The sequence below is a fragment of the Streptomyces sp. NPDC001568 genome (assembly GCF_042893755.1).
Lineage (GTDB): Bacteria > Actinomycetota > Actinomycetes > Streptomycetales > Streptomycetaceae > Streptomyces.
This window is the reverse complement of record NZ_JBIAVF010000002.1, coordinates 180,898-235,793: the sequence shown is the minus strand read 5'-3', so window position 1 is coordinate 235,793 and position 54,896 is coordinate 180,898. Positions and strand designations below refer to the sequence as shown.

The 54,896-nt window shown below is 73.1% G+C and carries 56 protein-coding genes and 1 pseudogene (2 of these 57 only partly in view); 30 read left to right on the top strand and 27 right to left on the bottom strand.

Annotated elements, in window-relative coordinates:
• The 3 genes from ACFY0I_RS04215 to ACFY0I_RS04205 all read left to right on the top strand — a co-directional run.
• A protein-coding gene (locus ACFY0I_RS04215) for a hypothetical protein (protein WP_388889886.1) crosses the window boundary here: on the top strand, positions 1–685 show its 3' portion. It extends 113 nt beyond the left edge of the window; 685 of the gene's 798 nt are visible here — the last part of the coding sequence; its start codon lies off the left edge, out of view; the stop codon is at positions 683–685.
• 146 nt (positions 686–831) lie between these two features.
• A complete protein-coding gene (locus ACFY0I_RS04210; RefSeq protein WP_388889884.1) occupies positions 832–1,962 on the top strand; it encodes a cation diffusion facilitator family transporter in 1,131 nt (376 codons plus the stop codon).
• Between the two features lie 173 nt (positions 1,963–2,135).
• The gene (locus ACFY0I_RS04205) at positions 2,136–2,513 is read left to right on the top strand and encodes a hypothetical protein (protein WP_388889881.1); all 378 of its coding nucleotides are present in this window, start codon (positions 2,136–2,138) and stop codon (positions 2,511–2,513) included.
• Positions 2,514–2,579: 66 nt separating this feature from the next.
• Here the strand turns inward: ACFY0I_RS04205 and ACFY0I_RS04200 are convergent, their stop codons facing one another.
• Positions 2,580–3,089 carry a hypothetical protein gene (locus ACFY0I_RS04200; protein ID WP_388889878.1) on the bottom strand — a complete coding sequence of 170 codons (510 nt, stop codon included), beginning with the start codon at positions 3,087–3,089 and terminating at the stop codon, positions 2,580–2,582.
• Between the two features lie 162 nt (positions 3,090–3,251).
• Between ACFY0I_RS04200 and ACFY0I_RS04195 the strand changes: the two genes are divergently transcribed.
• Both ACFY0I_RS04195 and ACFY0I_RS04190 read left to right on the top strand, forming a co-directional pair.
• The gene (locus ACFY0I_RS04195; protein ID WP_388889875.1) at positions 3,252–4,004 is read left to right on the top strand and encodes a ribonuclease H; all 753 of its coding nucleotides are present in this window, start codon (positions 3,252–3,254) and stop codon (positions 4,002–4,004) included.
• Positions 4,005–4,133: 129 nt separating this feature from the next.
• Positions 4,134–6,032, top strand: coding sequence for a potassium channel family protein (locus tag ACFY0I_RS04190; protein WP_388890656.1), 1,899 nt, complete (start codon positions 4,134–4,136; stop codon positions 6,030–6,032).
• Positions 6,033–6,083: 51 nt separating this feature from the next.
• Here ACFY0I_RS04190 and ACFY0I_RS04185 read toward each other — a convergent pair whose 3' ends face one another.
• Both ACFY0I_RS04185 and ACFY0I_RS04180 read right to left on the bottom strand, forming a co-directional pair.
• Positions 6,084–7,379: a serine hydrolase domain-containing protein gene (locus ACFY0I_RS04185; protein ID WP_388889872.1), complete on the bottom strand. Its 1,296-nt coding sequence runs from the start codon at positions 7,377–7,379 to the stop codon at positions 6,084–6,086.
• Between the two features lie 179 nt (positions 7,380–7,558).
• The gene (locus ACFY0I_RS04180) at positions 7,559–7,840 is read right to left on the bottom strand and encodes a hypothetical protein (RefSeq protein ID WP_388889869.1); all 282 of its coding nucleotides are present in this window, start codon (positions 7,838–7,840) and stop codon (positions 7,559–7,561) included.
• A 189-nt stretch (positions 7,841–8,029) separates the two neighbouring features.
• Here ACFY0I_RS04180 and ACFY0I_RS04175 point away from each other — a divergent pair, with 189 nt between their 5' ends.
• The 3 genes and pseudogenes from ACFY0I_RS04175 to ACFY0I_RS04165 all read left to right on the top strand — a co-directional run.
• Positions 8,030–8,824 (top strand): hypothetical protein, encoded by a 795-nt coding sequence (locus ACFY0I_RS04175; RefSeq protein ID WP_388889867.1) that lies wholly within the window; start codon positions 8,030–8,032, stop codon positions 8,822–8,824.
• Between the two features lie 49 nt (positions 8,825–8,873).
• Positions 8,874–9,317, top strand: a complete 444-nt coding sequence (locus tag ACFY0I_RS04170; protein ID WP_388889865.1) for a hypothetical protein — start codon at positions 8,874–8,876, stop codon at positions 9,315–9,317.
• A 23-nt stretch (positions 9,318–9,340) separates the two neighbouring features.
• Positions 9,341–9,694: pseudogene (locus ACFY0I_RS04165) on the top strand (YbaK/EbsC family protein); the annotation flags it as partial.
• 51 nt (positions 9,695–9,745) lie between these two features.
• Here the strand turns inward: ACFY0I_RS04165 and ACFY0I_RS04160 are convergent.
• Both ACFY0I_RS04160 and ACFY0I_RS04155 read right to left on the bottom strand, forming a co-directional pair.
• Positions 9,746–9,910: a hypothetical protein gene (locus ACFY0I_RS04160; RefSeq protein ID WP_362884498.1), complete on the bottom strand. Its 165-nt coding sequence runs from the start codon at positions 9,908–9,910 to the stop codon at positions 9,746–9,748.
• A 353-nt stretch (positions 9,911–10,263) separates the two neighbouring features.
• Entirely contained in the window at positions 10,264–10,992 is a 729-nt protein-coding gene (locus tag ACFY0I_RS04155; RefSeq protein ID WP_388890653.1) for a hypothetical protein, read from the bottom strand.
• Positions 10,993–11,339: 347 nt separating this feature from the next.
• Between ACFY0I_RS04155 and ACFY0I_RS04150 the strand changes: the two genes are divergently transcribed.
• Positions 11,340–11,600, top strand: coding sequence for a hypothetical protein (locus ACFY0I_RS04150; protein ID WP_388889862.1), 261 nt, complete (start codon positions 11,340–11,342; stop codon positions 11,598–11,600).
• Between the two features lie 65 nt (positions 11,601–11,665).
• Here the strand turns inward: ACFY0I_RS04150 and ACFY0I_RS04145 are convergent, their stop codons facing one another.
• From ACFY0I_RS04145 to ACFY0I_RS04135, 3 genes are all read right to left on the bottom strand, one after another.
• Complete coding sequence (locus ACFY0I_RS04145) at positions 11,666–11,848, bottom strand: hypothetical protein (RefSeq protein ID WP_388889860.1); 183 nt, start codon at positions 11,846–11,848, stop codon at positions 11,666–11,668.
• 59 nt (positions 11,849–11,907) lie between these two features.
• The gene (locus ACFY0I_RS04140; RefSeq protein WP_388889857.1) at positions 11,908–12,777 is read right to left on the bottom strand and encodes a D-hexose-6-phosphate mutarotase; all 870 of its coding nucleotides are present in this window, start codon (positions 12,775–12,777) and stop codon (positions 11,908–11,910) included.
• A gap of 322 nt (positions 12,778–13,099) precedes the next feature.
• The gene (locus tag ACFY0I_RS04135; protein ID WP_388889854.1) at positions 13,100–13,525 is read right to left on the bottom strand and encodes a hypothetical protein; all 426 of its coding nucleotides are present in this window, start codon (positions 13,523–13,525) and stop codon (positions 13,100–13,102) included.
• A 266-nt stretch (positions 13,526–13,791) separates the two neighbouring features.
• Here ACFY0I_RS04135 and ACFY0I_RS04130 point away from each other — a divergent pair, with 266 nt between their 5' ends.
• A complete protein-coding gene (locus tag ACFY0I_RS04130; RefSeq protein ID WP_388889851.1) occupies positions 13,792–13,959 on the top strand; it encodes a hypothetical protein in 168 nt (55 codons plus the stop codon).
• Positions 13,960–14,113: 154 nt separating this feature from the next.
• Here the strand turns inward: ACFY0I_RS04130 and ACFY0I_RS04125 are convergent, their stop codons facing one another.
• Entirely contained in the window at positions 14,114–15,064 is a 951-nt protein-coding gene (locus tag ACFY0I_RS04125; protein WP_388889848.1) for a hypothetical protein, read from the bottom strand.
• A 399-nt stretch (positions 15,065–15,463) separates the two neighbouring features.
• On the opposite strand from ACFY0I_RS04125, the gene ACFY0I_RS04120 reads away from it, so the two are divergent.
• Both ACFY0I_RS04120 and ACFY0I_RS04115 read left to right on the top strand, forming a co-directional pair.
• Positions 15,464–15,757: a DUF6225 family protein gene (locus ACFY0I_RS04120; RefSeq protein ID WP_388889845.1), complete on the top strand. Its 294-nt coding sequence runs from the start codon at positions 15,464–15,466 to the stop codon at positions 15,755–15,757.
• A gap of 79 nt (positions 15,758–15,836) precedes the next feature.
• Positions 15,837–16,499: a nucleoside/nucleotide kinase family protein gene (locus tag ACFY0I_RS04115; RefSeq protein ID WP_388889842.1), complete on the top strand. Its 663-nt coding sequence runs from the start codon at positions 15,837–15,839 to the stop codon at positions 16,497–16,499.
• A gap of 296 nt (positions 16,500–16,795) precedes the next feature.
• On the opposite strand, the gene ACFY0I_RS04110 is transcribed toward ACFY0I_RS04115, so the two are convergent.
• Complete coding sequence (locus tag ACFY0I_RS04110; protein ID WP_388889839.1) at positions 16,796–17,539, bottom strand: beta-glucanase; 744 nt, start codon at positions 17,537–17,539, stop codon at positions 16,796–16,798.
• A gap of 130 nt (positions 17,540–17,669) precedes the next feature.
• On the opposite strand from ACFY0I_RS04110, the gene ACFY0I_RS04105 reads away from it, so the two are divergent.
• The 5 genes from ACFY0I_RS04105 to ACFY0I_RS04085 all read left to right on the top strand — a co-directional run bounded on the left by ACFY0I_RS04105 (position 17,670) and on the right by ACFY0I_RS04085 (position 22,806).
• Positions 17,670–18,089, top strand: coding sequence for a DUF4440 domain-containing protein (locus ACFY0I_RS04105; protein WP_388889837.1), 420 nt, complete (start codon positions 17,670–17,672; stop codon positions 18,087–18,089).
• Between the two features lie 321 nt (positions 18,090–18,410).
• Entirely contained in the window at positions 18,411–19,997 is a 1,587-nt protein-coding gene (locus ACFY0I_RS04100) for an MFS transporter (protein ID WP_388889834.1), read from the top strand.
• Positions 19,998–20,051: 54 nt separating this feature from the next.
• The gene (locus ACFY0I_RS04095) at positions 20,052–20,495 is read left to right on the top strand and encodes an SRPBCC family protein (protein ID WP_388889831.1); all 444 of its coding nucleotides are present in this window, start codon (positions 20,052–20,054) and stop codon (positions 20,493–20,495) included.
• Positions 20,496–20,584: 89 nt separating this feature from the next.
• Positions 20,585–21,946 (top strand): carotenoid oxygenase family protein, encoded by a 1,362-nt coding sequence (locus ACFY0I_RS04090; protein WP_388889829.1) that lies wholly within the window; start codon positions 20,585–20,587, stop codon positions 21,944–21,946.
• A 221-nt stretch (positions 21,947–22,167) separates the two neighbouring features.
• Complete coding sequence (locus tag ACFY0I_RS04085) at positions 22,168–22,806, top strand: ABC transporter permease (protein WP_388889827.1); 639 nt, start codon at positions 22,168–22,170, stop codon at positions 22,804–22,806.
• Positions 22,807–22,822: 16 nt separating this feature from the next.
• Here ACFY0I_RS04085 and ACFY0I_RS04080 read toward each other — a convergent pair whose 3' ends face one another.
• Positions 22,823–23,428, bottom strand: coding sequence for a hypothetical protein (locus ACFY0I_RS04080; protein WP_388889824.1), 606 nt, complete (start codon positions 23,426–23,428; stop codon positions 22,823–22,825).
• A gap of 213 nt (positions 23,429–23,641) precedes the next feature.
• Entirely contained in the window at positions 23,642–23,797 is a 156-nt protein-coding gene (locus ACFY0I_RS04075; protein ID WP_388889821.1) for a hypothetical protein, read from the bottom strand.
• Between the two features lie 203 nt (positions 23,798–24,000).
• Here ACFY0I_RS04075 and ACFY0I_RS04070 point away from each other — a divergent pair, with 203 nt between their 5' ends.
• Both ACFY0I_RS04070 and ACFY0I_RS04065 read left to right on the top strand, forming a co-directional pair.
• On the top strand, positions 24,001–25,248 hold the full coding sequence (locus ACFY0I_RS04070; RefSeq protein ID WP_388889817.1) for a sensor histidine kinase: 1,248 nt from the start codon (positions 24,001–24,003) through the stop codon (positions 25,246–25,248).
• Positions 25,245–25,910: a response regulator gene (locus ACFY0I_RS04065; protein WP_388889814.1), complete on the top strand. Its 666-nt coding sequence runs from the start codon at positions 25,245–25,247 to the stop codon at positions 25,908–25,910. Before ACFY0I_RS04070 ends, ACFY0I_RS04065 begins: the two co-directional genes overlap by 4 nt.
• Before the next feature lie 14 nt (positions 25,911–25,924).
• On the opposite strand, the gene ACFY0I_RS04060 is transcribed toward ACFY0I_RS04065, so the two are convergent.
• On the bottom strand, positions 25,925–26,380 hold the full coding sequence (locus ACFY0I_RS04060) for a hypothetical protein (RefSeq protein WP_388889811.1): 456 nt from the start codon (positions 26,378–26,380) through the stop codon (positions 25,925–25,927).
• Between the two features lie 213 nt (positions 26,381–26,593).
• On the opposite strand from ACFY0I_RS04060, the gene ACFY0I_RS04055 reads away from it, so the two are divergent.
• The 3 genes from ACFY0I_RS04055 (at position 26,594) to ACFY0I_RS04045 (ending at position 29,685) form a co-directional block, all read left to right on the top strand.
• Positions 26,594–27,196, top strand: coding sequence for a hypothetical protein (locus tag ACFY0I_RS04055; RefSeq protein ID WP_388889809.1), 603 nt, complete (start codon positions 26,594–26,596; stop codon positions 27,194–27,196).
• Between the two features lie 126 nt (positions 27,197–27,322).
• A complete protein-coding gene (locus ACFY0I_RS04050) occupies positions 27,323–27,880 on the top strand; it encodes a PadR family transcriptional regulator (RefSeq protein WP_388889806.1) in 558 nt (185 codons plus the stop codon).
• Positions 27,881–27,960: 80 nt separating this feature from the next.
• Positions 27,961–29,685, top strand: a complete 1,725-nt coding sequence (locus ACFY0I_RS04045) for an acyl-CoA dehydrogenase family protein (protein ID WP_388889803.1) — start codon at positions 27,961–27,963, stop codon at positions 29,683–29,685.
• 69 nt (positions 29,686–29,754) lie between these two features.
• Here ACFY0I_RS04045 and ACFY0I_RS04040 read toward each other — a convergent pair whose 3' ends face one another.
• From ACFY0I_RS04040 to ACFY0I_RS04030, 3 genes are all read right to left on the bottom strand, one after another.
• Entirely contained in the window at positions 29,755–31,110 is a 1,356-nt protein-coding gene (locus ACFY0I_RS04040) for a radical SAM protein (RefSeq protein WP_388889801.1), read from the bottom strand.
• Between the two features lie 71 nt (positions 31,111–31,181).
• The gene (locus ACFY0I_RS04035) at positions 31,182–31,775 is read right to left on the bottom strand and encodes a TetR family transcriptional regulator (protein ID WP_388890650.1); all 594 of its coding nucleotides are present in this window, start codon (positions 31,773–31,775) and stop codon (positions 31,182–31,184) included.
• A gap of 208 nt (positions 31,776–31,983) precedes the next feature.
• Positions 31,984–32,724, bottom strand: a complete 741-nt coding sequence (locus tag ACFY0I_RS04030) for a VanZ family protein (RefSeq protein WP_388889798.1) — start codon at positions 32,722–32,724, stop codon at positions 31,984–31,986.
• A 112-nt stretch (positions 32,725–32,836) separates the two neighbouring features.
• Between ACFY0I_RS04030 and ACFY0I_RS04025 the strand changes: the two genes are divergently transcribed.
• Positions 32,837–33,541: a DUF4230 domain-containing protein gene (locus ACFY0I_RS04025; protein ID WP_388889796.1), complete on the top strand. Its 705-nt coding sequence runs from the start codon at positions 32,837–32,839 to the stop codon at positions 33,539–33,541.
• An 18-nt stretch (positions 33,542–33,559) separates the two neighbouring features.
• On the opposite strand, the gene ACFY0I_RS04020 is transcribed toward ACFY0I_RS04025, so the two are convergent.
• Positions 33,560–35,002, bottom strand: a complete 1,443-nt coding sequence (locus tag ACFY0I_RS04020; RefSeq protein ID WP_388889794.1) for an amidase — start codon at positions 35,000–35,002, stop codon at positions 33,560–33,562.
• A gap of 248 nt (positions 35,003–35,250) precedes the next feature.
• On the opposite strand from ACFY0I_RS04020, the gene ACFY0I_RS04015 reads away from it, so the two are divergent.
• Together ACFY0I_RS04015 and ACFY0I_RS04010 are read left to right on the top strand one after the other, a co-directional pair.
• The gene (locus ACFY0I_RS04015) at positions 35,251–37,083 is read left to right on the top strand and encodes a glycoside hydrolase family 15 protein (RefSeq protein WP_388889792.1); all 1,833 of its coding nucleotides are present in this window, start codon (positions 35,251–35,253) and stop codon (positions 37,081–37,083) included.
• A gap of 318 nt (positions 37,084–37,401) precedes the next feature.
• Positions 37,402–37,995 (top strand): toxin-antitoxin system, toxin component, encoded by a 594-nt coding sequence (locus tag ACFY0I_RS04010; protein WP_388889790.1) that lies wholly within the window; start codon positions 37,402–37,404, stop codon positions 37,993–37,995.
• A gap of 302 nt (positions 37,996–38,297) precedes the next feature.
• Here ACFY0I_RS04010 and ACFY0I_RS04005 read toward each other — a convergent pair whose 3' ends face one another.
• A complete protein-coding gene (locus tag ACFY0I_RS04005; RefSeq protein WP_388889788.1) occupies positions 38,298–39,890 on the bottom strand; it encodes a D-alanyl-D-alanine carboxypeptidase/D-alanyl-D-alanine-endopeptidase in 1,593 nt (530 codons plus the stop codon).
• A gap of 288 nt (positions 39,891–40,178) precedes the next feature.
• The gene (locus tag ACFY0I_RS04000) at positions 40,179–41,291 is read right to left on the bottom strand and encodes an ArsR family transcriptional regulator (RefSeq protein ID WP_388889786.1); all 1,113 of its coding nucleotides are present in this window, start codon (positions 41,289–41,291) and stop codon (positions 40,179–40,181) included.
• Between the two features lie 135 nt (positions 41,292–41,426).
• On the opposite strand from ACFY0I_RS04000, the gene ACFY0I_RS03995 reads away from it, so the two are divergent.
• Both ACFY0I_RS03995 and ACFY0I_RS03990 read left to right on the top strand, forming a co-directional pair.
• The gene (locus tag ACFY0I_RS03995; RefSeq protein ID WP_388889784.1) at positions 41,427–42,968 is read left to right on the top strand and encodes an MFS transporter; all 1,542 of its coding nucleotides are present in this window, start codon (positions 41,427–41,429) and stop codon (positions 42,966–42,968) included.
• A 140-nt stretch (positions 42,969–43,108) separates the two neighbouring features.
• On the top strand, positions 43,109–43,768 hold the full coding sequence (locus ACFY0I_RS03990; protein ID WP_388889781.1) for a lysophospholipid acyltransferase family protein: 660 nt from the start codon (positions 43,109–43,111) through the stop codon (positions 43,766–43,768).
• Between the two features lie 113 nt (positions 43,769–43,881).
• Here the strand turns inward: ACFY0I_RS03990 and ACFY0I_RS03985 are convergent, their stop codons facing one another.
• The gene (locus tag ACFY0I_RS03985) at positions 43,882–44,115 is read right to left on the bottom strand and encodes a hypothetical protein (RefSeq protein WP_388889779.1); all 234 of its coding nucleotides are present in this window, start codon (positions 44,113–44,115) and stop codon (positions 43,882–43,884) included.
• Positions 44,116–44,551: 436 nt separating this feature from the next.
• Here ACFY0I_RS03985 and ACFY0I_RS03980 point away from each other — a divergent pair, with 436 nt between their 5' ends.
• Entirely contained in the window at positions 44,552–45,523 is a 972-nt protein-coding gene (locus ACFY0I_RS03980; protein ID WP_388889776.1) for a zinc-binding dehydrogenase, read from the top strand.
• 100 nt (positions 45,524–45,623) lie between these two features.
• On the opposite strand, the gene ACFY0I_RS03975 is transcribed toward ACFY0I_RS03980, so the two are convergent.
• The gene (locus ACFY0I_RS03975) at positions 45,624–47,798 is read right to left on the bottom strand and encodes an FUSC family protein (RefSeq protein ID WP_388889774.1); all 2,175 of its coding nucleotides are present in this window, start codon (positions 47,796–47,798) and stop codon (positions 45,624–45,626) included.
• Between the two features lie 246 nt (positions 47,799–48,044).
• Complete coding sequence (locus ACFY0I_RS03970; protein WP_388889772.1) at positions 48,045–48,881, bottom strand: class I SAM-dependent methyltransferase; 837 nt, start codon at positions 48,879–48,881, stop codon at positions 48,045–48,047.
• 292 nt (positions 48,882–49,173) lie between these two features.
• On the opposite strand from ACFY0I_RS03970, the gene ACFY0I_RS03965 reads away from it, so the two are divergent.
• On the top strand, positions 49,174–50,121 hold the full coding sequence (locus ACFY0I_RS03965; RefSeq protein WP_388889769.1) for a DMT family transporter: 948 nt from the start codon (positions 49,174–49,176) through the stop codon (positions 50,119–50,121).
• On the opposite strand, the gene ACFY0I_RS03960 is transcribed toward ACFY0I_RS03965, so the two are convergent.
• Entirely contained in the window at positions 50,118–51,515 is a 1,398-nt protein-coding gene (locus ACFY0I_RS03960; protein WP_388889767.1) for an STM4012 family radical SAM protein, read from the bottom strand. The two genes, ACFY0I_RS03965 and ACFY0I_RS03960, sit on opposite strands and share 4 nt — an antisense overlap.
• Before the next feature lie 231 nt (positions 51,516–51,746).
• On the opposite strand from ACFY0I_RS03960, the gene ACFY0I_RS03955 reads away from it, so the two are divergent.
• Complete coding sequence (locus tag ACFY0I_RS03955; RefSeq protein ID WP_388889766.1) at positions 51,747–52,889, top strand: DUF1152 domain-containing protein; 1,143 nt, start codon at positions 51,747–51,749, stop codon at positions 52,887–52,889.
• Positions 52,890–53,091: 202 nt separating this feature from the next.
• Here ACFY0I_RS03955 and ACFY0I_RS03950 read toward each other — a convergent pair whose 3' ends face one another.
• The 4 genes from ACFY0I_RS03950 to ACFY0I_RS03935 all read right to left on the bottom strand — a co-directional run.
• Positions 53,092–53,655, bottom strand: coding sequence for a toxin (locus ACFY0I_RS03950; protein ID WP_388889764.1), 564 nt, complete (start codon positions 53,653–53,655; stop codon positions 53,092–53,094).
• Positions 53,652–54,101 (bottom strand): helix-turn-helix domain-containing protein, encoded by a 450-nt coding sequence (locus ACFY0I_RS03945; protein WP_388889761.1) that lies wholly within the window; start codon positions 54,099–54,101, stop codon positions 53,652–53,654. The genes ACFY0I_RS03950 and ACFY0I_RS03945 overlap by 4 nt, the downstream gene beginning before the upstream one ends.
• Before the next feature lie 231 nt (positions 54,102–54,332).
• Positions 54,333–54,656 carry a plasmid stabilization protein gene (locus ACFY0I_RS03940; protein ID WP_388889758.1) on the bottom strand — a complete coding sequence of 108 codons (324 nt, stop codon included), beginning with the start codon at positions 54,654–54,656 and terminating at the stop codon, positions 54,333–54,335.
• A gap of 103 nt (positions 54,657–54,759) precedes the next feature.
• Positions 54,760–54,896 carry the 3' end of a hypothetical protein gene (locus ACFY0I_RS03935; protein WP_388889756.1) on the bottom strand. The gene runs 229 nt beyond the window's last position, so only the last 137 of its 366 coding nucleotides appear in the window; its start codon lies beyond the right edge, outside the window; its stop codon occupies positions 54,760–54,762.

Genomic DNA, 54,896 nt, shown 5'->3' with positions numbered 1-54,896 from the left:
CGCACCCCGACGGGCGTGGGTGCGCAACGCCGCGATGGCCCTGTCGGCGGCGGCGGTCGCCTTCGCCGTCCTGAAGTTCACGGGGTACGCGTCCGAGGAGGACGCCGGGAAGCCGTCCGCCGCACCGGCCGCGTCCGCCGCACCGTCGGCGTCGCGCACGCCCACCGACGCGGCGGACCGGGCCCCGATCCCGTTGGCCGACGCCTTCCCGGCGTCCGTGCCGGACGGAGCCGGCGGCACCTACACCAAGGTCGGCGCCGCCTCGCCGAGCCCGTGCGCCGAGCCCGGTACGGTCGGGCCGCGCCTGGCCGACCTGATCGCCGGGAGCGAGGGCTGCGTCGGCCGGCACGTCGCGCTGTACAAGGACGCCCGGAACAACCAGTTCAACCTGGCCCTGTTCACCATGAAGGACCCCCGGGACACCCTGATGCTGGTGAACGAACTGGCCATGGCCTTCGACGACTACCAGGTCGCGGCGCAGGCCCCGCCGCCCGCCTCGGGTCTGCCGACCCTCCCGCCGGACAGCGGGATGGTGCAGTCCTTCACGGGGCACGGCCGGGTCATGGTCGTGGGACTCGGCCAGTGGTCCGACGGCCGCACGGCGGACTTCCAGAAACTGGTCGACCGGCTCCAGCCGTTGCAGCAAGCCGTCGCGACGAACGTCGGCCGCTACGAGACGCAGTAGACCCGCACGCCCGCCCGCCCCCGGGGGTGGGCGGGCGCGACCGTCGCGCTACCGGCCACCGCGTGCAGTTGCATGCGAATCGCAGCTGGTGGGAGCTGGTATGACGGCTGTAGCCGCAATGGGTTCCGTATGCCACGGTGAGCTTCATGGAGGCGAATCAGCGCACGCGAAAGGCCACCCACCCCCAACCGCACGCTCACCCCCACCCCCACCCCCACCCGCATCACGCTCACACCGACTCGCACGATCCGGACGTGGGCCACCGTCCCGGCGGATCGCTCCGGGCCCGGTGGGGGCACCGGCTCGGTCATCTGCTGAGGCCGCACCGCCACGAGGCCGCCGACAAGGTCGACGCGGCGATGACGGCATCCCGCGAGGGCATGCGCACGCTCTGGATCTCGCTCGCCATCCTGGGGGCGACGACCCTGGTCCAGGCCCTCGTGGTCGCCCTGTCGGGTTCGGTGGCCCTGCTCGGCGACACCGTGCACAACGCCGCCGACGCACTGACCTCCGTACCCCTGGCCATCGCCTTCGTCCTCGGCAGGCGGGCCGCCAACCGCCGCTACACGTACGGCTACGGCCGGGCGGAGGACCTCGCGGGGGTCGTCATCGTGGCCACCATCGCCGCCTCCGCGGCGCTCGCCGCCTACGTGGCCGTCGACCGGCTGGTCAACCCGCGCGGCATCACCCACCTGTGGGCGGTTTCCGCAGCGGCCCTGGTCGGCTTCGTGGGCAACGAGTGGGTCGCCCGCTACCGCATCCGGACCGGTCGGCGCATCGGCTCGGCCGCACTGGTGGCCGACGGACTGCACGCCCGCACCGACGGGTTCGGCTCCCTGGCCGTGCTCCTCGGCGCCGCCGGCGCGGCCCTCGGAGTGCCCGCGGCCGACCCGGTCGTCGGCCTCCTGATCACCCTCGCCATCCTGTTCGTCCTGGCCACGGCCGCCCGCGAGGTCTACCGGCGGCTGATGGACGCGGTGGACCCTGCCCTCGTGGACGCCGCCGAGCACGCGCTGGGGCAGGTGGACGGAGTCCTCGGCACCGGCCGGATCCGGCTGCGCTGGATCGGTCACACCCTGCGCGCCGAGGCCGACATCGTCGTGGATCCGCACCTCACCGTCGTCCGCGCCCACGCGCTCGCGCTGGCGGCGGAGCACGCGTTGATCCACGCCGTCCCCCGCCTGACGGCCGCCACCGTCCACACCGACCACACCCGCCCCGACCCCCAATCCCCCGACCCGCACGCGCCCCTGACCCACCACGCCCGACCCCACTGACCCGCATACGCGGCCCGCACCCGTACGGCCGGAATTCGAATAAATGATCACATATCGGGCAGGAGTTCTACTTTGGCTCCATTCCATCGAAATTCAGACAATCCTGTGATCCGTGTGGGAATCTGCTGCGCACGGCCGGACGCGCACGCGGGCGGCCGCACAGGGGAGGTTTCATGCGTGGATCGCTGCTCCGGAAGAGCCGCTCGGTCCTGGTCGGTTCGCTGATGGCGATGGGGGTCGTCGGGCTCACCGCCGCTCCGGCCAGTGCGTGGACAGGGGGGAACGTCTGGGTCAACTTCGGCAGCTGGAACTGCCCCGGCGGCGGGTCCGTCGTCGGCGTGTACTGGGGGGTGGACGCCTATTCGAGCGGCCCGGCCGGGGGTGACTGGGGCGACAACGTCATCTACCCGCGCGTACGCGTGGGGTCCGGTGCCCACAACACCCTGAGCTACCAGGTGATGTGCAAGAAGTGGGGTTGGTACACCTACCGCGGCGTCGTCGGTCAGCGCACCCTGACGCCGTACAAGTCGGGCGTGAGCTACACCTACTGACCGGCCGGCGGCCGACGGCTCCTCCCCCAGGGGTGTCGTCGGCCGCCGGGGCCGTCACCGGCCCGATCACAGTGGCGTCTTCGACCCCACGCCACCGGGTTTCGCCGGGATCCAGGGCAGCGGCGTCGCCGCGGCTTCGCCCGGGTCGGGCTCGTCCATGATCACGCACCAGCCGCCCTTCCTGGCGTTCCCCCAGATTCCGACCATGACCGCCTTGACCTGCTGGGTCTTGTGGAAGTACAGCACGACCAACTGCCGCTTGGAGCCCTCGTCGTAGAAGTCCGCCGTGACCTGTCCGCGAGCCCCGTCGCCGAACGCCTCGACCCAGTTCTCGGCCGTCGCCTTCGCCGCCGGGGTGTCCGCCTTGTCCCCGGCCAGCGACGCCGCCCCGTCGGGATCCCCCTCGGCGAGCCCCCAGACCAGTTCCTGGGTGACGCCCAGCGTTCCCGTGCTGGGGTAGCCGACCACGGCCAGCGGCGGGTGGTACCCGTACGCACTCGCGTAGCGGACGTCGGCCTCGTCCGTCGACGAGCAGCCGGTGAGCAGGAGCAGACCGACCCCCACGGCGATGCCCACGTGTGACGGAGCGCCCCTCCTGCCGACTCTCATCGGGCCCCCTCCGTTCGCCGGCATCCACCGGAACGCATTCTCATGGCCGTGACCGTAGCCCCGCCGTCCGACGGACCCCGCGGCGGGGTCCGGGCCCCGCCGGGTGTGGCGGTGAGGCATGATCGGGGAATGTCTGAACGCATCATTGCCGCCTGCGACGGGGCGTCCAAGGGAAACCCCGGACCTGCCGGATGGGCCTGGGTCATCGCGGACGCCGAGGGGCGCCCCGAGCGCTGGGAATCCGGCGCGCTGGGGCGCGCCACCAACAACGTCGGTGAACTGACCGCGCTCCAAAAGCTGTTGGAGGCGCTCGTGCCGGGAACGCCGGTGCAGATCCGCATGGACTCCCAATACGCCATGAAGGCCGTCACCCAGTGGCTGCCCGGATGGAAGCGCAACGGGTGGAAGACCTCCGCGGGCAAGGCCGTCGCCAACCGCGAACTGGTCGAGGAGATCGACCGGCTGCTGACGGAACGCGACGTGACCTTCCTGTACGTCCCCGCCCACCGGGAGGACGGCGATCACCTGAACGCGATCGCCGACCAGGCCGCCAGCGATGCGGCGGTCAGCCAGCAGGCCGCCGGCACCGCCCTGGGAACGGCGGAGTTCCCCGTCCCGGCTCCGGTGACCGGCGCCCCGGCCCGCGGCAACCGGACCGCCAAGGCGTTCGGATCCGGCTCCGCATCAGGCGCGGCATCCGGCTCCGGCTCCGGCTCCGCCAACAAGGCGAAGAACGGAACGTCCCGGCCCATCAAGGCCAAGTTCCCGGGAACCTGCCCGTGCGGACAGCCCTACGCGGCGGGGGAGATGATCGCCAAGCACGGCAAGCGCTGGGGCCACGAGGCGTGCGCCGCCTCCGCGCAGGACGGCAACTCGGCCTGACCATCAGGCCCTTCGGCGACCGGTCCCGCGCGGACCGGCCGCCCGGGCACAGGGCATCCTGTGCTGATGCAGACTCCGCCGCAGCCGATTCCGCCGCAGCAGGTTCACGTTCCGCACACCACGGGCCGGATGGTGGTGTGCGGTGACGACGGCCTGGCCCGCAGGCTCGCCGCCGAACTCGGCGAGGTGTACGGGGAGCAGGTGACGCTCGTGGTCCCGCCCGCCGCCGAACGCCCCCTCGCGGTGGGGCGGCCGGCGTGGTGGGGGCTCTTCGGACGCGTCCAGCCCGCCCGGACCTTCCGGGCGCCGACGGGGGAGCGGAGCCCCGACGGACCGCGGATCGTGGAGGCGGCCGAACCGGACGAGGAGGTCCTGGCCGCGGTGGGTACCGCCGGGGCGGCCGCCCTGGCGCTCGTCTACGAGGACGACGACCGCAACATCCGAGCGGCTCTCGTGGCCCGGCGCCTCAACCCCGGGCTGCGCCTGGTGATCCGGCTGTACAACCGCAAGCTCGGCCAGCACCTGGAGGAACTCCTGGACCAGGCGGCCATCGTCGCCGGCCCGGGCGCCGAGACCCGCGATCCGGACTCCGCGACGACCGTGCTGTCCGACGCGGACACCGCCGCTCCCGCGCTGGCGGCCAGCGCCGTCGCGGGCACCAGCAAGGTCATCCAGGCGGACGGCCTGCTGCTGCGCGCGGTGGAGCGTACGCCCCCGGGACGGGGCGAGGTGGCCGACCCGGGGCTGTGCACCCTGGCCCTGCTGTCCGCGACCACCACCGACCCGGCCGGCAGCGAAAGCTCCGTCCTCGGAGGCGAACGCGGACTCCAACTGCTCCCCGACGACCGCGCCGTGGCCGCCGCCACCGGACGCGCCACCGTCGCCCTCGAAGCCGTCTCCCACACCCGGCCCGGCCGTCCCGCGGCCCGGCTCAGCGCCGCCACGCTCCCGGTCGCGTCCCTGTTCTCCCGCCGGCTGCGCTGGTCCCTGGCCGGCATCACGGCGGCCGTCGCGGCCCTCGCCGTCGGTTCCTGGATCGCCACCGGCGACCACCCGCTGCACGCCGCGTACATCACCCTGCTCGACATCTTCGCGATCAACGACCCGGCGGTGGGTGATTCGACCGTCCGTCAGGTCCTGCAGATCCTCGCCGGGTTCGTCGGCCTGCTGCTGCTCCCGGTCCTGGTCGCCGCCGCCATGGAAGCCCTGGGCGCGTTCCGTACCGCCACCGCGCTACGGCGACCCCCGCGCGGCCTCTCCGGGCACGTGGTGCTCCTCGGACTGGGCAAGATCGGCACCCGGGTGCTCGCCCGGCTGCGGGAACTGGGCATCCCCGTCGTGTGCGTCGAGTCCGACCCGCAGGCGCGGGGCCTGGCCCTGGCCCGCCGGCTGCGCGTCCCGGTCGTCCTCGGTGACGTCACCGACGAGGGGGTCCTGGAAGCAGCCCGCATCCACCGGGCACACGCCCTGCTGGCCCTCACCAGCTCCGACACCACCAACCTGGAGGCCGCCCTCTACGCCCGCGGCGTCAAACCCGACCTGCGGGCCGTGCTGCGCCTGTACGAGGACGACTTCGCGACCGCCGTCTACCGCACCCTGCGCACCGCCCACCCGGCCGCCCTGACCCGCAGCCGCAGCGTCACCCACCTCGCCGCTCCCGCCTTCGCCGGAGCGATGATGGGCCGGCAGATCCTCGGCGCCATACCGGTCGAGCGCAGGGTCCTGCTCTTCGCCGCCGTCGACGTGGCCGGCAGCCCGCAACTCGAAGGCCGGACGGTCGCCGAGTCCTTCCGCCCCGGGGCCTGGCGGGTGATCGCCCTCGACACCGCCTCCCCGCACGAGCGCCGACCCGACCTCGGCTCCATCCCGCGCGAGGGCTCCGTCGCGGGTCCGGGACTGGTGTGGGACCTGCACCCCGGCTACGTCCTGCGACCCGAGGACCGCGTGGTCCTGGCCGCCACCCGACGCGGGCTGGCCGAACTCCTCGGCCGCACGAACGCTCCCGTCCCACCGATGGGGCCGCCGTGACCGTGACCGGCACGGTCACGGTCACGGCGGCCCGGGATCAGGGGCCCGGGATCAGCGGGCGTTGCGCTCCGGCAGGTCCACCTCGGCCGGCGCGACCGTCACGGCCGAGCGGCCCGGCGCGGACGCGTCGTTCGTGGCGGAGGAGAAGCCGCGCGCGGTGGCCTCGACCGGCTTCTTGCCGCAGAACGCCGCTTCGAGCGTTCCGCCGAGCGCGGTGTTCGCCACCCCGCGGTTCGAGGTGTTGGCCATCGCGGTGAGGCTGCGCTTGCCGTCACGGGTGGCGAAGGCGTAGGTGTAGAAGCCCTGCACGGTGCCGGTGTGCCCGTACACCGAGGTGCCGCAGGAGAGGTCGTAGCGGCGCAGACCGAGCCCGTAGAAGCGGGTGTTGGTCGCGTCGGTGGGCGTCACGGTGAGCATCGCGTCCAACGACCGGGACGACAGCAGCCTGCCGGTCATCAGCGCGGACATGAACGTGCTGAGGTCGGCGGGGTTCGAGATCATCGCGCCGGCCGACTGCGCCCAGGACACGGTCTGTTCCGTCGAATCCACCAGCGGCGCGCCCTCCGCGTCCGGGGTGAGGTAGCCGCGGGTGTGCAGCCCCTTGATCTCCGTGCCCGGGTGCACGTACGAGGTGTCGCGGAGCTTCAGCGGCTTGATGATCCGGCGCTCGTACTCCTTCGCGACCGGACGCCCCGTGGCCTTCTCGATGAGCATGCCGACGACCACGAAGTTGGCGTTCGAGTACTTGTACGACACGCCGGGCTCGGTGGTGCGCGGCTCGCTCAGCGAGAGCGTCACCAGGTCCTGGTAGCCGAACTGCTTGTTCCGCACGGCTTCGAAACCGGGGACGGTCTCGTTGAACATGGCGTTCGTGTAGTCCGCCAGGCCACTGCGGTGCGTCAGCAGGTGGCGCACGGTGATCCGGTCGTCCGGCAGCAGCCCGGGCAGGTAGTGGTTGACCGACGTGTCCAGCTCGATCTGCTTCTCGTCGACCAACTGGAGCAGCACGACACTGGAGAAGGTCTTGGTGACACTGCCGATCCGGAACCGGGCCCGGGTGTCCATGGCCGCGCCGGTGGTCTTGTCGCGCACACCGACCGTCCTGCTCTGCACGCCGTCGACCCCACCGATGCGGGCCAGCGCGCCCGGGGCGCCCTGGGCGGTCGTGTTCTGCAATGCCTGGAGGAGAGCCTCCAGATCGGGCGCGGGAAGCCCGGACTTGGAGGCCTGCGCGGCCTCGGCGGCCGGGCTCTGGGCCGTGGCCGGAGCGGCATGGGCGGCGGTGGCCGGAGCGACACCGGCGACGACGGCCAGCAGGGCGGCACCGGCGGCCAGGCGTCGGTTCATGGGCAGGAGCACGTTGTTCCTCGACTCGGTCGATATCTGTGGGAGGTCCCGGGACCGCCGGACCGCATGCCGGAAGGCTCGGTCGGCGGACGGGCCGATCACGAGCTTACGAAAGATCACCGGCGAGACGGAACGGCGACCCCGAGGGACCCGGCTGACCGAGTCGCCCGACACCGCCCCTACTTGGGGTTGGTCACCTCCACCCAGGACTCCCACTTCCCGCTGACGGTGTGGTGCACCACGTACGGGCCGCCGGAGACGGCCGTGGCCTTGCTCAGCTCGGCGAGCACGTGCACGTCGAAGGACACGCCGTTGATGTGGTCGATGTCGTCCGCGAGCACCCTTCGCACGTACCCCTCGGGGTCGGCGCGCATCTGCGCCGGCCCCTGCTCGTCCATGGTGAGTTCGAAGACTTCGATCTCACGCGTCTCGACGTCGACGATGCGCCGCACGTTCGCCATGGGACAGGTCCTTTCGTGGGTTGCCCCCAGCTTGCAGCGAGCGGCCCCCCGGCCGGCCCAACCCGGTCGGTCGCCCGGTCGAGGAGCCCTCGTTCGGCTCACACTCCTCCCCGTCACGCACCGGCCCCGCGACGGCGGGGCCGGGCAAACCGTTCGACGCCGACGCGGGCCGCGACCTAGCCTCGGGCCGTGCACCAACTCACCCTCATCAAGATCTCCTTGACCGTCCTCCTGATCCCCTATGCGGGTCTCGGGATGCTGTGGGTGGGGCGTCGACTGGCCAACCGCAGGGCGTACGCACGCTTCGCCGCGGCCGACTTCGATCCGTACTGGGCCCACATGAAGGCCCATCCCGGATCCTCCGAACGGGCCGCGGCGGCCGCCCTCCTGAACGAGGGGCTGATCCTGCTCGACGACGACGGGGTGGTCCGACTGACCCCGCACGCCTGCGACCTCGAACGGCCGCCCGGCCACCCGCTCGTGGAGGACCTGCTGGAGGTCGTACGGCGGCACGGGGAGCCCGCCGCCCTCGGCCACGTCCTCCGGCAAGCAGAACGCCTCCCGGTCGGTGCCGCCTTCTACCGGGCGTACGAGGAAACATTGCCGCGCGGGGTCGTGCGGCACGAGAGGGAACCGCTGTCCTGCCTGTCCGCGCTGTTCGTGGTCTTCGCGCTGGGCGCCGGGAGCTTCCTGACGGCGGGATTGACGGAGTCCGTCCCGCGGAGCCCGGCCGACTGGGCGGCGGCCCTGCTCGCCGCCGCGACGGTACTCCTGCTGGTGGCGCTGCCCAGGGCGTGGCGGGCGATACGTCCGCGACCGTCCCGGACCGACAGGCTCCGCACGTACTGCCGTTCGTCGACGCACCCCGAGCTCGCGGCGCTGGACGAGCGGCGCGCCGAACTCCTCGACCGCAGCCTCGCCGACCGGGACCACGTCGACCCCGAGGACGCCACCTGGATCGTGCAGTGGCCCACGGCGTACTGAACCCCGGCGTAACTCCCGAGGAACCGGGACCGACCGGTACCCTGACGCGATGGTGAACGACGAGGACCGGATACTCGCGGACGCGCTGGGCGCGGCGGGTGCCATGGGCGGCGGATCCGGCGGACGGTTCGGGGCCGGGCTGGCGGCGCGGTACCTGCGCAAGGACGTCCACGAAACCACGCTGAGCCTGGGACTGCCCCTGGACCGGGCGGCGAGGCACGCCGGCGCGACGCTGGCCCGCGTCGGCCGTCTCCTGGACACCACCCCCGATCCGGGCGGCCCGGGCGCCGGGTCCGTGCTCAGGGCGCTCGTCGGAGGCGGGTTCGCGGGAATGAACCCGGTGGTGGTCACCGTGACCCTGACCCCCGCGGGCCCCGACACCACCACGGTGGCCGTCCGCGGCGCGGCGAAGGAAGGCCTGATCAAACAACACGCGGGCCGCAAGACCACCTGCCTGGTCACCGACCTGCTGTCCGCTCCCGGAGCCCCCTGACCCCCGGGTCCCGGTACGGCCCGGCGATGAGGCTCGGAGGCGGGACGACCCTGGCCGCCTGCCTGGTGCTCTCCGGCACCCGTGTCGACGTCAACGGCTCCGTCCGGCGCCACCTGGGGGCCCGGAACGTGTCCTTCGGCCCCACGGCGACCGCCGTGGATCTGACCGGCATGGAGTACGGCGGGATCACTCCGCTGGGCCTGCCCGCGGACTGGCCGCTCCTGGTGGATCCTGCCGTCGCCGAACTGCCCCACGTGCTTGTCGGCAGCGGCAGCCGCCGCGGCAAGCTCATCGTCCCGGGACGGTTCTTCGCGCGGCTGCCCGGCGCCGAACTGGTCGCCGGCCTCGCCGTGGGCACGGGTGCGGACGGCCGGTGAGCGTCACCACCCCCTCGGCCGAACGGGACTTTCCGGACGGGCCGCGCCGCCCTAGGACGTCCGCCAGGTCGGCATGCCCGCCGGGGCTCGGCGGGCCATCACCTGGGCGAGGGCCCGGTGGATCTCCTCGGCCTCCCGCCGGACCTGGCCCGGTACATCGCCCCGCTCCCGTATGAGCTGGTCGTAGATCGGCGCGTCGCTGCTGATGCTGCTCACTTCGGACTTCGCTCCCCTGAAGCCGGCGCCTTCGGCCGGGCGGGCACAAGTGTAGGGGTGCGCCCTCCCGGCGGCGGAACGAAGACCGCCCCCGATGGACGCGGAAGGGCTTCGGACCGGCCACCGAACCGCGCGACGGGCGTGGCGCGAGGGCCTTTCCACCGGGGGCGAGCAGGTCCGGCGCCTTCCCGGCCCGGCACGCTCAGGGCGCGCTCCACCGGCCTGTGTTCGGCGGGAACCCGCTGTTCATCGCGCACGTCACCTTGGCGCCGCGCGAAGCCTTCGGCAGCTCGAAGGGCAGTCCGGAGAGCACAAGGGCGATCCCGCACGCGCAAGCCGTGGCGCGACGGTCCTCAGGGCCGCAGGGCGCGGCGCACGGACATGCCGTGGTAGCGGCGCAGCCGGTACGCCTCCCAGACGGACAGGGCCGTCACCGTGACCGGCGCGCCCATGACGAAAGCCAGGCGGGCCGCCGGCGGTACCTGGTCGTAGGTGCCGTTGACCAGGTCGAGGACCGCCATCTCCCACACGAGCAGGGTGGCCAGGATCGGCGGCACCAGCTCGTGGATGTCCGCGGTGCGGAAGACGTGGACGAGCGAGAGCCCGATGCCGTACACGGAGAACCCGAGCGCCCACAGGAACATCACCCCCATGGCGATCTTGCCCGGGAGTCCCACCACGTCGCGCAGCCCCTGCGTCTCCGGTGCCACCACGAGCACCGCGCTGCCCATGGCGGCCATCAGCGCCAGGACGGCTCCGAGCGAGCGCAGGGCGCGCCGCAGGTAGAGGCGACGTACGGGGCCCCGGGCGGCGGCCGCGAAGGAGCCGACCACGACCGGGAAGGTGCAGGCCAGTACGAGCACGCTGTCCCAGCTCTGCCCGAAGCGGTCACTTGCGACGGCCCCGACGTCCTGGGCACTGGCGACCGCCGAGTAGGTGAACGTCAACGCGAGCCACGCGGCGGCGCCGAGCAGCGTCCGCCAGAGCTGGAGCTTGCGCACCAAGGGGTCGAAGACCGCGTCGGGACGGGAGGGCCGGAACACGCGTTGGGCGGCGTACAGCGGGTTGAAGACGAACCGCACCAAGTTCTGGAACCGCGTCGGCCCCACCGGGGACGGCGGGACAGGAGCGTACGGGTAGTGGCCCGGATACGGGCCCGCGGGCGGGTACGGGTATCCCTGCGGCGGTACCGGTGGCGCGGCGGGCGCCGGCGTCCGACCGGGCCGCGGGGGCGGTCCGCCGCCCCGGCCCTCCGGAGGACCGTGGTATCCGCCGCCCGTGTACATGCTCATGTTCTCCACCCCTGCCGCACCGTCCTGTCGAGCACCCGCATGCTACTGGCGGCCGTACCCGTCTCCCGGCCCCCGGAACGGGTGGAATGCCGTGACGGGCCGGGATCTTGAGCCGTTGTCTCTCCATGGACGATTTCATGGTGAAGATCCCGGCCGACTGGCTCTCCCGGGTGTTCCTCTCGCTGCGCCGCGGAACCTCGGACGACGCCCAGGCGTTGGCCGCCGAGCTCCAGCCGTTCACCGAGAAGCCCGGTCAACGGGTACCGGTGCCGCGGAGCACGGTGCTGCGTACCGAGCTGGCCCTCCAGGGGGAGTTGCGGCTGGTGGCGGAGGACGCACGGCGGGAGGAGCTGTCCGAGCAGGCCCGGTACCTGGTCAACACCCGCCTCAACCCGTAGCGGGCGCCCACCGAACGACGCAGGGACCGGCCCCGCCGGCCGGTCCCTCAGTCCTCCGCCCGGCCTCAGGCCAGGCGGGTCACCAGGCGGGAGCGCATCTCTCCCGCCGCTCTGCGGACCTCCTCGGTCTGCCGGTCGTCCTCCAGCACGCAGAGGAGCACCATCAGGGCCCGGGCCTCGTCCCCGCTGATCAGTTTCAGGCGCGGCTCGGTCACACCGTCGAGCAGCACGTCCAGCAATTCGTCCATGCCCCGAACAACGGCGCACGGCCCCCGCACGTCACACCGCACGGCACTCGGCGACCCGGCTAACGGGCCCGCGTGCGCAGGGCGACCGCCAGCACCGCGGGGTTGTCCGGGGCGCTGACCAGGGGGCGCGCGAGGCGGGCCGTCTCCACGCAGACGAATTGCCGGTAGCCGTCGTCGGTGAGGTCCGCCATCGTGTGCGAGAGCTCGGGGCCGGGATTCCAGACCACGACGTCGCTCTGGTTCCGGTGGCGCACCTCGATCGTGCGGCTCAGCCCCTCGTCCTGGACCAGGGAGACGTCGACCGGCTCGGTGTAGACCCGTTCGACGCGGCCGACGGGCCGCAGTTCCTTCTCCGCCGTGCCCCGCGCGTGGAGCAGGTTGTCGGTGTACCGCTCTCCCAGGTCGGTGATGCCCACCGCCCCGATGTCACCGATCCGGAGGTAGGTGTGCAGGGCGGCGGTGGTCTCGTAGTCGCCGTGCGCCTCCAGTTCGATGTCGCAGGTCGCGCCGAGCACGATCCGGGCGACCAGCGTGAACGCGTGCGGCCACAGCGCGCGGGTCTGCTCGGAGTCCCGCAGGCCCAGGGTCAGCCGCACGCCGTCGGCGGACTCCTCGTACGCGTCGAGCTCCCACCGGGTGGTCCGGGCGAACCCGTGCGAGGGGCTGCCGGCCGGTCCGAACCACGGCCAGCAGAGCGGAACCCCGCCCCGTACGGCCTTCCCCTCGGTCCACTCCGTCTTCTCGCTCAGCCACAACCCGGGCTCGGCCCCGGTGGGCTGCCAGCCGACGACCTGCGCACCCTGGAGGGTGACGGCGCCGCGCACCTCGGGGTGGTCGACGACGAGCAGGGGGAGCTCTCCGATCCGGCGCAGGCTGACGGAAGGCGTCAGCTGTTCGGCGACGGGGAGGGCGAGGAAGTTCTCGTTCATGCGGTGACTCTTCAGAACGGACGCCCGCCCCGTCAAACCGGCGCCGCGCGCGGACCCGCAGCCGATCGTGTCGGGAGAGTGACCGCGTCGGCGAGGAGGCCGGGTTGTACGACTGGGCCGCTGGAGGGCCACGGGCCGGCGCGGTCGGCCCGCACCGCGTCGAAGAGCGCGGCACGAGCCGGGTGGCCGGGCGTCGTCACGGCCGCCGGGGCGAGCGCCTCGTCGAGCCACTGCACAGGACGGGGCGGTGGCCGCGCCTGCGTCCGAGGGGTCCGTTCATGCGGGCGGTCCCGGCACCCGGCGCCAGGACCGCCGACCGGATTCACACGACGCCGCGCGGGCGCTTCAACGCCGCCAGTACGGCCCGGGGGTCGAACCCGAGGGATCTGATCTCCTCGTCCGCGCCGGCGGCTTCCTCACCCCGGCCCATCAGGGCCAACTGCTCCCCGTACCCGGCGAGCGCCGTCGCGAGCAGTTCCTCCCACCCCTGTTCCAGAGCGCACATCCTGCGTGCGGCGGACAGGCCCTCGGTGCGCAGGGCGAGCGCTATACCGGGCCGGTCCCAGAACTCCTGGGAGCTGTATGCGTACAAGGCCTCCACCAGCCGGGGCAGGTACGCGAGCGGACTCACCTGGACGAGGACGCGGTAGGCGGCGACCTGCCGGCGTACCGGCAGGGTCCCCGATGCGAGGAGGGCCACCCTGGCCCGGAGGACTGCGTCGTGATTGATGTGCGCCGTGTGATCCATGACGATGATTCTGAAAGCCGCACAGGTACCCAAACAAGGGCAATCGCCTGTGCCGTTCGTCCTACGAAAATGCCGTCTGACCTGTCATGATGGAAACGTCTTCACCCCTGTGCCCCCTCGACGGCCCGTCAGGACCTTTCGTGCGGGGGTCGAACCGCGATGTGACGAGATGTCATTGGGGGCGTTCGGGTGGAAGGGAACCCCCTGCGCAACCACATGCGGAGAGTGATGAGTCCTGACGTTCAGTGACGATCTCGGGAGGTTCGATGACCACCGCACCGACGTACGCACTCTCGTCCCGAACGCCGAAATGGGCGCTCGACCCCTACCGTTTTCCCGGTCTGCAAGGCCTGGACGCGGACGATGACACCGACCGCACCGCCGAACCGCCGGCCCCGCCCCGTACCGACGACCCGCACGGGTGGGCACGCTGAGGAAGCCCGGGTGCACCGGCAAACCCCCTGAACGACCGACCGCCCGCCCGTGCGGCCGTCGGAGCGGCGTGCACGGTGCGGGCGGTGTGGTGGGTGCGGTGCGCGGGTGGTGCGTGATGGGTGGTGCGTGGTGGCGGGCCGCAGGCCCGACCGATCAGGCCTCGGACGTTGCCGTTGCGCCGGCGGTCTTCTCCTCCTTCGGCGCCTCCGGCGCCGGACGGTCCGCCACGGGCCGGGGAGCGGTGTACATCACCGAACCCTGCTTGTTGTCCTTCTCGATGAGCCCCTTCTTGGCGAGGCCCTCCAGGGTGTTGCGCACCACCTGGGTGGAGGTGGACCGGCTGGGGTGGGCGGCCGTCAGCTCGGTGGACACCTCACTGACCAGCCGGGGCTCCGCCGCACCCGTCAGCAGGGCCAGCACGAGCTCGCGCAGCGGCGGTTCGACGACCTTGGCGGCCTTCGGCGCGGCCGGCTTCTCCGTGGCCGGGGCCGTGGCTGCCTTCTCCGCCTTGACGGCGGCCGCCTTCGCGGCCTTGGCCGGGGCGGCCTTCGCGGTGGTGGCGGGGGCGGTCTTCACGACGGTCGCGGGGGCGGTCGCCTCCGGAGCGGCCTTCGTCGAGGTGGCCTTCGCGGGGGCCGCCTTGGCCTCGGTCGCCTTCGCCGGAGCGGCCGCGACCGCGGCGCTCTTCGCGGCCGTTGCCGGCTTGGTCTTCGTCGCCGTAGCGGTCCTCGCCGTGGTGGCCCCGCCCGAGGGCTTCTTGGCCGGGGCCGCCTTCCGGGCGCGGGGCGCCGTGGCCGACGCCTTCTTCGCCTGACGGGGCTTGGGAACGGCCCGGGTCGAGGCCGCCGCGGTCTCCTCGGCGGCGGGGAGCGGGACCGCGGTCACGGCCGCCGGGGTTGCTCCCGCGAGGAGCCCCGCCGGAGGAGTCGCACCCTGCACGCCGCAGAGCCAGTCCTCGTCCGCCTTCAGTTGCTTCAGCCGTGCTTCGAGCTCCGTGATCCGCGAGGAGAGGTCCTCCTGTTCCTTGCGGTTGGTCTCCAGATCGGCGGCGAAACGCTCCGCGTACAGGCTTTGGATGGGCGTGGTGTCCAGCTCGTCTGCCATGTCGGCTCGCTCTCCTGTGAGACCTGGTGTGTTGCTGCCGGATGGTACTCACCTCAGAGCGGCTGTAGTTGGCTCACGGCAAGATCCGCCCCGATCGGGGTCCAGGAAAGCGACATCCCGGCAACGAGCGGCGCTGAAACGCTCCTTCCGCACCGGCCGGAACGTGCGCGAAGGCCATGGGAGAGATGGTGCTCCCATGGCCTTCGCCTGTCGCGCACGCCGCGGGGGGTTTGCGGGGCATGCACCTGGCGCGACATGAAGAGAAACGATCCGGCAGAGCTGAGGTCACGGGGTGCGGCAACCGGATTTCGGCAGGGTGTGCGCCGGCCGGGGGCCGGGCCCACCGGCCACGGCGCGGCGTACCGGTATCGCGGGGGGCGGTGGTTCTAACCTCGGCGCATGGCTGAGACGTTCGACCACACTCCGCAGGTATGGACCGCAGGTCGCCTGCGTGACGCCCTCGCTGACCTGCCCGACGAAACCCCGATCCACATCGGGGTCGCGGACGGGCCCGGAGATTTCGAAGGATACGGCGAGTACGTCCTGGTGGACGCCGAGCCGGTCGAGATGGACACCACCCACAGCACGGACACCCGCAGCACGGACGCCAACGGGCCCGAGGGGGTGCCACCGGTGCAGTTCACCCTGTTCGCCGACGCGCGAGCCGGTGCCTACTACGTCGACGTCGACTGAACGCCCCGCCTGCCCCCCGTCCCACACCGTCACGCCCCGCCCGGAGCAAACCCGTCCCGGGTCGGGCAGGATGAGGCGGGTGGACACGACGGAGCCGCACGCATCGACGGAACGGGCCGAGCCGGCGGAACCCGACGACCTGACGGAACGGGCCCGGGCGCTGTCGGCCCGGGGCGGCCGGCGGATCCTCGGGATCGCCGGACCGCCGGGCGCCGGCAAGTCGACCCTGGCCGATCGGTTGGCCGCCGACCTCGGGCCGTCCCTCGCGGTGGTCGTACCGATGGACGGCTTCCACCTCGCCGCCGCCGAACTGGCCCGGCTGGGGCGGGCCGACCGCAAGGGGGCGCCCGACACCTTCGACGCGGCCGGCTACGCCGCTCTGCTGCGCCGCCTGCGAGACGCCGACGGCAGCACGGTGTACGCCCCGGCCTTCGACCGTACGATCGAGGAACCCGTCGCCGGGAGCATTCCCGTAGCGCCCACCGTGCCGTTGGTGATCACCGAGGGGAACTACCTGTTGCACGACGCGGGGGAGTGGGCGCGGGTTCGGCCGCTCCTCGACGAGGTGTGGTACCTCGCGCCCGACGAGGCCCTGCGCGTCGCCCGACTGGTCGACCGTCACGTGCGCCACGGCAAGGACCCCGCGCACGCCCGCTCCTGGGTCGCCCGCTCGGACGAGGCCAACGCGCGGCTCGTCGCTCGCGGCCGCGAGCGCGCCGACCTGGTCGTCGACATCGGCTGAGCCCGACGCGGCCGCGGATGCGATCATGGAGCTGACCCGCACGTGCCCGACCAGGCAGAACGGACCTCGCGGCGGCGGCGCCGGCCGCCGCGGCGACGGCGGTCGGCGCCGCCGGGGTGTGCGCGAGGGTCGACCTCGTGCGGGGTGCCGACGGGGCCCCGGTGGTGCTGGTGCTGGTGCTGGAACTGGAGCTGATCGAGCCCGACCCCTTCCTGACTGCCTCCCCGGGCGGAGTCGACCGCTTGGTGGCAGCGGTCGCCCGACGGGTTGCGGTCGACCGGGCCGGCGTTCTCGATCTAACGCCGGTACACCCTGAGCTGGGAGACTTCGTACGACATCTCGGTGGCCGAGGGGTCCGGGGCGGGGTGGTAACGCCCCGCGCAGACCGACAGGTTGACGATGAGGTAGGCGCGCCAGGTACGGCCCACACCCCTGCCGTCACTGAAGACGCGGGCGCCGTTGACCCACCAGACGACCGAGTTGCGGCCGAACTCGACCTTCAGGTCCACCCAGCCGCCGGGGCGCACCGAGGGGTCGCGGTGGTAGCGGTGGCCCTCGCGTACGTGGTTGGAGAGCTCCAGCAGGTCCGGGTTGTCGGGGTGGTACTCGAATACGTCGATCTCCTGGCCGCCGTCCCGCCAGGTCCAGATCGCGGGCCACGCCCCCCGCTCGACCGGCAGTTTGACGCGGGCTTCCAGCACGTCGCCCGTGCGGACCATGAAGCCCTCGTCGCTGCCCTCGGTGGTGAGCAGGCCGCTGTCCCAGTTGCCGTCGGGGCGCAGGGTCGCCCGGAAGACGCCGCCGCGGCTGTAGGCGGGGTCGGCCGTGAGGTGGTCGAGCTTGTTGTCGCGCGGGTTGACCGGGCCGCCGCCGGGATACGCCCATGAGCGACCGGCGATCCACTGGGTGGGGGAGGCGAAGTCGGCGGTGAAGACGGGGGCGCGGCGCGGTGCGATGACCGCCGCCGCTCCGCCGCCACCCCCCTTGGGAGTGAGACGGCGCGTGAGGCGCCGCAGCCATCCGGGTGTGTCCGTGTCCATGAAGCTGTTCTGCCCACGGCGAGCGGAATCCATCCTCCGTTTTTCACGGTAAGTGATGGGGTGGATGCGTTGGGCTACTTTCGCGGCGGGATCGTTGCCGGTGCTCGACGTGGTGCGCGAGGATGCACGCGTGTCCGACGTGAAGCGTGAACTCGACGAATTGATGCGGACGTTCCTCGGTGCGTTCGACAACACCGGGGGCGGCCGGCCGCGGTTGGAAGCGGTGCGGGAGGTGTTCATCCCCCAGGGGATGATCATCAAGAACGTGGGGGGCGAGCCCGTCGTCTACGACCTCGACGCGTTCATCGAACCCCGGGCGAAGATCCTCACCGATGGCACCCTCACGGAGTTCCGGGAATGGGAGGTCGACGAACGGACCGAAATCTTCCAGTCGATCGCGCACCGGTTCAGCGAGTACCGCAAGTCGGGTCGCCTCGACGGGAAGCGGTTCGAGGGCACGGGCCGCAAGACCACCCAGTTCGTCCGGACGCCCGCCGGCTGGCGGATGAGCTCCATGGCCTGGGACGACGTCCTGGCAGACCCCGTGTGAAACGCGGTGGTCGCGGATGGTCGAGCACGCGGTGTGCGGGAGCTCGACGCTGATGGGCGGAACAGGCCGTCGGCCGGCGCCGCCGGGGCGATCACCCGCTCGGCGGACGGCCCTCCGCTCGCGTTCGCGACCGCGCCGGCGACGCCCACGGTCGGTAGGAGGGCGAGGAGCCGGACCGCCAGGAGCGCCGCCACGAGGTGAATGCCCCCCTCGACCCTGAGGGCCCCGGATGGTCGGGTGAACAGGTGCGGACAGGACTGGACAGTCGCCGTCGCCGCCGGGCATGGAAGGTGGACACCACCCGACATGAGGCTGTGCGTCATGAACCAAGGACGCACGAAGGACGGGCCCGCCGCCCCACCCCGCCGGGGGGCCGCGCTCGCGGCGCTGGCCGCGGCGCAGTTCACCGTGATGCTGGCCACCTCGATCGTGAACGTGGCGCTGCCGCAGATCCGTTCCGGGGTCGGCCTGTCGGACGGCGGCACCACCTGGGTGGTCAACGCCTACAGCCTGGCCTTCGGCGCGCTGCTCCTGGCCGGGGGCCGGGCCGGGGACCTGCTCGGCCGCCGCCGGCTGCTGATCACCGGCCTCGCGGTGTTCGCGGGGGCCTCGCTGACGGCGGGGCTGGCCGACTCCCCGGAACTGCTCATCGTCGCCCGCGTCGTGCAGGGCGCCGGCGCCGCCGCCATCGCCCCCGCCGCGCTGGCCCTGACGATGGACCTCTTCCCGCCCGGCCCCGGGCGGGGCAAGGCGCTGGGGGTATGGGGCGCCGTCTCCGGCGCCGGGGGAGCGAGCGGCGTCCTGTTGGGCGGGGTGCTCACCCAGGCGTGGGGCTGGCCCTGGGTCTTCCACGCCGTCGCGCTCGGCACGCTGCTGGTCCTCGCCGCCGTCGCGGCGCTCGTGCCCCGGTCGGCCGACCGGGCGGCAGGGCGGTTCGACCTGGTGGGGACCGTGACCGTCACGCTCGCCCTGACCTGCCTGGTCTGGGCTCTGACCAGCGCACGGGCCGCCGGCTGGACGGACGCCTGGGTACTGGCCGCCCTCCTGGGGGCCGTCGTACTGCTCGCGCTGTTCGCCCTCATCGAGCGCCGGCGGCCGGACGCCCTGATACCGCCCCGGCTGTTCACCACCGGTCGCGTCGCCGCGGGCAACGTCCTGATGGCGTTGCTGGGTTCCGTGTGGATCGCCCTGTTCTTCTTCCTGCCGCTCTACCAACAGCAGGTCCTCGGCATGAGCCCTATGGCCACCGGGGCGGGACAACTCCCGCTCGCCGCCGCCAACATGCTCGGGGCGGTCCTGGCCCCCCGGCTCTCCGGCCGCATCGGTGCCACGGCCACCCTGACCGGCGGACTGCTCGCAGAGGCGGCCGGTCTGCTGTGGCTGTCCCGGATGAGTGCGGACGGGAACTACCTCGCCGACGTCCTCGGTCCGAGCGTCCTGGTCGGCCTCGGCCTGAGCATCGGCTTCGTCCAACTCACCGCGCTCGCCGTGGACGGCGTGCCGCGGCAGGACGCGGGCCTGGCCGGGGGACTGGTGAACACCACCCGCCAGGTCGGCGGGGTGATCGGCCTCGCCGCCCTCGCCACCCTGGCCGGATCCGTCACCGCCCACGCGGCCCTCCGGCAGTCCCCGGCGGAGGCCCTCACCTCGGGCTACCGGGCGGCCTTCGCGGTCTCCGCCGCGATCCTTGCCGCCACCGCGCTCCTCGCCCTGCCCCTGACCCGCCCCGCCCGCCATTGCGGCGGCGCCCGCCCGGCGTCCGGGCCCGCCCCCGCGCCTTCGCCCGCGGCGCCGTCCGGGACGCGGCCCGCAGCGCCGTCCGGGACGACCGAGGCGGTGCCGCCCGGGACGCCTGCAGCGGTGCCGTGCGGAAAGGGCCGGTCCGCCGGCCGAACGCCCGCCGCCTGACCCCCGAACCGCCTTCCCCAGCCCGATCCGTGCCGAGCACCGACAAGGACCACCATGCACACCACCATCGACACGACCGCCCCCGTCGTCGTCAGCCTCACGACGGCGATCGAAGCCCCGCTCGCCACCGTCTGGGAGCTGCACACCGACATCGACGGCTGGCCGCTCTGGAACACCGGCATCGACCGGGCCCGGCTCGACGGCCCGTTGGCCGTCGGAGCCGGGTTCACCTGGCTCACCCACGGGCTGGACATCACCTCCACGATCCGCGAGCTCGTTCCCGGGCAGCGGATCGTCTGGGGCGGGACCGTCCAGGGCATCGTCGGGATCCACGTGTGGACGTTCGAGCCGTCCGGGGCCGGGGTCGTCGTCCGTACCGAGGAGTCCTGGAGCGGTGCCCCCGTCGACGCCGCGGTCGACGAACTCGCCACCGCCCTGAAGACCTCCCTGCGGGACTGGCTCGACCGTCTCAAGGCCCGTGCCGAGCAGCCCGCCTGATCCGCATGCCGCCCGCAACCGCAGTCACTGCTCCCGCCGCAGCCACAGCCACAGCCACCAGTAACGCCGATGAGACACGAGGATCCGACATGACCACCGCGCCCTACCTGACCGGCCACTACACCCCCGTCGCCGACGAGGTCACCGCCACCGGACTCACCGTCGAGGGGACCCTGCCCCCCGAACTGACCGGCCGGCTGATCCGCAACAGCCACAACCCCAAGCCCGGTGTCACCCCCAGCCACTGGTTCAAGGGCAGCGGCATGGTCCACGGGATCCGCCTGCGGGACGGCCGCGCCGAGTGGTACCGCAACCGTTGGGTCCGCACCCCCGCCCTCGACGGCGCCCCCTACATGACCGCCACGGGCCCCGACCTCACCGCCAGCACCGCCGGCACCCACGTCATCGAACACGCCGGACGCCTGCTCGCCCTCTGCGAGGCCAACCTCCCCTTCGAGCTCACCCCGGACCTCGACACCATCGGCGCCTACGACTTCAACGGCACCCTGCGCACCGCCATGACCGCCCACCCCAAGGAGGACCCGCGCACCGGCGAGCTGCACTTCTTCGGTTCCGCGCCGTTCCCGCCCTTCCTCACCTACCACGTCGCCGACGCCAAGGGCGCGATCATCCGGACCGCCGAGATCCCGGGAGCGACCGCCTCCCTCAAGCACGACTTCGCCCTCACCCGCCGGCACGTCGTCTTCGTCGAGGGCAACGTCACCTTCGAGCCCACGGAGCACTCCGGCATCCCCTACGCATGGAGTGACGACCAGCCGGCCCGCATCGGTGTCATGCCCCGCGGGGAGGACGGGCACCGGCACATCCGCTGGTTCTCCATAGAGCCGGGCAACATGCTGCACGTCGGCAACGCCTACGAGGACGGCGAGGGCCGCATCGTGCTGGAAGGCCCCACCGTCGACCGGGAGGGCTTCCAGCTGTCCTGGAACTGGTGGGTCGGTGCGCCCGGTCGCGGTACCGAGCCCAACACGCGTTCATACACGCGGCGTTGGGTCATCGACATGACGGCCGGTACCGTCGACGAGCAGATCATCGACGACCTCGCGGTGGAGTTCCCGACGCTCAACGAGAACTACCTCGGTTCCGAACACCGCTACCAGTACGCGGTGTCGTTCCCCGACCACGAGGGCTACGGCGGTTACGGAGTCGTCAAGTACGACCGGGTGTCGGGCGCCCGTCGCATCCACCGGATCGGTGACGCCCGGTTGCCCAGCGAGGCCGTGTTCGTCCCGGCCGCCGGCGCCACCAACGAGGACGACGGCTACCTGCTCACCGTGGTTTCCGACCTCAAGCAGGACGCCTCCCAGTTGCTCGTGCTGGACGCGTCCGGCCTCGACCGGGTCGCCACGGTCCACCTGCCCCGCCGCGTCACCGCCGGCATCCACGGCTCCTGGATCCCCGACGGCGACCTGGACCGCGTCGAAGCCTGACGCTCCGCCCGGGGGCACGGCGCGGGCCGCGCCCCCGGCGGACCGCAACGCGGGACGGCGCCGGGCCACGGGTCCGGCGCCGGCCGTGACGTGCGGCCCCGCTGCGTCACCACCTCCCCGCCCCGCTGCCTCCCCGCCTCCCCGCCTCCCCGCCTCCCTGCCCCACCGCCCCACCGCCCCACCGCCTTACGGTCCCGCCGCACCCGATGGAGGTCTCCACCATGCCCGGCCCCGCAACCGCCCCGCCGCCCGTCACCGAGGTCCACGCCACATCCCAGAGCCCGTCCACGCCCCACCCCGCCCGTGGCCCGGGCGAAGTCGACAACCGGGCCGCCTACCTCGGCTTCGGGTTCGCCTACGTGCTCGGTCACGGCGCCGCCGCCGTCTCCGAGGGCTCGGCCCCCTTGCTCGACCTGCCCGAGGCGCTGCCCCCGGTGCTCCTCGGGGGCGGGCTCGTGGCCGGCGTCGTCCTCGCCACCGTCGCCGCCACGCGGGCCCAACGGGGGGCCGCCGCCGCGCAGGTGCTCTCCGGCCGGCTGCTCGGCGCCGCCTGGATCGCCGCCTTCACCGTCCTGTTCCTCGCCGTCACCGGCCTCACGACGCTGGCGGACGAGCCGGAACTCCAGTCCGTCCTGTGGCCCGCCGGTTCGGGACTCGTCGTCGGCCTGCTCTATCTCGCCGAAGGCGCCGTACGCCGCGACCTGCTGCACTACGGCCTCGGCCTCTGGCTCGCCCTGATCTCCACCGCGGCGCTCCCGCTCGCCACCCCGGGCCTCTACTGGGTGCTCGCCGTCGCGGGCGGCGGCGCGTACGTCCTCGCCGCGGCGCTCGAACACCGGCGCCTGCGCGCGCCCGCGTGATCCCGCGCCACGACGGTCAGGGACGCAGGCCGGCCCGTTTGAGGGCGACCTCCGCCAGCTCGCCGATGACCTGCTGGTCCCCGCGCCGCCAGGCGTCGGCGAGAGCGCCCTCGGGTGTCGGGAGCGCGGCGAGGTCGCCCAGGGGACCGGTGAGGGCGCGCAGGGCGAGCAGGTCGGTGCCCCCGGGGGTGTCGCGGAGGCGCCGTGCGGCGTTGCCGCGCCGGATCCAGCGCAGCCGGGCGGGCAGCCACAGCAACAGGACGACGGCCACCGGGACGATGATCAGGGCCGACGTGGTCAGGGCGGCCACCTGACCGACTGCGTCCTGGAGCGACTGTCCGGCTTCGGCGAACCCGGTACTGGCGTCGGCCGCGGACCGGAGCGGCTTGCGCAGGAGCCCGCCCACGAGCGGTACGTTCGAGGCCGCGTCGCCGGCGTTGCCGAGTTCGGTCGCGAGGCCGGTGCCCGAGCTCTCGACCCTCCGCCCCGGCTCGGCCAGCATCATGATCGCGTCGTGGACGGCCAGGGCGAACCACACCGCGGCGGTGATCAGTGCCACGGCGATCACGTCCGCGAGGACCTGGCGGCTCCGACGGGCGGGGGTCTGTGCGTAGAGGCGCATCGGCGTGCTCCGAGTCAGGACGTCGAGGAGGACCGGCCCCGCCGGGCGGGCCCGGTCGGTCGGTCGACCGTACGCCGGACTGCGCCCTTCCGGTGCGCTCCGTGGACGAACGTCCCCTACGCGGCGCCCCCGCGCGCCCCCGCCCCCGCCCCCCCCGAAGCCGGCCACGCGGTCGCTCGCCCCCCGTGAGCGTGCGACCGCGCGGCCGGAGTCTCAGTACCAGCCGGCGTTCGACGTCGAGCAGGCCGTCGCCGAAGCCCCGCCGGTCGTCGAGGTGGCCGCCGCCTGCGCCGCCGTACCGGTGAGTCCGAGGCCCGCCGACATGACGACGCCCGCCGTCAGGACGCCCATCCGCTTGTTGATCCGCACGTGATCCCCCTGTGGTGACCGGTGAAGTCATCCGCACGCCGGGCGGCGTGCGTTCGGACCTCTGTACGGTCTCCCGGATGCCGGCCCGGGGCGTCAACCGCGCAGTGGACCCCGGCGGTAAACCCCTGCGTCAGTACCGCACCCCGATCCGCTCCACCCCTGGTATGACGACCGTGCGGGGCGCCGCCGCGTAAGGTGCGCCGATGCGCTTCAGGGTCTGGCCGGCGGACCGGCTCCGCTCCGTCGATCCGCGGCTGGCCGACGCCGCGTTGGCCTTGGGCGTGACCGCCGCCGCGGCCGTCGTCGGCGGGCAGTACACCCCGGCGGGGTGGCCCCCCTTCGACACCACCGCCTACCTGCTCACCGCGTGCGTCGCGCTGCCGCTCGCGGCGCGCAGGTCCGCGCCGGTCTTCGCGCTGATCGCCTCCTGCCTGGGCTACGCCTGCTACCTCGCGGCCGGTTACCAGCCCTCACTGAACTTCTGGGCTCCCGCCGCCGCGCTGTACGGGGTCGCCGCCCGGCGTCCGCCCCGCACGGCCGCGGCGTGCGCCGCGCTGTGCGGAGCCGTCGTCTTCTGGAGTGGGCTGGCCGTTCCCGAAATCGGCCTGACCACCACGGTGGTGCAAGCCCTGGGCGTGCCGGCCGTGGTGTGGATGTTCGGCAACGGCGCCCGCGTCCTCGACGAACGGAACGGGCAACTGGCCGCCCTGACCGCCCGGTTGCACCGGGAGCAGGAGTGGCGCGAGCGCCAGGCGGTGTCCGAGGAGCAGCGGCGCATCGCCCGCGAGCTGCACGACGTCGTCGCCCACCACATGGCCGTGATCAACGTGCAGGCGGGCATGGGCGGTTACGTCTTCGCCACGGCTCCGGAGCAGGCCCGCGCGGCCCTGGGGACGATATCCGAGACGAGTCAGGAGGCGCTTCGGGAACTGCGCCGCATCCTCACCCTGTTGCGCTCCGCCGCGGACATCGAGGACGGCGAGGCCGGCCGAGCCCCGTACGCCCCGATCCCCGGGCTGGCCGGTCTGGGGGACGTGGCGGAGCGGGTGCGGGCCGCGGGGGTCGCCGTCGACCTGCGGACGGACGGCGCGCCCCGGCCGCTGCCGCCCGGCGTGGAACTGTGCGCGTACCGGGTGGTGCAGGAGGCCCTCACCAACGTGATCAAGCACGCGCGGCACGCGGCCGTCACCGTCCTCGTCTGCTACCGGCCCCACGCACTGCTGGTGACGATCACCGACGACGGCGCCGAGGGAGGCGAGGACCGTCCGGATCCGGCCAACGTTGCGCCGGGACCCGGACACGGCTTGATCGGCATGCGCGAACGGGCGAAGCTCTACGGCGGAACGGTCGAAGCCGGTCCACGGACCGAGGGGGGATTCCGCGTGCGCCTCACCCTCCCGGTCGCGGCCGGGCCTTCCCCGGGACCGCGACGCGACGGGCCGCCCGCATGATCCGGACCCTCGTGGTCGACGACCAGGTCCTGATCCGCGCGGGCCTCGTGGCGCTGCTCCGGGCGGCGCCCGGCATCGAGGTCGTGGGCGAGGCCGAGGACGGGGAGAGCGCGGTCGCAGCCGCCGTCCGTACCCGGCCGGACGTGATCCTGATGGACATCCGCATGCCCGGCCTGGACGGCACCGCCGCGACCGAACGGATCCTGGCCGGGGCGGTGGACCCCCTGCCCCGGGTGCTGATCCTGACGACCTTCGACCTCGACGCGTACGTGTACGCCGCCCTGCGCGCCGGCGCCTCCGGGTTCCTCCTCAAGGACACCGGGCCGGAGCGGCTGATCGAGGCCGTCACGGCCGTGGCCGAGGGCGACATGCTCTTCGCCCCGAGCGTCACCCGCCGGCTGATCGAGTCCTACGTCAACCGCGCCGACCCGGTGCCGGACACCCCCGCCGGTCTCGACGTCCTGACCGCCCGCGAACGGGAGGTGCTGCGCCTGGCCGCCAAGGGGCTGTCCAACACCGAGATCGCCGAGCGGCTGTACATCGGCGAGGCCACCGTCAAGACCCACCTCAACCGGACCATGACCAAGCTGGACCTGGACAGCCGCGCCCAGGCCGTGGTCGTCGCGTACGAAACGGGTCTGGTCGTTCCGGGCGCTCCGTAGCGGACCGGGAGAGGTCAGGCGCCGGGGTGGCGGGCGCGGCCGCCGTCGTTGCACAGGGCCCAGATGATGAAGCAACCGATGGCGATGGAGATGACGGCCCAGATCGGCGTGTAGGGCAGCCACATGAAGTTGAGGACGATGCTGATGGCCGCCAGCACCACACCCACCGCACGGGCCCACAGGGCCCCCTTCAGCAGTCCGGCGCCGACGACGCCGAGCACGATGCCGAGGACCAGGTGGATCCATCCCCAGGCCGTCACGTCGAACTTGAAGGTGTAGTCACCCACCTGCGAGTAGACGTCGTCCCTGGCGATGCCCGAGATGCCCTTGATCACGCCGAGGACGCCCTCGATGAGGAGCAGGACGCCGGCGAACATGGTTCCGCTCGTAGCCCACGCGCTCCGGCTGCTGTACATGTCCCGGTCGCGATGGGCGCCGGTGGGGGAGGTGGAAGGCGTTTGCTGTGCCACGGGAGGCTCCTTCGTGGGGCTGAGCGCCCGAAGGGGACGCAGGTCCAGCCTCCAGGGAGCGCCGTGCCCCTGACACCCGGACGCGTCCGTTCGGGTGACGGACCGTAGCCTCCGCCGCGGGCTCCCGTCTCACTCTCCGAGTACGGGATGGCGCACATTGACATTTTGTTTAAGCTGAGCGCCGCTCGTCGTCACGTCCCCAGGAGTCCACCCATGTCCACGCCCCCGCAGCCCGGTTACGGCGCTCCCCAGCCCCATGGTCAGCAGCCGTACGGTCAGCAGTTCCCGCCCCCGCCGAAGCAGGGCATGAGCACCGGTAAGAAGGTGGCTCTCGGCTGCGGCATCCCCGTCGCGTTGGGCCTGCTCCTCCTCGGCGGTTGCGCCGTTCTGGTCGGCGAGGCGGCCAACGAGGTGGGCAAGGAGCTGGACAAGAACTACGACAGCGCCTCGGTCGCCCCCGACGCCCAGGGCAAGCCCGGCGACGCGCCGAAGACCGGCAAGGACGCGGACATCACCCAGGACGTGAAGGTCACCGCGTGCAAGGTGGAGAAGGGCGAATTCGACATCAAGGAACTCGTCGTCGCCGTCGACTACGTCAACAGCGGTGACCGCCGGTTCACGTATCTGGTCGAGGGCGAGATCCTCGTCAACGGCCAGAAGAAGGCCGACCTGACCTCGCTCGGTCAGAACCTCGCCCCGGGCCAGAAGTACACCGACGACAAGGCCGGCGCGCTCGGCTACGAGATCGCCCAGTCCGCCAAGGCGACCGACAAGATCGAGTGCAAGATCCTCAAGGTGTCCCGCAACTCCTACTGAGTTCCTCCGCCTTCCCCCTTCGAGGCCCCCGCCGGCGTACCGGCGGGGGCCTCGTCGTCGTGAGCCGTGTCTCACCGGGGCGCCGGCGCTTGTATGTGCAACGAGTTGCATAGAAAGATTCGGGGCATGGCCCTTGAGCACGCGATCCTCGTCTCCCTGCTGGAGCAGCCGGGCTCCGGCTACGAGCTGGCCCGTCGCTTCGACCGGTCCATCGGATACTTCTGGACCGCGACGCACCAGCAGATCTACCGCGTGCTCAAGCGCATGGAGGGCGACGGCTGGATCGACGTCCGCGAGGTGCCCCAGCAGGGCCGACCGGACAAGAAGGAGCACTCCGTCGCCGAGGCGGGCCGGGCCGCCCTCTCGGCCTGGCTCTGCGAACCGATCCAGCCCGACAGCGTCCGGCACGAACTCGCCGTGAAGATCCGCGGGGCTGCCTTCGACGACGACCCCGCCGCCCTGATCCGCGAGGTCGAACGGCACCACCTCGCGCACGCGGACCGGCTCACGCACTACCTCGCCGGCGAACGACGTGACTTCACCGGCCCGGACGCCCCCGCCGGAACCGACGCGGGCCGCGAGCTCCAGCACGTGGTGCTCCGCGGCGGCATCGCCTACGAGCGGATGCAGCTCGCCTGGCTGGAGGACGTACTGGCCACGCTCCACCGGCTCGCCGAGCACTGACCCGCCCGGCCCCGGAGGCCGCCGGGAGCGGCCGCCGGCCCCGCCCCGACACCATCCCCCGACCCGAAAGGCGCACACCGATGACCGACCCGCTGCTGTTCAACCCGCGCACCTACGACCCCGCGCACTTCGACCCCGAGACCCGCCGGCTGCTGCGCGCCACCGTCGACTGGTTCGAGGACCGGGGCAAGCGTCGGCTGATCGAGGACTACCGCACCCGTGCCTGGCTGGCCGACTTCCTCGCCTTCTCCGCGAAGGAGGGCCTCTTCGCGACCTTCCTGACCCCGGCGTCCGCCGCCGGCCCGCAGGAGTCCGACAAGCGCTGGGACACCGCGCGGATCGCCGCCCTCAACGAGATCTTCGGCTTCTACGGCCTGGACTACTGGTACGCGTGGCAGGTGACCATCCTCGGCCTCGGCCCGGTCTGGCAGAGCGAGAACGCCGCGGCCCACGAGCGCGCCGCCGAACTCCTCTCCGAGGGCGAGGTGTTCGCCTTCGGCCTGTCCGAGAAGACCCACGGCGCCGACATCTATTCCACCGACATGCTGCTGACGCCGCAGGGTGACGGAGGCTTCCTGGCCACCGGATCCAAGTACTACATCGGCAACGGCAACGCCGCCGGCCTCGTTTCCGTCTTCGGCCGCCGCACCGACGTGGAGGGCCCCGACGGCTACGTGTTCTTCGCCGCCGACAGCCGCCACCCGGCGTACGCACTCGTGAAGAACGTCGTCGACTCCTCCAAGTACGTCAGCGAGTTCCGCCTGGAGGACTACCCGGTCACCGCCGCCGACGTCCTGCACACCGGCCGCGCCGCCTTCGACGCGGCCCTGAACACCGTCAACGTGGGCAAGTTCAACCTCTGCACGGCGTCCATCGGCATCTGCGAGCACGCGATGTACGAGGCCGTCACCCACGCGCAGAACCGTGTCCTGTACGGCCGTCCGGTCACCGCCTTCCCGCACGTGCGACGGGAGTTGGCCGACGCCTACGTCCGCCTCGTCGGCATGAAGCTGTTCAGCGACCGGGCCGTCGACTACTTCCGCTCCGCCGGCCCCGACGACCGCCGTTACCTCCTCTTCAACCCGATGACGAAGATGAAGGTGACCACGGAGGGCGAGAAGGTCATCGACCTGATGTGGGACGTGATCGCGGCCAAGGGCTTCGAGAAGGACACCTACTTCGCCCAGGCCGCCGTCGAGATCCGCGGCCTGCCGAAGCTGGAGGGCACGGTCCACGTCAACCTCGCCCTGATCCTCAAGTTCATGCGCAACCACCTGCTGGAGCCGGCCGAGTACGCGCCCGTCCCGACCCGCCTCGACGCGGCCGACGACGAGTTCCTCTTCCGTCAGGGCCCGGCCCGCGGCCTGGGCTCCGTACGCTTCCACGACTGGCGCCCCGCCTTCGACGCGTACGCGGCCCTGCCGAACGTCGGCCGCTTCCGCGAGCAGGCCGACGCGCTGTGCGTGTTCGTCACGACCGCCGCACCCGACGAGGCGCAGAGCCGAGACCTCGACCTCCTCCTCGCCGTGGGCCAACTGTTCGCCCTCGTCGTCCACGGCCAGCTGATCCTGGAGCAGGCCCGCCTGACGGACCTGGACGAGGACGTGCTCGACGAGCTGTTCGCCGTACTCGTACGCGACTTCTCCGCGCACGCCGTCGAACTGCACGGCAAGGACTCCGCCACCGCGCAGCAGCAGGCGTGGGCGCTCGACGCGGTGCGCCGCCCCGTCGTCGACGCCGACCGCTCGGCCCGCGTCTGGGCGCGGGTCGAGGCACTGTCCGGGGCGTACGAGATGAAGCCGTAGCGGGCGGGTCCGGCCGGAGCCGGACCCGCCCCGGCCCCGTCGCGCGTGGTGACGGGGCCGGGGCGGCCGTCAGGCCTGGTCGCCCTCCAGCCCTTCCAGGCTGTCCATGAACGAGCTGACGGAGAACACCGCTCGGCCGGGACCGGCCGGGCCGTAGCCGGGAGGGGAGCTGAGGCCGAACTCCTCCAGCGTCGCCCTGTAGGTCTCCAACAGCCGGATGTGGTATTCGAGCGGCGCACCCAGCGGGTTGGCCTTGCCGAGCGGCGTCGTCGGCTCCGGGCACCAGGTGGTGAAGCGCGGCACGACGCCGTGCGACATGAAGTACCTCAGGCCCTCGCGGGTCGACTCGATCGCCTCGCTCACCTTGGTGAAGCCGAAGGGCTCGGCCATCTCGATGCCCGCGACGAAGTTGGGGATCACGTTGCGCGGCCCGAACACCTCCGTGGACTCCAGGATCCGGCGGTGCCATTCGTCGCGGCCGACGTAGCGCTCCTTGCCCGGGCAGTGCAGTTCGAACAGCCGCCGGTCCCACACCTCGAAGTTGGGGTGGTAGATGCGGATGCCGTAGTCGTGGAAGCGCTGCACGTCGTCGCGGGGCAGGGCCTGGGCGACGACCTTGCCGGTCCAGCGGCCCGGGAAGCGCTCCTCGATGGCCTTCGCGTAGTGGCCGTAGAAATCGGCCTCGTCCCGGCCGGCGACCTTGGAGGTGATCGAGCCTCCCGTGAGGGTGTAGGCCTTGGACGCGCCGGTCGTGTCGTACCGGTCGATGATCTCCAGGGCCTCCAGCACCTCCTCGACCGGCTTCACACCGGTGTAGGGGCGACCCGCCGCCTTGTGCTGGCGCCAGTTGTGGTTGATGTCGCAGAACTGGCACTCCTCCTTGGCGCCGAAGTACTGGCACACCCGGAACACCGTCAGGTAGATGAGGTAGCCCCACTGGATGGTCGGCGCGACCTCCATCACCGACTTGCCGTTCGACAGCTTGTGCCGGTAGTACTCCGGCATCGGGGGAAGGCCGACGTCCGCGATCCGCGCGCCGTCCAGGTACAGGCCGAGCGTGCCGTCGTCGCCGCCGCGCACCACGTACGGGGAGTCCGGGTTGACCCGTACGGAAACGACGGTGCGGCGCAGGTCGTACGGGCCGCCGGTGAGGACGATCTCCTCGGGCGGCCGGTTGAGGGCGGCGGCGCCCAGCTCCGGCAGCGTGCGGTGGTCGAAGGAGAAGATGAAGTACGACTTCGGTTTGACGTCGCCGCTGCCGCCGTCGGCGGTGCCGCTGAGCGCGGACTCGTCGAAGGCCATGCCACCACGCAGCAGGTCTTCCTTGATCACGGCTTCCCGGGGCACGTGGGGGAAACGGCCCATCAGGTCCTCGACCAGTGCGGTGCGGCTGACGCCGTCCGTGCCGTCTGCGTGCTGCTTCATTTCCGACTCCTCCAAGGTCGCGCGCCGGGGCGCGCGGGTGTGACGGCGGGCGAGGTGCCCGTCGGCACGGTTCAGTTCGTCCGGACGTCCAGTGCCGGAGCCATCATCGCGAAGGCCCGCTCGGCCACCGCGGCCGGGTCCTGCCGGGACTCGCCGTCGCCGCCGCTCCACCGGTGCAGTGCCGTGTCGAAGGCGGTCAGCGCCATGCCGGCGGCCAGCCGCGGGTAGAGATCGGCGCCGGCGTCGAGGTCCAGGCGTCGTGCCAGCTCCGCCGCCAGGCCGTCGCGCCACTCGGCCTGCCGCTCCAGGAAGCGGGCGCGCAGGGCCGGGGTGCGCAGGATCAGCCGCACCACCGGCAGCGCGCGGTCGGGGTGGTCGCCACAGGCGCCCAGGGGGACCGAGACGGCGTGCCACAGCGCCACCGAGGGCCGCTCCCCGGGCGGGCGGGCCGCGAGCTCGGCTGCGATGCCCGCCCCCATGTCGGCCAGGAACTGGACGACCACGTCCTCCTTGGACGCGAAGTAGCGGAAGAATGTCCGCTTCGAGACGCCGGCCGTGGTCGCGATCTCGTCGATGGTGACCACGTCGAACCCCTTCAGCGCCAGCAACCGGAGCGCCGCTTCGGTCAGCTCGTTCGACACGAGCCGACGTTTGCGCTGGGCCATCGAGAGGGCGGGGTGGGCGATCACCGGCCCATCGTAACGCGATGCCTCCGAAGGCACTCGGGCGCGTCCTGGCATCGAGTGCCAACGTCAGCAGCTCGCGCCGCATGAAATCCCAGCGGCGCCGGACCGCCGATCAGGCGCCGGACACGAACTCCACCGGCGGCCGACCGGGAGACCGGCCGCCGCCCGTGGGAGCTGTCGGCGGGGCTCACGGACGCGCGGTGCGCGTGCGCGGCTCCCGCTTCATCCACCGGTCGACCAGACTCCGCGCACCGGTGCGGGTGTCGGCCGCCGCCGAGCCGGTGTCGGTACGGGGGAGCCTCTTGGTGTCGACGTCGACGTCGACGGCCGTGGCCGGCTGGTCCGGGGTCGGCTGCCGCTCCGCGGTCGGGCGCGGCTTGCGGTGCCACCAGTGGTGGCGGCGCGGGTGCACGGCGCGGCCCATGCGGCGGCCGAGGAAGAGGTAGCCGAGCAGGGCTCCCGAGGTGTTGAGGATGACGTCGTCCACGTCGAAGGCGCGCCCCGTGACGAGGGCCCCCTGGATCAGCTCGACGAGCGTCATCACCACGGCCGTCGTCAGCGCCACCCGCAGCAGCCCCCGCGCCTGCGGCAGGAGCACGGGCAGCAGCACCCCGAACGGCACGCCCAGCAGGATGTTGCCGCCGAGCTGCTTCACCGCGTCCTTGACCGACGCTCCCTCCAGGTAGGCCTCGATCGACGCGCCCGGGTGGACGTTGCTGTGCACGAGGGCCGCGGAGGCCGCCGACGGCTCCAGGGTGACGCGGGCCAGGGCGATGCTGAAGAGCACCGTCCCCACGAAGGCGCCCAGCATCGCCAGGACGCGCACCGCCGGGTGGGTGGGCGGCCGCCGCGGCTCCGGCGGGACGGACGACTGCCTGCGCGGCCAGGCCCTGCGGCGGGGCTCGGCGGCGTTCTTCGGCTCGTGCATGGTCACTCCCTCGGGAACCCTACGGTTGCTGGCGGGCCGTGTACCCCGCCGGGGGGCGTCCACGCCCGCCCGCGGCGACCGGCCTGAACATGACATGGATGACCATGAATTGATGGGGCATCCGGTCCGCATGGAGACCAAAGCGAACGACCCCGCGCCGTCCGCCGGACCGCACGCGCGGCGGGGGCGCAGACGCCGGGCGGTACAGGCCGCCGTAGCCCTGGCGGCCGTCGCCGTCCTGCTCCTGGTCGCCGGCCGGCTCCTGCAGCTGCCCGGCCTGGGCGACCTCTTCGGCACGCGGACGCACGACCGGACCGGCCCGGCCGTCCTCAGCTCCCTGCGCGACATGAGCCGGTTGGAGGGCGCGGCGGGCGACTACCAGGTCGTGGTGGACCTGGAGCACGACGCCCCCTTCCTCCCGGACGCCGTACGCGGAACCCGCACCCTGTACGTCGGCGCCGGCTCCGTCTCCGCCTTCGTGGAACTGGGCGGACTCGACGAAGGGGCCGTGGCCGTCGACGCGGACCGGACCGCCGTGACGCTGAAACTGCCCCACGCCGCCCTCGGGACGCCCGCGCTGGACCCGAACCGCTCGTACGCGGTGTCCAAGCAGCGGGGCCTGCTGGACCGGCTCGGCGACCTGTTCTCGGACAACCCGTCCGGCGAACAGGCCGTCCAGAAGGTCGCGGTGCAGCGGATCGACGAGGCGGCCCGCGCCGGCGGCCTCACCCAGCGGGCCGAGCGGAACACCACGGCGATCCTGGAAGGCCTGCTGCGCTCGCTGGGCTTCGAGAAGGTCTCCATCTCCTACGCGTGAGCGCCGCCGGCCGGGGCCTCACCGGGGGTTTCGACGGTCCCGACCGACGCCGCGCGGGTCGATCGGCGTGAAGACCCCGAGGCGGTCCTCGACCGCCTGCGCCGCCTCCAGGCACAGGTCCTCCCGGAAGGCCCGCCCCACGATCTGCACGCCGCACGGCAGACCGTCCGTGACACCGGTCGGCACGGCCACGGCGGGCACGCCCACGAAGCTGGTCACGGTGCACAGCCGCATCCCCGCCGCGGCCCGGTCCCGGCCCGCCCGGTCGCGCGACTCCAGGCCCGGTTCGACGGGTGGCTCGGTGAACGACGGCCCCAGCAGCAAGGGGTAGGAGTCGAGGAACTCCGCCCAGGAGCGCCGGATGTTCATCCAGGTGCCCATCAGCCGGACGAGCTCCTGCGCGTTCGCGGGCGGGGTCCGCTCCATCGCCATCGCGATGTACCGGTCGCCGCCCTCGCCGAGCAGCGTGCGCACCGCCGGCCAGGACGGGGCGAATTCCGTCATGGTGATCCGGCCGTAGGCGTCGAGGGCCTCCTCCAGTCGCGGTACGTCCGCCACCTCGCACACCTCGTACCCGGCGTCCCGGAGCGCCGCGGCGGCGGCCTCCACGGCCGAGCGGACCGCGGGGTGCACGCCGAGCGCGCCGGGATCCGTCACCACGGCCACCTTCACCGGCTCCGACAGGGCGCCGCCGTACAGCGGGACCGGCACGGCCCGGGGGTCGCGCGGATCCGTGCCCGCCAGGACCTCGTACGCCAACCGCAGGTCGGCCACGCTCCGGGCCAGTGGGCCGTCGGTGACCAGCATCTGGGAGGCCGGTCCCGGATCGTCGGGGCCGAGGACGCGGTGGTCCGCCGGGAACCGTCCCGTGGTCGGCTTCAGCCCCGCGACGCCGCAGAACTGGGCCGGAACGCGGATCGAACCGCCGGAGTCGTTGCCGAGGCCGAGGGCGGCCATGCCCGTGGCGACCGCCACGGCGTCGCCTCCACTGCTGCCGCCCGGGGTCACGTCGGCGTTCCACGGATTGACGGTGTCGCCGAACAGCTCGCTGCGGGTGTGCATCCCGGCCAGGATCAGGGTGGGCACGTTGGAGTGCCCGATCGCAATGGCCCCGGCGGCGCGCAGCCGGGCCACCGGCGGGGCGTCGGCCGTCGCCACCAGGCCGCGGAAGCGGGGGACGCCGAAGGTGGTGGGCACGCCCTCGACCGGGGTGCTCTCCTTGACCGTGAAGGGCACCCCCGCGAGCGGCCCGAGCGCCTCGCCGGCGGCCCGGGCGAGGTCGGTGCGCGCCGCTGCCGCGCGCGCCCGGTCGGCGATGAGCCGGGTCACCGCGTTCACCGCGGGGTTGACCGCGGCGATGCGCTCCAGGTGGCTCTCGACCAGCTCCGCGGCCGATACCTCCCCGCTCCGTACGGCAGCCGCCTGCCGGCCCGCCGACATCTTCCACAGGGCGTCACGCATGACCCGTACCCGTCTTCCGTACTCGTTCCGATGCGGTTGCATCGGAACTGTATCCGGTGAACCGATGCGGTCGCATCGAAATAACGGCGCCCGGCGGCCGGGCGTCCCCTCCCGGACGGCCCCGGGGCGGACCCTCACCCGGAGGGCCCACCCTGATGGACCGCCCGCAGGGCACGCACCAGGGTGGAGGTGGGGTACCTCCCCGCCCCCGCCGGGCCGGGCGGCTTCCACAGCCGAGGAGACTGCCGATGCGCCGCTACCCGCCGATCGCCGAGCACGGCCTGATCGGAGACCTCCAGACCTGCGCGCTCGTGTCGTCCGACGGCGTGATGGACTGGTTCTGCTCCCCGCGCTTCGACTCGCCCAGCGTCTTCGCGGGCCTCCTCGACCACGACCGGGGCGGCTACTTCGCGATCACCGCCGACGCCGCCGACGTCACCACCCGCCAGCTCTACCTGGCCGACACCGCGGTGCTCATCACCCGGTTCCTCACGGCCGACGGCGTCGGCGAGGTCATCGACTTCATGCCCGTCAGCGGGGAGCACACCGCCACCGACCGCCACCAGGTGGTCCGCGTGATGCGCGTGGTGCGCGGCGTCGTGCGCTTCGCCCTGGAGTGCCGCCCCCGCTTCGACTACGGCCGGTCCCCCCACACCCTGACCCTGGACGCCGTCGCCGGGGCCCGCTTCGACAGCCCGGACGTCACCGCGCACCTCCAGGCCGTCGGCCCGGTGCCGTTGGAGGCCGAGGGGAGCGACGTCCGCGCGTACGTCACCCTTGCCGCGGGCGAACGCGCCGCCGTCCTCTTCACGGTCCGCGACGCGGGCGGCGACGCCCCCGAGCCCCCGACCGTGGCCGCCGCGACCGAGGCGTTCGCCGCCGTGCACGCCTTCTGGCACGCGTGGATCGGCCGGTGCACCTACCGCGGTCGCTGGCAGCAGATCGTCAACCGCTCCGCCATCACCCTCAAACTGCTCACCTACGCCCCCACCGGTGCCCCCATCGCCGCCGCCACCATGGGCCTGCCCGAGCAGGAGGGCGGCGAGCGCAACTGGGACTACCGCTACACCTGGGTCCGCGACGCCTCCCTGTCGGTACGCGCCATGCGCGACCTCGGCTTCGCGGAGGAGGCCGACGCCTTCCGCAACTGGCTCGGACAGCGGCTCTACGACGGGGGCGCGCCCAACGGGGAACCCCTCCAGATCATGTACCGCGTCGACGGCGACCCCCACCTCACCGAGGAGCTCCTCGGCCACCTGGAGGGCTGGCGCGGCTCGGCCCCGGTGCGCGTGGGCAACGGCGCGGCCGGCCAACTGCAACTGGACATCTACGGCGAGGCCGTCTACGCCCTGGCCCAGGTCGACCACATCACCCACGTGATCGGCTACGACGGCTGGAAGCGCTTCGCGGGCCTGCTGGACTGGCTGTGCGAGAACTGGGACCGGGCCGACGAGGGCATCTGGGAGACCCGGGGCGGCCGGCAGCACTTCACCTACAGCCGCCTCATGTGCTGGGTCGCCTTCGACCGGGGCATCCGACAGGCCATGGCCAACGCCCGGCCGGCCGACCTGCCCCGCTGGACCGCCGCGCGCGACGCGATCCTGGAGCAGATCATGACCCGCGGCTGGAGCGAGGAACGCGGGGCGTTCGTCCAGCACTACGACACCACCGTCCTGGACGCCTCCCTGCTGTTGATGCCCCTGGTCGGCTTCATCGCCCCCGAGGACCCCCGCTGGCTCGCCACCCTGGAGGCCATGGACGCCGAACTCGTCGTCGACAGCCTCGTCTACCGGTACGACCCGGCCGCCTCCCCGGACGGCCTGCGCGGCACCGAGGGCACCTTCTCCCTGTGCAGCTTCCTGTACGTCTACGCCCTCGCCCGCTCGGGCCGCGTGGAGCAGGCCCGTTACGCCTTCGACAAGATGCTCACCTACGCCAACCACGTCGGGCTCTTCGCCGAGGAGATCGGACCCACGGGCGAGCAACTGGGCAATTTCCCACAGGCTTTCACGCACCTCGCCCTCATCACCGCCGCCCTCACCCTCGACGCCGAGCTCGACGAGGCGGCCGGACACGGCTGAGTCGCACCGGCGCCGCCCGAGGGGCAGGCGATTTCCTGCCACCGCGCGGCCGGTCGGCCGGACAACCGTGGAACTCCCGCCCGTTATGTGGCAGTCTCGGGAAACCGCAGGGTGCGAGCCGTGCCCCCGTCGTCCCCTCGTGCCGGGCCGGCGTCGATGCCCGACGTCGCCGTGCGGAGGACCGGTGGTCGAAGCTCCTCCGCCGGCAGCCGGGCCGACCGCGCGGTCGGCCCGCTCCGGCCTCGGCCGAGGGCGAACGCGGGAGGCGCAGGCCGGGTGGCGCCGCGGGGTCGTGGAACAGCGTCACAGGGGGAACCGGTGTTCGGACAGCGCGAGATGCGACGGTCGATCGGCGCCATGGTCGAAGCGATCGCCCACCTGGAAGCCCCCGTGGAGGGCGGGACGATCTGCCGCGCGCTCTGCGAGGCCATGGGCGAGCGCCGCAACCGCAAGATCGAATTCCGGACGACGTCCTTCCCGCCCGGAACGGCGAGCGGACTCGCGCTCGACCTCGGGTCGAGGGACCTCATCGTCGTGGAGGAGCGGACCGTACCGGAGCACCAACTCATCATCACCGGACACGAACTCCGGCACCTGGAACTCGGCCACTGCCACCAGCACGTCACCGAGGGCGTCGTGGCCGCCCGCCTGCTGCGCCACGACTCCGACCTCCAGGACGTCGTCGCATCCGCCATGGCGATCGCCGCACGCCACAGCCCCGCCCTCCGGCAACCGGACGGGACCGCGGCGAGGAAGCACGAGCGCGAGGAGCAGGCCGCGGAGCGGTACGGCCTCGAACTGGCCAACGCCGTAAGGCACCTGCTGCGCGAACCCCTGCCACGCTCCCGCGATCGGGGTACCACCTCCGGCAGGATCGAAGCCGTCCTGGGCCACCACGCCAGGCGGGGTTGAACGGTCCGTCCCGGGCCTCCACCCGCCCGCGGCCACAGGCGTCCCCGCGGCCCGGTGGGTCCGACCCGCCGGTCGACCCGGGCGGTGGCCCCGGGCCGTGATCGGCCCGGGGGAGTGGTCCGCGCAGCCGGGGGAGTCGAGGTAGCGGGCCGCCGCCTCGATCGCCGCGTCGTCCGCGAGCCCCGTCGCCGTCATCGCCGCCCCGGCCCGGGCCCAGGTGTCACGGGACTCGCGCTCCCCGTATCACCGGATCACCGCGCGGCGGCCCGCCGACGACCGCCGCGACCCGGCCCCGCACCCGCTCACCGGCCCCTCACCCCTTCCTGGAGGTAGGCGGCGATCATCGCGATGTCGTTGGCGACGCTCAGGATCCCGCTCGGGTCGGGGGTCGGCGTGGCGGCCCCGGTGACGCCCGCGTAGAACACGTCGAACCGGCCGTCGCCCCGGTCCAGGTAGCCGGCGATGGTCATCGCACCCACGCCCAACCGGTCGTTGAGCGCGTCGTACCCGACGGCGGCCCCGGTCTTGGCGAACACCTTGCCGCGGGCCGGGCAGTCCCGGCAGTTGGTGGCGAGCAGCCCGTCGACGCCGAGGATCGGCAGCGCCTCCCGGAAGCGCCGCGCGTCCGGGGTACCCATCCAGTACGTCAGCATCTGGATCTCCGCCCGCGGCGTCGCCCGGTCGACGGGGTTCCCGCCCCGGCCGTCGAGCAACTGCACCTGCTCGCGGTCCACGTTCGCCCCGTCGAGGAACTTCGCCAGGACCGGGAATCCGTCCATGCAGGCGTGGCTCCCGGTCTGGACCGCCATCAGGCAGATCCCGAGGTTGGCGCCCAGATTGTGGCTGACCTTCAGGATGAGCTCGGCGTAGTCCGCGTAGGGCGGCGACGTGTACACCGCCACCCGTGGGCTCCCCTCGTACGTCCGGGGCAGCGCCGCCACCGGGTTGGGCCCGGCCGCGTCCGCCGTGACCCGTACCCCGGCCCGCCCGAGCGCCTCGATCAGCGCGCTGCGCCCGAACGCCGCCGGGTCGGCGACGGGGGAGACCCGCAGCACCGGCGCGGCGCCCACCGCGATCGTGCCGGACAACCGAATCCGGGTGCCGTTCTCCGAGGCCGTCACGTCGATGGAACCCGCTTCGCCCGCCGGCACCGTCCGTACCGTCGACGTCACACGGTACGGGGCGACCTTCGGCCGCCAGTCCAGCCGGGCGGGGGCGTCCGGGCGGTCCCCGGGGGTGGTCAGCAGGTCGATCAGGTTGTCGTTGATGATCATCGGGGTCGGCGTGGGGTCGAGGGTCGGGTCCGGCGCGAAGAGCCGACTGTCGACGACCACGTCCCCCTCGACCCGGGTGATCCCCGCGTCCCGCACCTGCCGGGCCAGTCCGTCGATCCCCGCCAGGGGGTTCTCGGGGGTGAGCGTGGCGCCGGGGACGTCGTTGGCGTAGGTGTGGTCGAGGTCGGTGAACGCCACCGTGCCGTCGGGGCGGGTCCTGCCGCCCATGGTCAGGTCACCCTGGGCGACCATGGCGAGGTTCCCGTCCAACGTGGCGCCGTCGCGCTCGCCCACCGCGTGGACGGGCGTCTCGAAGCGGTGCCCGGCGCCCAGGGTCTGCCACGGCCCGGACACGCTGAACAACTTCGCCGTGGAGCCCGGGATGAAGACCTGGTCCGGGAACATGTCGCGCACCACCCGGCCACTGCCCGCCTCGACCTGGAGGAGACCCCACTGCGCGTTGCGGTACTCGGGCTTGCGCATGATGTCCGTGATGCGGGGGTCGAGGGGGTCCGCGCCGCGCTCCGCGGACGGCGAAGGGGTCGGGGTCGGTGAGGTCGGCCCCGACGCCGCACCCGAGGTCAGGGCGGCGAGCAGCAGGGCCGAGCAGCCGGCGGCCACGCGCCGGCGCAGCGACCGGGAGCCCGCTGCCCGGGTCCCTGCGCCGGCGCGTGAGCCTTCTTCCCGGGATCGGGAGTCTGTTCCTGCCATCACGGCACGCCCCGTTCGTCTCGACGGAATCCGGCCGCACCGCGGGCCGGACCGACCCCCGGGATCAGACCAGCCTGGCACGCCCGCCCGCGACGCGCACCCCGCCCGGGCGGGGCGGCGACGTCAGGTCCCCGCGATCAGGGCCGTCCAGAACAGTGAGTTCCTCCGCGCCCCCGCCCGGCACGGTCAGGCCGCCCCCTACTCGGCGGGCGTACGGTCGTCCCGGAGGTCCCGGTGCTCCGTGCGGCCCGTCAGTCGGTCGCCGAGCGGGCTGCGGCGGTAGAGGACGTGCCGACCGTCGCGCGCCCGGGTGACCAGGCCGGTCGCGTGCAGCACGCGCAGGTGCTGGGACACGGCGCTCGGGGTGACGTCGAGTCGGCGGGCGATCTCGATGGTCGGCAGGGGCTCTTCGAGGAGGACGAGCAGTCGGGTTCGGGGCGCCCCCAACAGGGAGGCCAGGGCGGGCGCGGTGACCACGGGAGCGGATCCCCACAACGTCGCCACCCCACGGCTGGGGTAGGCCAGCGTGGGCGCCTCGTCCTGACCGACCGGCGGCGCCGGCTTGTGGGCGAACACCGACGGTACGAGCAACAGCCCGCGGCCCGAAGCCTTGACGTGGTGCCGGCTGATCATCTGGTCCACGTGCAGGACGCCGCCGTGCCAGCGCAGGTTCGGATGCATGTCGGCGAACAACAACCGGGCTCCACCCAGGGCAAGTTGTCGGGCCCGGTAGGTCATGTCGGCTTCCAGGACCAACCGCATCCGCGGCCACGCCGGTTCGACGGCCGCCCGCCAGTACCGGAGCAGCAGATCGCAGAGCGCGTCACGCAGCCGCACCACGAGGGCGTCGTCGTCGGCGAGGGCGTCGCGCAGCGCTCCGGGCAGCGGATCCGGCGCGTGCGCGGCCAGCAGGTCGCGGCGGACCACGGCGGGGGAAGTGCGGCGTACGACGGCCAGTTCGTCCTCGAACGACGCGTCGAAGCGGGCGGGACGCGGCGTGAGGAAATCGGGCAGGGTGCGACGCACCGGCATCAGCGACATCAAGGTCTCGACGTCGGCCGCGCCCAACCCGCCGGATCGACCACCGGGACCAGCGGGATCACCGGGACCACCGGCACCACCGAAGCCGGCCGGTCCGGCCGGTCCGGCCGGTCCGTCGAGTCCACCGAGGACGGACCTGCGCCAGGGCAGGTGCAGGGCGGACAGCCCGGGCTCGCGCAGGACCCGCAGGCTCAACACGGTCTCGTGCAGCGGGGAGAGCGCGAACCGGGTGTCCGCGAGATCCTCCACGTCGAGTTCAAAGGTGATCATTAAGCGCCACGCTACATCCATTGGCGCTCGTGCGCGGGTGCCGTGAACTCGTCCCCATGACACCCACAGCGCCCGTGCGGCTCCCCTCCTACGCGGTGCGGCCCCGCGCCGCCGGCCCCGGGGAGGTGCGCTGACATGGACCGTCGCCTACTCCTGCTGCTCTCCCTCGCCTGCGCCGTCGGCGTCGGCAACGTGTACTTCCCCCAGGCGATCGGCCCCCTCGTCGCCGTCGGACTGGGGGCGTCCCCGGACTCCGCGGCCCTGATCGTGACGGCCACCCAGATCGGCTACACCGCCGGGATCTTCCTCCTGGTGCCCCTGGGCGACCGGTTTCCGTACCGGCCCCTGCTGGTCACCCTGTTCGCCCTCACCGGCGCGGGCCTCCTCGCCGCCGGCTGCGCGCCGGCCCTGCCGCCGCTCGTCGCGGCGAGCGCGCTCGTCGGGGTCACCACCGTGGCCGCCCAACTCGTCGCCCCGCTGGCCGCCGGCCTGGTGGGCGAGGACCGCCGCGGGGCGGTGATGGGCATTCTGCTCAGCGGCTCGCTCGCCGGGATGCTGCTCGCCCGCACGTTCAGCGCCGCGCTCGGCGAACGGTTGGGGTGGCGTGCCCCCTACCTGGTCGCCGCCACGGTGGTACTGCTCCTGGCCGTCGTCCTGGCCCGCACCCTGCCGGCCACCGCCCCGCCCAGGCGTCGCCCGTACCCGGCCCTCCTGGCCGAACCCCTCCGGCTGCTGCGCACCGAGCCCGAACTACGTCGTTCCTGCCTCTACCAGGCCACCGTCTTCGGCGGTTTCTCCGCCGTCTGGACCTGCTTGGCGCTTCTGCTGACCGGCCCCGCGTACGGCCTGGACGTCCGGGCCGTGGGGTTGCTGGCCCTGGTCAACGCGGTGACGGTCGTCTGCACCCCGTACGCAGGACGGCAGGTCGACCGCCGGGGGGCCGACGCGGTGAACCTCGTCTGCCTGTCGGCGGTCCTCGGCTCGGCCGCGCTCCTCGCGGCGGGTTCGGGCGGCGGAGCCGCGGGCCTGGCCGCTCTGGTCGTCGGAACGCTGCTCCTCGACGTCGCCATGCAGTCCGGCATGATCGCGAACCAGGCCCGCGTCCTGGCACTGCGCCCCGACGCCCGCGCCCGCCTCAACACCGCCTACATGACGTGCGCCTACCTGGGCGGCAGCGCGGGCTCCTGGCTCGGCGTACGGGCCTACGGCCTGGCCGGCTGGGGCGGGGTGTGCGCGCTGCTCGCGGCGCTCGCCGGGCTCGCGCTGGCCCGCCACCTGACGGCCCCCGCCCCCGGAAGCCGGCTCCGGACCCCCCGGGCTCGTCGGACGCGCGGCCCGGCCCCCCGACGACGACGGCGCCCACCGGCGCCGAGTGCCGGTGAGCGCAGTGCGCGGCGTCAGTCGCCGCCGCCACCACCTCCGCAGCCGCCCCCGCCGCCGCAGGACGAGCCGCCACCGCAGCCGCCCCCGCCGCCGTCCCCCCACGAGCGGGACCGCCGCCTGCGCGAGGACCCGCCGCGCCGACGGTTCCCGCGGGTCACCGAGAAGAGCACCACGGCGAATCCGACCACGAAGATCATCAAGATCTCCATCACACCACCCCCCGTACTTGATCCCATTCCAACCGGATTGTATGAGCGGTATCCCCACCCCGGCCGACCCCTACGACGGACTTGAGGAACTCCAGAGCTTCGCCCCGCGGCGGGTGCCCGGGCGGTGCCTACGCGGGCCGTGAGTAGGCGTACTCACGACAGCGGGCCGGATCGCTCCCGATGATGGGCAGCGACCCTTCCGCACCGCCGCACCAGCGAGGTCCCGTGCTCACCCGAATCGCCGACGCCCTCTTCCCCGCCTTCGGCACCCTCTCCGTGACCGCCGACTCCGACGACACCCGGCCGGAGGGCGCCTGCGTCCTCGTCGCGAACCACACCTCGCTCTGCGACCCCGTCGTCGTCGCGGCCGCGCTGCGCAGGCTCGGCACGGAACCCGTGATCATGGCCGCCGCCGGGCTCTGGCGGATCCCCGTCCTCGGCGCGGCCCTGGCCCGCGACGGGCACATCCCCGTCCACCGCGGCACCGCCCGCGCCGCCGAGGCGCTCGACCGGGCGGCCCGGGTGCTCGCCGGCGGACGTTGCGTCCTGCTGTACGGCGAGGGCCGGCTGCCGACCCGCCGCGACCCGGGGGAAGAGGCGCCGGGCCCGTTCCGCAGTGGCGCGGCCCGCCTCGCCCTGGCCGCCGGCGTGCCCCTCGTGCCGGTGGGACAGGCGGGCGCCCGCCGGCTGTGCTCCGGAGGCACCGTCAAGCAACTCGCCGGCGCGCTCACGGCGCCGGCCCGCCGCCCCCGTCTGCACGTCCACGTCGGAGCGGCCGTGCGGCTGCCCGGTGCGGTACCCGAGGCGAGTGCCCACGCCCATCGGGCCGTCACGGCGGCCTGGCGCACCGCGGTGGACGCCCTGGCCGAGCCCCTCGTCCGCTGACACCGGTCCGCGTCCCCGCCCGACGGCCGGGCGCCCGCCTCCGGGCTGTCGGCCGGGCGGCGGGCGCGTCGAGTCGTGGGGGAGGGGGAGGTGGGGTCGTGCGGACCCGGGGTTCAGGTGATGTCGGCGGAGACGGACCGGTCGGTGTGCCCCTGCACGGCCGTCCGGAAGGCCTCCATGCAGGGGGTGCAGTAGCGTTCGGCAGCCGCCTCCCCGGCAGTGCTCCGGGCGGTGGCCGAGGGAGGTGCGTGCCGGCCGCAGAGGGTTCCGGCAGGGCCCTCCTTGGCGAGGACGTGCCACAGGAGTTCGCCACGGCCGTCGGGTGAGTCCGCGCGCATTTCGTACATGAGAATGCCCTTCGCGCTGGCTGGGCGGGCGAAAGGTCGCCCGTCGTCCATGAGAGCCCGATTCGGCCGCAAGGGCCACTCGGCCTCGGCCGCCCGGGGGAAACCGGGCCGGCGGAGGTTTGAACCCCGCTTCGGGCGCACGCGAAACCCGGCGCGTTCGGAGACGGGTCGGCCGCGCGGGGGGAGCGGTCCGTGGCGGGCAGCGCCGCGTGACGGTGATCCGCCCGGTCGGGTCGGCACCCCCGCTACCGGGCGACCGGCGCGATCGGGCGCCACCTGCAACATGACTCGACGGCAGTGGATGTGACCAGGCGTCAATGCCGGTCGTTCCACGTCGCTGCGGCACGGGCTTGACCTCAACTCCGGTTGAGGTCGCAGGATTGCCCCGACGAGGGGGCGCCGGAGAGCCCGGAGGCCCGACCGGAGGGGGAGCGGCATGCGCGTGACGGAGGTACGGGAGTTCGGTGGTCCGGAGGTACTGGTCGCGGGGGAGGCGCCCGAGCCGGTGGCGGGACCGGGCCAGGTGTTGATCGCCGTGTCCGCCGTGGACACGATCTTCGTGGAGACGCAGGTGCGCGGCGGCTGGGGCCGGGAGTACTTCCCGCTCACCCTGCCGTACGTTCCTGGCGGCGGCATCACCGGTACCGTCCGCGCGACGGGCGAAGGCGTGGATCCCGGGTGGACCGGCCGCCGGGTGGCGGTGTCCCTCGGGTACACCGGCGGGTACGCGGAGTTCGCGGTGGCGGCCGCCGACGCACTGGTCGTCGTACCCGACCCGGTCTCCCTCACCGACGCGGCGGCCCTCGTGCACGACGGGGTGACGGCGGCCAAGCTGCTGGAGGTCACCGGGCTCCGGGCCGGTGAACAGGTGCTCATCGTGGGTGCGTCGGGCGGCATGGGCGGCGTGCTCGTCCAATGGGCGAAGGCGGCGGGCGCCCGCGTGGTCGGGGTGGCGCGCGGCGACCGGAAGACCTCGCTGGTGCGGGAGTTGGGGGCGGACGCCGTCATCGACGCCACCCGACCGGACTGGGTGGAGGCGGCCCGCGTCGCGCTCGGCGGGGTCGGCGCCGACGTCGTCCTCGACGGAGTGGGTGGTCACCTCGGCCTGGCGGCCTTCGCGTTGACGACGGACGGCGGCCGGTTCTCCGCCCACGGCGCGCCCACGGGCGGCTTCGCCCCCGTGCAACCGGAGGAGGCCGCCGCCCGCGGGGTCCGGCTGCTCGGCATCCAGGACGTCCGGATGTCGGCCGAGGAGCACACCGACCTGGTGGGGCGGGCCCTGCGGGCGGCGGCCGACGGGACGCTGCGCCCGGTCATCGGCGCCACCTTCCCGCTGGAGCGCGCGGCGGCGGCGCACGAGGCGATCGAGTCCCGCACGCTCCTCGGAAAGGTCGTGATCACCGTGTGAACGGACCCGGCGCCCGGTCCGGGTCTGCGCCGTCGGAGCCCCCGACCGTGACAGGAACACGCCGGCCGGGGCCAGGAGTCGGCATCCCGCACCCGCAGCCTCACCTCGTGTCCGGGGCCTCGGAGGCCTTCCGGTCCGGCGGTGGGCCGTCGGCGGCGATCCGCTCCAGATCCGTCATGAGGGAGTCCAGCCACGAGGTGGTCGCGTAGTACAGGCGGGGTGCGCCGGGCGGTTCCGCGGCGAACCCGTCGAAGGTCGGATCGCGCAGCGGGATCGCGGCGTACGGGGTGTCGCCGCCCGGGTCGAGCCGCGCCGACACGAGCAGCATCCGCCCCGCGACCCGGTCGCCGAGTCCGGTCACCGAGGTCGCGGGTTCCCGCCCCATGGGCGGGGCGACGATGCGTTCGGGCGGTACGAGCAGCCGGTCGGCGCCCCACAGCGTGTGGTGGCCGACCATCAGCGTCGCCTGCCAGTCGCGCCCGCCCGACGCCGTCCGCCCCTTGGGCTCGCTCTGGTACTGCGCGTACGCGGACTCCGCCAGGATCAGCGCGGTGCGCAGCGACCGGTGGCCCGGGGCGCTGAGCACCGGCACCCGTACCCCGCCCGCGGCGATCTGCGTGGTCGTGGCCACCACGATCTCCGCCGCGCCCCGCAGGAGCACCGCCACCGAACGCCGTAGCTCGGCCTGTGCGCCGCGCGGCCAGGCCAACAGGCCGAACACGGCGCCGATGGCGCTGCCGGTCAGTACGTCCAGCAGCCGGAACTCGGCGAGCTGCCAGGTCGCGGGGGCCAACTGCGCGAACACCAGGGCGACCACCAGGGTGAACATCGCCTGGGCCCAGCCGACGCCCTTGACCGGCCCCAGCGTGAACGCGACCAGCATGAGCGGGGGCAGCGCCGCCGCGTACACGGCGATGTGCGTGCCCACCACCGCCAGCAGCGTCGCCGCGACGAGCGCGCCGGCCAGGGTTCCGACGAGGGCGACCCGGACGGTGGAGCGGGTCTCCTCCACCGTCGTACGGGTCAACGTCAAGGTCGCCAGCAGCACCCAGAACCCGTGCGGCAAGGTGTCCTCCCCGGCGATCACCCGCGCGGCCGCCAGCGCCAGGCTGAGCCGTACCGCGTTCTGGAAGAGCACCGACCGCCGCGCGGCGTGCCCCGACAGTCGGAACCACCACAGTCGGGGAGCGTGCATCCGGGCGTACCAGAACCGGCCCGGCGCCGCCTGGGCGGCGCCCGCCCGGCCCGCCACGGCGATGCCGGCCGCCGTCGACATCGCCAGCGCGGCGTCGGCGGCCTCCAGGACCGCCGCGTGCCGGCGCAGCAGCGCCGGGGAGGGGTCCGCCGCCGGGCCCGCCGCCAGGGCGGTACGGGCGCGCAGCAGCTCGGCGTGCGCGGCCACGGAGGTCGTCCCGCCGCGGAGCCGGTCGGTCGTCTCCGCGGCGGCGTCCCGTACCGCCCACAGCACGGCCAGGTCGGCCTGCCCCGGCTCCGGTCCGGGGACCGGCGGCAGCAGGACGAGCCGGTTCAGCAGGGTACGAGTCGTGAGCCCCGAGTGGGAGAGGGCGCGGTCCCGAATGCCCGGCCCGGCCGGCCGTTCGGCCTCCGGCACCTGCGAGGGCCGCAGGCGGGTCCCCGCCTCCTGCGCGGCCCGCACCAGCGGGCCGTGGACGGCGTACGGGGCTTCGGTCAGCTGGTCGGCGCAACCGCGCGCGGTGTCGGCGGCCCGGGCGGCCAGTTCCCGGTACGGCACCGTCGGTGGGTCGGGGAACAGGAACATCTCCGCCAGGAACAGCAGGGCGATGCCGACGGTCGTGCCCAACAGGCGCTCGTCCAGGGTGTCCGGGGCGTAGGGCGGGAACGACGGCAGGATGTACATCAACTGCAACCCGGGCGCGGCGCCCGCCGGCCGCGGGCCGCCCACGGCGCTGAACGCCAGCGCGAAGCCGACGACCAGCATGCCCAGCACCGCGCTCCAGGTCCGTACGGACAGGTAGGTGCCGATGGTGATCAGCGCCCAGCAGACGGGCAGGAGCGGCAGCACCACCGCGGCGCGCTGTCGGCCCGTGCCGGGGATGTGGGACAGCCCGGCGAGGGCCACCGCCGCGAACAGCGCGTACGTCGCGCCGGTGGCCGAGCCGAACCCGTAGAGGAGCAGGTAGAAGCCGGCGCCGGCGGCCACGGTCACCCGGATCGACCGTCGGCCCGCCGCCGCATAGGCGGCGGGCAGTCGTCTCCCGCGGACGCCGCCCGTGTCCTGCGGATCACCACCCATGTCCCCAGGATCACCCCGCGCCGGCAGACCGGCACGCGGCGGAGCCCGCGGCCGGGGCGCGCCGGGGACGGGGCGCGTGCGGTTGTGCGACAGGCCGCCGCGTGCGCTACAGTGATCTTGTTCCTGCGGCCGTGATCAACGGCAGCGGGACCCGCGTTGGTGGTCCAAGGAAAGACGCCCCACTTCCCGTGGGGAAATGTAGGTGCAAGGCCTGCCCAGCGCTCCACACGGAAAGCCCCGTTCTCCTCACGGAGACCGGGGCTTTCCGCCGTCCCGCCCCGGCGCCCACGGCCGGCCGGCGGTGATCACGTAGTAGTCCAGGACCCGTTCCTCCCACGCGGCCAGGAAGTTCCGGGGCCAGGTTCCGGGGCTCCAGAGCCGCGAGAGCCAGCGGTCCCAGCCGGGCCAGACGTGGGGCCCGATCGAGCGGCTACGGACATCGACGAGCCCGGAGCCGGTCAGGGCGTCGGTGAGCCGGGACACGGGCCGCGCGATGTCCAGGCCACTGGCGTACGAGTCGAGCAGACCGGCGAGCCGGTCGGCCTGGGCGGGAGTGCCGTCGACGGTGAAGAAACTGGCGACCGCCAGCCGTCCGCCGGGGCGCAGCACGCGGGCCGCTTCCCGGGCGAACGCGTCGAGGTCCGGGAAGTGCTGGGCGGCCTCGACGCTGTAGAGGCAGTCGAACTCGCCGTCCCCCAGCGGCAGGCTCTCGGCGGCGCCCAGCGCGAACCGCAGCCGGTCCGGCTCAGCGGCCAGCAGCGCGGCGTTGACGTCCCGGGCCCGCCTGAGCTGATGGGGGTGGATGTCGACCCCGGTGATACCCGCCGGCCGGTACTCCTCCAGTGCGAGCGCGCAGCCGACGCCGAGGCCGCACCCGACCTCCACGACCCGCCCGCCGCCCGGGGCGACGGCGTCCAGGACGTGCCGGTAGAGGTCCTGCTCGCTGCGGAGCCGGTCACCGTCCGACAGGGGTTTCTCGAGATCGACGGCCTCCCAGTAGCCGAAGTTGATGAACCCTTCGGTGAACACGGGCACGGAACTGAGGTCGGCCGGCCCGTACGTCTCCCACACCGGAGGTCGCACGGCCGGATCCGACGGCTGTCGGGACTCATCGGACTGCTGTCGAAACCCACCGGTCAACGCCCCACCACCTCCGTGGACTCGGGGGACGGTCCGGTCCCCGCGGTCCAGTGTGGCCCGCGCACCGCCTCCCCCGACAGACCGCCCCACCGGCACGGGCCAGGACTGGTGCGGCGGGTCGCGTCGAGGAGGCCGGGCGACTCGTGCGAATCCACCGGCCGGGCATCCGAAGGGTCCGCGATCTCGTGGAATCACCCAGTGGGTCTGCTCCGCCCCACCCGGATACGTTCGTGCGATGCGTGATTCACGGGGTGGCGGTATGACGGGTGCGGTGACGTCCGTACTGGTGGCGGCGGTGCTCTGGGGCACCGTGGGGCCCGCTCAGATCTGGGCGGACACGGGGACCCACCCGGTGTCCCTGGGCGCGGCCAGGATGCTGCTCGGCGGGCTCGTGCTCAGCCTGCTGACCGTACGCCCCGCCGGACTGCGGAGCTTGCGCCGGCCCGGCGCGGGCCGGTGGCTCGCGCTGAGCGTGCTGGTGACGGCCGCCTTCCAGGTTTGCTTCCTCCAGGCGGTCGAACGTACCGGCGCGGCGCTCGCGACCGCCGTCGCCTTCGGGACCGTGCCCGTGGTCAGCGGCCTGTGCGCGCGCCTGCTCTCCGCCGAGCGGCCGACCCGGCGGTGGCTGTGGGGGACGGGCTGCGCGGTGGTCGGGATCGGCCTGCTGTTGCTGCCCGGCAGCGGGGCGCGCGCGGACGGGGTGGGCGTGGTCTGCGGCGTCGTGGCCGGAGCGAGCTTCGGCGTGTACATCGCCGCGACGAAGGAACTGGGCTCCCTGGGCGTCGACCTCGGGGCCGCGGCGCCGGTGAGCGTGCTGTGCGCGGGGCTGCTGGTCGCCCCGTACCTGCTGGTGGCCCCGGAGGGTCTGACCGCCCCGCGGGCGGTCGCACTGATCGGCTGGTTGGGCCTCGGTACGACCGCCCTCGGCTACCTGCTGTTCACCCGCGGCGTGGGACGCCTCAGCGCGGCCACCACGGGCACGCTGAGCCTGACCGAACCACTCGTCGCCACCGTGCTCGGCGTGGTGTTCCTCGGCGAGCGGCCGGGACCGCTCGCCGCGGCGGGCGGCGGCCTGCTGCTCGCCGGGCTCACCCTCGTCTCCCTGCCGGAGCGGCGACGGGAGGCCGAGGCGGACCCGGCGGACGCCCGGGAAGTGCCGGCCGGCCGCGCCGGTACGTCCTAACGGTCCTGGTAGGACGTCATGTTGTCCCGCACCCGGGACGAGAAGAACATCGGTCCGATGGCGTCGGCCCAGGCCATCCCCTCCGGGGTAAGCCCGAACGTCCCGCCCGTCTCCCGCACCCACCTCTTCTCCACCAGCGCGCCGAGCTGCGGCGCGAAGTCGTCCTCGAAGCGGGTCGCGAACTGCTGCTCGTAGCCGGCGGCGCGCAGACCGGTGGACTCCAGGAGCTGCTGGAGGACGTACATGCGGCGCCGCTCGCCCGCGTCCATCCGGAACGCCCACTGCGCGCGCCGGAACTGCTCGGTCGGGGTGGCGATGTAGTCGTCGATGATGCGCCGCACCTCGGGCACGGCCACCGCGTAGTCGGTGGTGTAGTGCAGGTCGGTGGTGAACGAACGGGCGCCGACGCCGAGTCCGACCATGCCGGCCTGCTGGTTGTACTCGCTGATGCTGCTGCCGTCGGCGTCCTCCACGGCGGCGGTCCCGATCCGTCGGAAGACCCGCATCGACGTCTGCTCGTACCCCGCCGACAGGAGGTGGTCGCGGCCGAAGCGGTAGAGCCGCAGCCGCTGGTCGTTCCAGTCCTGCAAGGTCTTGGCGTGCCGGCTGCTGAGCCCGGTCAACGGGCGTACGTACAGCGGGTACAGGTAGACCTCCTCCGGCTCCCAGGCGAGCGCGGCGTCCAGCGACACCTTGAAGGTGCGCTCGGTCTGGCCGTCGATGCCGTAGATGAGGTCGATGTTGAGGATCGGGAACCGGGCCTCCTTCAGCAGGGCGAGCGCGCCCTCGACCTCCGCGCGCTTCTGCGGGCGGACCGCGGCGCGCGCCTCCTCGTCGATGAAGGACTGCACGCCGATGCTCAGCCGGGTCGCGCCCCGCTCGGACAGGACGGCGATCCGGTCGGCGGTCGCCGTCGCCGGCGAGGTCTCCACCGACCAGGAGGCGGCCTTCAGATCGGCTCCCATGATGTTCTCGCTGATGTCGCACAGTCGCGTCAGCTCCTGCGCCGTCAGGTACGTGGGCGTGCCGCCGCCGAACGCGGCGAGCGTGAACCGGATCGGCGCGCCCTGTGCCTCCAACGCCTCCCGGGTCACCCGGGCCTGCCGCTCCAAGGTGCGCAGGAAGTCGCTCGTGACCTCCTCGGGGGCTCCGGTGCGGGTGAACAGGTTGCAGAACCCGCAGCGCATCTCGCAGAAGGGTATGTGCGCGTAGAGCGACAGCGTGTCGAGCCTCTCCTTGCTCCACAGCTCGCTCAGCAACGGGCCCTCCTCCAGCAGGCGGTAGGCCTTCTGGTGCGGATAGGCGTACACGTACTGCTCGTACGGGGTGTCGGGTTCGGTGAGCGGCAGGGAACCCCGAAGGGCCGGCATCGGGAGCGCAACGGTCTTCGACATGACGGGAATTGACTCGCTTTCGGATCGAAACGGATCACTGTTCGTGACAGGGCGTCACTTTAGGTCGCCCTCCGCGTCGATCTCTGTAGTGGAATTCCCATGAGATGGCTTTCGCCGTATGGAGGTTCATATGTTCTTTCCGGAAGTAGGTCGCCTTCCTCCGCGAATGTCACCGCCTGCGGGGTTCGGACGGGTGGCGGTGCGCCGCTCGCCGGGATATTCGTGTCCGCCATGACCACCAAGAGACTTCTCGTCGCGGCGGGCGGCGGCGGCGACGCCATCACGGCCGCGATGGTGCACTCCGCCCTGCACGGGTCCGCCGCCCCCGCCCTCGTCCTGACCTACGCCTGGGAGCGCCTCGTCGTCGACCCGGTTCCCGGGCCGCGCCGCGCCACGGACTTCACCGGTACGCGGTCGGCCGGTCCCGGTCTCGCCCTGGTCACCCCCGACACGAGGCCCGTTCCGCCGGCCGGTTCGCTCCTGCCGCCGCTGGCCGCGGGACTGCGGCCCCGGCTCGGGCTGCTGGACCCGTACGGCGGTGCGACCGGCCTAGCGCGGCAGATCGCGGCCGCCGCCCGGTGGTGCCGAGCCGACCGGATCGACCTCGTCGACGTCGGCGGCGACATCGTGGCCCGCGGCGACGAGCCGACCCTGCGCAGCCCCCTCGGCGACGCCCTCGCCGTCGCCGCCTGCGCGGCCACCGGCATCCACACCACCGTGTACGTCGCCGGGCCCGGCCTCGACAACGAGGTGCCGCTGCCCGTTCTCATGCCCCGACTGGGCGCACCGGCCTTCGCCCTCACCGCCGAGGACACCGAGGGCGTACTCGGGGTGTTCGACTGGCACCCCTCCGAGGCGAGCGCCATGCTCGTCGCCGCGGCCCGGGGGATACGCGGCGTCTGCGGCACCCGCGACGCCCCCGCGCCCCTGGTCCTGGACGAGGCCTCCCGCGGGGTCCACCGCCTCACCCTGCGGCGCACACTCGAACTCAGCCCCCTGGCCCGGGCCTTGGCCGGCTCCACGACCCTCGAGGCCGCAGAGGAGGTCTCCCGTACGGTGTGCGGGTTCTCCGAGATCGCACGCGAACGGCGGCGCGCCGCGCACGCCGCCGGCGTCGGTGCGTCACCGGCGCCGGGAGCCTCCCCGGCCGCTCCCCGGAGCGTTGGAGCCGTCCGGGCCCGTTTCGCCGCCTGGGAACGCGCCACGCTGGCCGACGGCATCGAGTACGTCACGAGTCGCAGGATCACCGAGGAACTCGAACTCTCCTCCACCGAGGCCGATGTGTTGCTCGACGAGCTGCGTGCCGGCTCCCCCGTACGGCGGGCCGCGCCCCTGTGGAAGCTGGCACCCGACCGCGTCCCGGAGCCGGCGTAGGAAGCCGTTCGCCCTCCGACCCCGGCCGGGTTGGTGGCCATCCAGCGGCGACGGCAACGGCGACGGCGACGGCGACGGTCGGCTGGTGGCGGGAAAGGCCGGCCGACACAGGACGACGGCCGTGACCGCGAGCGACTCGCCGGGGCGCGGGCCGTCCGTACGGCCGGGGGACGCGCGGGCCGCCCGGCGGTGAGCGGCCGTGTCAGAACAGGGTGCGTTCGATCCGGCTGAGCATTTCCGTCCGGCCGGACCGTTCGCCCTTCGCGGCCGGGGCGCCGTCCTTCGGGGCGCGACCCACACGCTGGGAGAGGAGGTAGGCGATGACTTCGGCCTCCTGCTCCTGGACGTCGTCGTAGGTCGCGCGCAGGAGCATGTCGCGCACGAGGTCGGGATCGAGGTTGGGGAAGAGGAAGCGGGAGCTCGCCTCGTCCAGCCAACCGGCGCCGCGGTGGCGGCAGATGATGTGACCCAGCTCGTGCAGGACGATGTGCTCCTGGTGCGCGCCGGTCGTGTTGGCGTCGTAGAAGATCAGGTCCTCGTCGCGCGCGGCGACCCACATCCCGCACGGCTGGGACGCGGGCATCGGCATCGGGATCAGCGTGATGGGACGTTCCCGGACCCCGCCGACGTACCGGCAGAGCTCCGCGACATCGGCCCCGTCGGGCAGGCCGAGTTCGGCTATGCGCCGAGCGCCGTCCTTCCGGAGCTGCTTGAGGCGGCTGCGACGGTTGTGGTCGGCCGGCCGGCCCTTGCCCGGGACCCTCACTCCGCTTCCGCGGGGTCCGAGGGATCGGTGACGGGCGGCAGACCCTGCATCTGACGGTACTGGTCCATGATGGCCGTGATGGCCTGGAGGTTCTCCTTCTTCATCCCGGCCGCGCGCATCGCCACGGAGCGCACTCCGGCCTGCCGCAGCGCCTCGATGGCGGCGACCTCGCTGAGCACGGACTCGGCGACCTCGTCGTCGAAGAAGTAGGCGACGGACACCCCGAAGAACTTCGCCAGTGCGGCCAGCAGGTCGGGGGAGGGATTGGCGCGCTTGCCCGTACGGAGCTGGGACAGGTACACGCCGCCGGCCTTGAGGTCGGGATTGACCCGCTTCAGCTCGTCGGCGACCTCCGCGTTGGTCCAGTGCTTCCCCTTGGGGCGAACCGTCTTGAAGAGGTTGTCCAGGCGCACTGCCAGCACGGGCCGGTCGTCAGTCTCGGGCACGGTGCATCTCCCTTCCCTCCACCTCCTCGGAATTGCTCTCAGCTATCCGTCAGTTTTGCAGATTAGCGGTCAGTTGACAATCTGTCCGGAGTCCGCCACCGTGGACCTCGCCGATAGCTGCCAGCTAACTTTGCTCACGGGGGTGGCCGAGTTCGCAGGCGGCGTCGTTCGGCTCGTTCCGGGCCGGCCCTCGGGGGATGGGGGCCGGCCCGCAACCGTTCCGGCCCGGACTCACTTGCCGAGCGCGCGTTTGAGTTCGGCCTTGTCCATGGACGAGCGTCCCTTGATGTTCCGCTGCTTGGCCTCGTTGTAGAGCTGCTCCTTGGTGGGCCCCTGCGCGCCGCTGTGGGAGTGCAGTCCGCCGCGCCGGGAGGAGGAGATGTCCTGGAGCGAGGACCGGCTCGCGGTCCTGGACTCGCCCGCGCGGGCCCGTTCCTTGTTGACGGTGCGCGCCGCGATCTCCTTGGCCCGCCCGGGGCTCTCCCCGCGCTCCTCGGCGCTCTCCTTGATGTGCTCGTACTGCCGTTCACGCTTGGGGCTGGAACCGCGCGGCATGGTGACTCCTCGGTTCGGTCGCGGGCAGGTGCGTGCTGCGCCTACCCGAACGTGCTGCGCCTACCCGACGCGCACGGCCGCATTCGTGCCCGCGCCGGGCCGGTCAGGCCCCTTCGTCGTAGGTGCCCGCCTGGACTTCGAGGGCGAGTTGTTGCAGCACCTCGATCGAGGAGACGTCCGTGCGGCCCGCGTCGTGTGCGATGGCGAGGCTGGTGAAGGCCAGGCTGAACCCGGACACCA

Bases quoted from the DNA above. Each gene is read 5' to 3' on its own strand.
- ACFY0I_RS04040 (WP_388889801.1), bottom strand. From the start codon at position 31,110: ATGAAGCAGCACGCAGACGGCACGGACGGCGTCAGCCGCACCGCACTG.
- ACFY0I_RS04015 (WP_388889792.1), top strand. From the start codon at position 35,251: ATGCGCCGCTACCCGCCGATCGCCGAGCACGGCCTGATCGGAGACCTC.
- ACFY0I_RS04180 (WP_388889869.1), bottom strand. From the start codon at position 7,840: ATGGCGAACGTGCGGCGCATCGTCGACGTCGAGACGCGTGAGATCGAA.
- ACFY0I_RS04195 (WP_388889875.1), top strand. From the start codon at position 3,252: ATGTCTGAACGCATCATTGCCGCCTGCGACGGGGCGTCCAAGGGAAAC.
- ACFY0I_RS04140 (WP_388889857.1), bottom strand. From the start codon at position 12,777: ATGAACGAGAACTTCCTCGCCCTCCCCGTCGCCGAACAGCTGACGCCT.
- ACFY0I_RS04020 (WP_388889794.1), bottom strand. From the start codon at position 35,002: ATGCGTGACGCCCTGTGGAAGATGTCGGCGGGCCGGCAGGCGGCTGCC.
- ACFY0I_RS04120 (WP_388889845.1), top strand. From the start codon at position 15,464: ATGGCTGAGACGTTCGACCACACTCCGCAGGTATGGACCGCAGGTCGC.
- ACFY0I_RS04030 (WP_388889798.1), bottom strand. From the start codon at position 32,724: ATGCACGAGCCGAAGAACGCCGCCGAGCCCCGCCGCAGGGCCTGGCCG.
- ACFY0I_RS04150 (WP_388889862.1), top strand. From the start codon at position 11,340: ATGGTGAAGATCCCGGCCGACTGGCTCTCCCGGGTGTTCCTCTCGCTG.
- ACFY0I_RS04205 (WP_388889881.1), top strand. From the start codon at position 2,136: ATGCGTGGATCGCTGCTCCGGAAGAGCCGCTCGGTCCTGGTCGGTTCG.
- ACFY0I_RS03985 (WP_388889779.1), bottom strand. From the start codon at position 44,115: ATGTACGAAATGCGCGCGGACTCACCCGACGGCCGTGGCGAACTCCTG.
- ACFY0I_RS04095 (WP_388889831.1), top strand. From the start codon at position 20,052: ATGCACACCACCATCGACACGACCGCCCCCGTCGTCGTCAGCCTCACG.
- ACFY0I_RS04145 (WP_388889860.1), bottom strand. From the start codon at position 11,848: ATGGACGAATTGCTGGACGTGCTGCTCGACGGTGTGACCGAGCCGCGC.
- ACFY0I_RS04035 (WP_388890650.1), bottom strand. From the start codon at position 31,775: ATGGCCCAGCGCAAACGTCGGCTCGTGTCGAACGAGCTGACCGAAGCG.
- ACFY0I_RS04025 (WP_388889796.1), top strand. From the start codon at position 32,837: ATGGGGCATCCGGTCCGCATGGAGACCAAAGCGAACGACCCCGCGCCG.
- ACFY0I_RS03960 (WP_388889767.1), bottom strand. From the start codon at position 51,515: ATGTCGAAGACCGTTGCGCTCCCGATGCCGGCCCTTCGGGGTTCCCTG.
- ACFY0I_RS04125 (WP_388889848.1), bottom strand. From the start codon at position 15,064: ATGGCAGACGAGCTGGACACCACGCCCATCCAAAGCCTGTACGCGGAG.
- ACFY0I_RS03980 (WP_388889776.1), top strand. From the start codon at position 44,552: ATGCGCGTGACGGAGGTACGGGAGTTCGGTGGTCCGGAGGTACTGGTC.
- ACFY0I_RS03940 (WP_388889758.1), bottom strand. From the start codon at position 54,656: ATGCCGCGCGGTTCCAGCCCCAAGCGTGAACGGCAGTACGAGCACATC.
- ACFY0I_RS04085 (WP_388889827.1), top strand. From the start codon at position 22,168: ATGCCCGGCCCCGCAACCGCCCCGCCGCCCGTCACCGAGGTCCACGCC.
- ACFY0I_RS04110 (WP_388889839.1), bottom strand. From the start codon at position 17,539: ATGGACACGGACACACCCGGATGGCTGCGGCGCCTCACGCGCCGTCTC.
- ACFY0I_RS04170 (WP_388889865.1), top strand. From the start codon at position 8,874: ATGGTGAACGACGAGGACCGGATACTCGCGGACGCGCTGGGCGCGGCG.
- ACFY0I_RS03955 (WP_388889766.1), top strand. From the start codon at position 51,747: ATGACCACCAAGAGACTTCTCGTCGCGGCGGGCGGCGGCGGCGACGCC.
- ACFY0I_RS04045 (WP_388889803.1), top strand. From the start codon at position 27,961: ATGACCGACCCGCTGCTGTTCAACCCGCGCACCTACGACCCCGCGCAC.
- ACFY0I_RS03995 (WP_388889784.1), top strand. From the start codon at position 41,427: ATGGACCGTCGCCTACTCCTGCTGCTCTCCCTCGCCTGCGCCGTCGGC.
- ACFY0I_RS04190 (WP_388890656.1), top strand. From the start codon at position 4,134: ATGGTGGTGTGCGGTGACGACGGCCTGGCCCGCAGGCTCGCCGCCGAA.
- ACFY0I_RS04080 (WP_388889824.1), bottom strand. From the start codon at position 23,428: ATGCGCCTCTACGCACAGACCCCCGCCCGTCGGAGCCGCCAGGTCCTC.
- ACFY0I_RS04185 (WP_388889872.1), bottom strand. From the start codon at position 7,379: ATGAACCGACGCCTGGCCGCCGGTGCCGCCCTGCTGGCCGTCGTCGCC.
- ACFY0I_RS04130 (WP_388889851.1), top strand. From the start codon at position 13,792: ATGACCACCGCACCGACGTACGCACTCTCGTCCCGAACGCCGAAATGG.
- ACFY0I_RS03975 (WP_388889774.1), bottom strand. From the start codon at position 47,798: ATGGGTGGTGATCCGCAGGACACGGGCGGCGTCCGCGGGAGACGACTG.
- ACFY0I_RS04055 (WP_388889809.1), top strand. From the start codon at position 26,594: ATGTCCACGCCCCCGCAGCCCGGTTACGGCGCTCCCCAGCCCCATGGT.
- ACFY0I_RS04065 (WP_388889814.1), top strand. From the start codon at position 25,245: ATGATCCGGACCCTCGTGGTCGACGACCAGGTCCTGATCCGCGCGGGC.
- ACFY0I_RS04070 (WP_388889817.1), top strand. From the start codon at position 24,001: ATGCGCTTCAGGGTCTGGCCGGCGGACCGGCTCCGCTCCGTCGATCCG.
- ACFY0I_RS04210 (WP_388889884.1), top strand. From the start codon at position 832: ATGGAGGCGAATCAGCGCACGCGAAAGGCCACCCACCCCCAACCGCAC.
- ACFY0I_RS04000 (WP_388889786.1), bottom strand. From the start codon at position 41,291: ATGATCACCTTTGAACTCGACGTGGAGGATCTCGCGGACACCCGGTTC.
- ACFY0I_RS04090 (WP_388889829.1), top strand. From the start codon at position 20,585: ATGACCACCGCGCCCTACCTGACCGGCCACTACACCCCCGTCGCCGAC.
- ACFY0I_RS04050 (WP_388889806.1), top strand. From the start codon at position 27,323: ATGGCCCTTGAGCACGCGATCCTCGTCTCCCTGCTGGAGCAGCCGGGC.
- ACFY0I_RS03965 (WP_388889769.1), top strand. From the start codon at position 49,174: ATGCGTGATTCACGGGGTGGCGGTATGACGGGTGCGGTGACGTCCGTA.
- ACFY0I_RS04100 (WP_388889834.1), top strand. From the start codon at position 18,411: ATGAACCAAGGACGCACGAAGGACGGGCCCGCCGCCCCACCCCGCCGG.
- ACFY0I_RS04135 (WP_388889854.1), bottom strand. From the start codon at position 13,525: ATGGATCACACGGCGCACATCAATCACGACGCAGTCCTCCGGGCCAGG.